Genomic DNA, 55543 nt, shown 5'->3' on the forward strand with positions numbered 1-55543 from the left:
CCGACGTCGCGTTCCCGCGTCTGAACGCCCTGGCCTTCTGGTTCTTCCTCTTCGGCTCCACGATTGCCGTCTCCGGCTTCATCACCCCGCAGGGCGCCGCGTCCTTCGGCTGGTTTGCCTATGCGCCGTTGTCCGACACCACGTTCAGCCCCGGTGTGGGCGGCGACTTGTGGGTCTTCGGGCTCGCCCTCTCCGGCTTCGGCACCATTCTTGGCGCCGTCAACTTCATCACCACGATCATCTGCATGCGTGCCCCGGGCATGACCATGTGGCGGATGCCGATCTTCACCTGGAACGCCCTCGTGACGTCCATCCTTGTTCTGATGGCCTTCCCGCCGCTGGCCGCCGCGCTGTTCGCGCTCGGTGCGGACCGCCGCTTCGGGGCTCACATCTTTGACCCCGCGAATGGTGGCGCCGTCCTCTGGCAGCACCTGTTCTGGTTCTTCGGCCACCCTGAGGTGTACATCATCGCGCTGCCGTTCTTCGGCATCGTCTCCGAAATCTTCCCGGTCTTCAGCCGCAAGCCGATCTTCGGTTACAAGGGCCTGGTCTACGCGACCATCTCCATCGCCGCCCTGTCCGTGACCGTGTGGGCGCACCACATGTACGTCACCGGCTCGGTCCTGCTGCCCTTCTTCTCCTTCATGACGATGCTCATCGCGGTGCCGACGGGTGTTAAGTTCTTCAACTGGATCGGCACCATGTGGCGCGGTTCCATCACCTTTGAGACCCCCATGCTGTGGAGCATCGGCTTCCTGGCCACCTTCCTGTTCGGCGGCCTGACCGGCATCATCCTGGCTTCGCCGCCGCTGGACTTCCACGTCTCGGACTCCTACTTCGTGGTCGCCCACTTCCACTACGTGGTCTTCGGCACCGTCGTGTTCGCCATGTTCGCCGGCTTCTACTTCTGGTGGCCGAAGTGGACCGGCAAGATGCTCAACGAGCGCCTCGGCAAGATCCACTTCTGGATGCTTTTCCTCGGCTTCCACGGCACCTTCCTGATCCAGCACTGGCTCGGCGTCGAGGGCATGCCCCGCCGCTACGCCGACTACCTGCCGCAGGATGGCTTCACCTGGATGAACCAGTTCTCCACGATTTCCTCGTTCGTCCTGGGCGCCTCGCTCATCCCGTTCTTCTGGAACGTCTACATCACGTGGCGCAGCAACGAACGAGTGGAAGTTGATGACCCGTGGGGCTTCGGTGCCTCGCTCGAGTGGGCCACCTCCTGCCCGCCGCCGCGCCACAACTTCACGTCCCTGCCCCGCATCCGCTCCGAGCGTCCTGCCCTGGACTTGCACCACCCGGAGCTCTCCCAGAACTACACCGTCGATTCTCCTGCTCCGGCAGCAGCAGCGCTCGGTAACGCCGAACAGAAGGACACCGGCAAGTGAAAATCGAATCTAGAATCTTTGGTCTCGGTGTTTTCTTCTTCGTACCGGTGGCGTTCATCTACGGCTACCTGACTCACTGGAGCGAATGGGTGGGCGCGCTGGCCATCCTGCTGGTTGGTGGCCTCGCCGGCATGATCGGCGCCTACCTCGGTTTCACCGGGCGGCGCGTGGGCATGCGCCCCGAGGACCGCAACGACGCCGAGATCCACGAGGGAGCCGGCGAGCAGGGGCACTTCAGCCCGTGGAGCTGGTGGCCGCTGGTTCTCGGCATCGCCTGCGCCACCGGGTTCCTCGGCCTGGCCGTGGGCTGGTGGATCGTCTTCATCGCCGGCGGCCTCGCGATTGTCGCCCTGGTTGGCTGGGTATACGAGTACAGCCGCGGCGATCACGCACACTAGCGCCGCCCCGGCTCGAAGTTCATAAAGCCTCAGAGTTCATAAGTACGACGGCGGGTCCCACCATTGGTGGGGCCCGCCGTCGTTTGCGTGTGCGGCACCTGCGTGCCGGAGTTCCTGCAGTGCCGGCGCGGGCCTCAGACGGCGTTTGGAGACTCGAGGAGGACACGGAGCCCCTCGAGTGCGTTCTCCGCTTCAGCGACGCTGCAGCGGGCCGGCAGGGCGTCTGCCGCGACTGCCAACTCGACCTCGCAGCCGCATTCGAAGTCCTCGGTCATGACCTCCAGCAACGAGCGGGCGTCGACGCCGGGCCTGCCGTCCTTGCTGATGGTCACGGGGAGCCCGGTGGCCGTGACGGCCCGGACAAATACCGCCGCCGGACGGGCATGGAGGCCGATCGCGGCCGCGACGATTGCCTTGCAAACTGGCAACGGTACTCCCTTGTGCGCAGAAGGTCCGGTTCCGGACCCTTGCCTCAAGAGTAGCCGCGGGGGAGGGGGCCGCACGATCTTAGCCAGCGGGGTGGTCTAGACCTGATGAGCCGCGGGCTTACCCTTGAGGTATGACTGTCTTTTCCGCGCCGAAGCACCCTTGGAGGCTGTTCCGTGGCGTCCTCTAACGCGGCCCGGATGGTGGGTGAAATCGACCGGCAGAGCGGCGTGCCGATCTACGTGCAGTTGCGGGAGATCCTCCGCGCGCATATTGTCACCGCGTGCCCGCCAGGCTCAGCGCTGCCGTCCGAACGTGACCTTGCGGAGCGGTTCGGCCTTGCCCGGATGACCGTCCGCCAGGCCATCGATGCACTCGTGGGCGAGGAGGTGATTGAGCGCGTCGTGGGGTTGGGCACGTTCGTGCGGAAACCCAAGCTGGATCTCCAGGTCAAGCTGACCTCGTACAGCGAGGAGATGCAGCGGCGCGGCATGGTCCCGGCCGCCAAGGTGCTGAGTTTCGAGCAGATCGGCGCCAGCGCCTTCCTGGCCCGTGAGTTGCAGCTGGAGGAGGGCACCCCCCTGGTCCGGTTCCGGCGGCTCCTGCTGGCCGACAACGAGCCCATGAGCGTGGACGAGAACTTCATCCCCGCACACCGGGTGCCGGGCCTCCTCGACGGCGAGCCGCCGACGTCGCTCTATAACGTGTTGAGCGAACGCTACGGGCTGGTCATGGAATGGGGCGAGGACATGATCGAGGCGACCGCCGCGTCGCCGTCAACGGCAAGGCTGTTGAATGTCGAGGTCGGCACTCCGTTGTTGAAGATCCAGCGGCACGCCTTCGTGGCCCGCGCCATGGTGGACTACTCGGTGTCCTACTACCGGGCCGACCGGTACAAACTCTGGGTGCCCCTGCAGCGTCCGGGCGTCCGGCCGACCCGCAATTATGCCTCGGGGTACCGGTCCTAGGAGCACAACGCGGGGTCACCTCGCGCCCATGCCGCGCGGGGTCACGGGCTCGACGTGACCCCGCGTTGCTTCTATTTCAGTAGAACGCAGGAAGGCCCGGTCCCTTTTGGGGGACCGGGCCTTCCTGTTTGGTGTTGCTTGGTGCTGACTAGTGGCTCAGCGTCTTCTGCGTGTCCGCGGCTTCGACGGCCTCGTGGCCGCCGTGGTGGCCGTGGGCGGCCTCCAGCTCGGTCGGAGTGACCGGGGCAACCCGGTCCTCGAAGAACCAGCGGGACAGCTTGGCGCGTCGCCGTTCCTTGCGGTCCACTACGCCGTGTTCGTTCGGCACGGCGGGCAGCGGGGACGGTGACTCGAAGCCGACCAGCTTGTAGCGCTTGTACTCGTCCAGCGGGGCGTGGACCTCGATGAACTCGCCGTGCGGCAGACGGACGATGCGGCCGGTTTCGCGGCCGTGCAGGGCAATCTCGCGGTCCTTGCGCTGCAGTGCCAGGGCGACGCGCTTCGTCACGAAGAACGCGATGACCGGGCCGATGAAGAACAGCGCGCGCAGCCAGTAGGTCACATCATTCAGGGCCACGTGGAAGTGCGTGGCGATGAGGTCAGAACCTGCGGCGGCCCACATGACGCAGTACCAAACGAAGCCGGCCATGCCGATCGCGGTGCGGGTCGGGGCATTGCGGGGACGGTCCAGGACGTGGTGCTCGCGGTTGTCCTTGGTGATCCAGCGTTCGATCCACGGGTAGGTGAACATGACCGTGAAGAGAATGCCCGCCGGGACAAGGGCCGGGAGCAGCACATTGAACGTGAACATGTGGCCGAACCAGATCTGCTCGACTTTCCAGTCACCGATCGTGCCGGGCATCAGGCGCAGGGCGCCGTCGACAAAGCCGATGTACCAGTCAGGCTGCGTGCCGGCCGAGACCGGCGAGGGGTCGTACGGGCCATAGTTCCAGATCGGGTTGATGGTGAAGAATGCCGCCATGATGGCAACAACACCGAACACGATGAAGAAGAAGCCGCCGGCCTTGGCCGCGTAAACCGGACCCAGGGGGTAGCCGACGACGTTGCCGTCGTTGCGGCCGGGGCCGGGGTACTGCGTGTGCTTGTGCACAACCACCATGAAGAGGTGCATCACGATCATCAGCAGGATGAGCGCTGGTACCAGGAGGATGTGCAGCATGTACAGGCGGCTGATGATCATGGTGCCCGGGAACTCGCCGCCGAAGAGGAAGAACGAGATGTAGGTGCCGATGACCGGGATGGACTTGATGACACCGTCGATGATGCGCAGGCCGTTGCCGGAGAGCAGGTCATCGGGGAGCGAGTAGCCGGTGAAGCCTGCAGCCATGGAGAGGATGAGCAGGACGCTGCCCACAACCCAGTTCAGTTCGCGGGGCTTGCGGAAGGCGCCGGTGAAGAACACGCGGAGCATGTGCACGGAGACGGAGGCCACGAACAGCAGGGCCGACCAGTGGTGCACCTGTCGCATGAACAGGCCGCCGCGGACATCGAAGGAAATGTTCAGCGACGAGCTGTACGCCACGGACATCTCGACGTTCTTCAGCGGCGTATACGAGCCCGCGTAGTGCGTCTCCGCCATGGACGGATCGAAGAAGAAGGTCAGGAACGTGCCCGAGAGCAGGAGGATGACGAAGGAATAGAGCGCCACTTCGCCGAACATGAACGACCAGTGGTCCGGGAAGACCTTCCGGCCGAATTCGCGCAGCATTCCGGAGCCGCCAACCCGCTGGTCGACGAAGTCTGTGATGCGGCCGCCTTTCGTCTTTGCGACGAAGGCGGGGGCATCAGGAGTTAGGGATGAGGACATGCTGCTCACGCTCCCAATAGCTCGGTCCAACAGGTTCATGGAAGTCGCTCGTCGCGACCAGGTACCCTTCGGAGTCCACTGCGATGGGCAGCTGGGGGAGAGGGCGGCTGGCCGGTCCGAAGATAACCTTGCATTGCTGGGTCAGGTCGAAGGTTGACTGGTGGCACGGGCACAGCAGGTGGTGCGTCTGCTGCTCGTACAGGGCAACAGGGCAACCGACGTGGGTGCAGATCTTGGAGTACGCGACGATGCCGTTGTACGCCCAGTCGGCGCGTTCCGGGGAAGGGTTCAGCTCCGCCGGGTCCAGGCGCATGAGCAACACAACCGACTTGGCCTTTTCGTTGAGCTTGCCTTCACTCAGTTCGTTCAGCCCTTCAGGGATGACGTGGAAAGCGGAGCCGATGGTAACGTCCGCAGCCTTGATGGGAGTGCCATCGGGGTCGCGGGCAAGGCGCTTGAGCTTGCCGTCCGGAGCCGGAGCCCACAGTGTGTGCGCCAGCGCGAAGTCCGGTCGGGGGCCGAGGTCACCGAAGATGGCCAATGCCGGCAGCGGTGCGAGGGCGACGGCGCCAAGCAGGGTGTTGCGGATCAGCGGCCGGCGCTTGATGCCGGTCTCTTCCACAATGTCGTCGACGATGCGGACCGCGGCCTGGCGGTCTTCCTCCGTCCGGATCGCGTGGCGCTCTTCCGAGACCTCGTGGTCCGGCATGAGGGCCTTGGCCCAGTGGACGATGCCAGTGCCAATACCCAGCATCGCGAACGCGGTGCCGATGCCCAGCAGGGAGTTCTGGAGCCGGATCGTGGCGATCGAGGAATCATTCCCCAGATCGATCGCAAAGTACGACACCAGGAATATCAGGGTGCCAACGACCGAGACACCGAACAGAAGGGCTACCTGCCGTTCTGCTTTCTTTGCGGCCTTCGGGTCCGTGTCAGCCAGGCGCAAACGGTGCGGGGGAATTCCAGGATCCTGGAACTTCTCCACCTCATTCTGACCAGCCGTAGCTACGGTGCCCGAGTGGTTCGGACTGCCGTCACTATGGTTGCCCATAATTCGCCTCATCCTTCTCTCGTCTCGGCCTGCGCCGAGTTAGGTTTCAATTCAAACTGCTGATGAGTCAGCAGAAAATTCTTACAGGTGCAAGGTCCGCTTAGGACGTGCGGGAGGTGAGCCAGATCGTGAACGCGATGATGACGCCCAAGCCGGCAATCCAGACGAAGAGACCTTCGGATACCGGACCCAAAGCTCCAAGATCCGCGCCGCCGGGTGAACCGTTGGCTTCGATCTGCTTCAGGTAGGTGATGATGTCGCGCTTGCCCTCGGGGGAGATGTTCGCGTCATTGAAGACCGGCATGTTCTGGGGGCCGGTGACCATGGCTTCGTAGATGTGCTGGCCGGAAACGCCCGCGAGGGCCGGGGCGAACTTGCCCCGGGTGAGGGCACCGCCGGCAGCGGCAGCGTTGTGGCACATGGCGCAGTTGGTGCGGAAGAGCTCTCCACCCTTGGCTGCGTCGCCCTTCTCATCGAGGACACCAGCTTCCGGGATGGACGGGCCGGGGCCGAGCGAGGCAACGTAAGCAGCCAGCTGCTTGGTCTGCTCCTCGTTGAACTGGGCGGGCTTCTTCTGGGCCTGCGGGCCGTTCATCTGCATGGGCATGCGGCCGGTGCCGACCTGGAAGTCAACAGCGGCGGCGCCGACGCCCACGAGCGAGGGGCCGGACTGGGAGCCGCTGGCACCCACGCCGTGGCAGGTGGCGCAGTTGGCGGCGAACAGTTTGCCGCCTTCTTCCACGTCGCTCGCGCTGTAGGTGGTGGTGTCCGCCTTGGCCTGGTTGACGGTGGTGGCAACGGCGTACAGCCCACCCGTGACCAAGAGGCCCATCAGCAGCAGTGCAATTGCTGCCAGTGGGTGACGTCGCTTCTGCGAGAGTGCCTTCACGTGGTGGTTCCTTTTTTCGATCCTGCGGTGGCTCCGGGAGCCGCTTCTTGAAATTCTGCCTCTTGTAGAAAAAGAGTCAAGGCTGGGCTACTTGAGGACGTAGATGACCAGGAAGAGGCCAATCCAGACGACGTCCACGAAGTGCCAGTAGTACGAGGTGACAATCGCCGACGTCGCTTCAAAGTGGCCGAACTTCTTCGCAGCGAAGGAGCGGCCCATGATGAGCAGGAAGGCAATCAAACCGCCGATGACGTGCAGGCCGTGGAAGCCTGTCGTTATGTAGAAGGCGGAACCGTAGGCGTTGGACGACAGCGAGACGTGCTCGGATACGAGCATGGAGTACTCGGTCGTCTGACCGGCCACGAAGAAGGCACCCATGAGGAACGTGAGGATGAACCATCCGTTCATCCCCCAGCGGGTGAAGCTGAAGACTCCGCCGGTGCGGCGCGGCTGGAGCCGCTCCGCGGCGAAGACGCCCATCTGGCAAGTAAAGGAACTTGCCACGAGGACGATCGTGTTAACGAGCGCAAAGGGAAAGTTGAGCTTGGCTGTCTCTTCAGCCCACATCAGTCCGGAAGTCGAACGGAGTGTGAAGTACATGGCGAAGAGACCGGCGAAGAACATCAACTCACTGGACAGCCACACAACGGTTCCAACAGAAACCATGTTCGGGCGGTTCAGCGTCGGGTGCGCCGGGGTACTGGGGGCATGGGTCGCAGATGTCACATAGACATTATGTCTATAAAAGTCCGTCCTGCCCAACGCAAACCGCGTTTTCGGAGGACTTTTTCTACAAAGACGCGAATTCGCGCGGAAAAGTTCCCGGAGGGGTTCGCATTGGTCTTTGCCGGGCCGACCTCGATAGCATCGGGAGGTGACTTCTCAGGCATCTGCACCGGCGGCAGGCAACACCTGGCCGCGGCTCATCAACGCACTCATCGGCGGCGCCGACCTCACAGCCGGGAGCACCGAATGGGCCATGAACTCGATCATGTCCGGCGAGGCGACGCCGGTCCAGGTGGCCGGATTCCTGGTGGCCTTGCGCGCCAAGGGCGAGACCGTCGATGAGGTGGCCGGCCTGGTCGAAGCGATGGTGGCCAACGCCAATCCCATTGATATTGCCGGCGAGAAGCTGGACATCGTCGGCACAGGCGGTGATCAACAGAACACGGTCAACATCTCCACGATGGCCGCGCTGATCTGCGCCGGCGCCGGCGCCAAGGTGGTCAAGCACGGCAACCGGGCGGCGTCGTCGTCGTCGGGATCCGCCGATGTCCTGGAAGCCCTCGGCGTCAGGCTGGACCTTCCCATTCCCCGCGTCGCGCGCAACGCGGACGAGGCGGGAATCACGTTTTGTTTCGCCCAGGTGTTCCACCCGTCGATGCGGCATGCCGCCGTCGCCCGCCGCGAGCTCGGCGTTCCGACCGCGTTCAACTTCTTGGGCCCCATGATCAACCCGGCCCATGTCCAAGCCTCGGCCGTGGGCGTCGCCAATGAGCAGATGGCCCCGCTGGTGGCAGGTGTGCTGGCCAAGCGCGGCAGCCGCGGCCTTGTGTTCCGTGGGAACGACGGCCTGGACGAGCTCACCACCACCGGCCCGTCGCGGGTGTGGGAGATCCGCAAGGGTGCGGTGACCGAAGAGATGTTTGACCCCCGGGGCCTCGGCATCCGGCAGGCCACGCTGGAGGAACTGCGCGGCGGTGACGCGCGGGCGAATGCGGCCGTCGTCCGGGCCGTTCTGGGCGGTGCGCCGGGGCCGGCTCGGGACGCGGCGCTGCTCAACGCCGCGGCTGGCCTGGTGGCGTTCGACCTCGACGCTGTGGGCCCCTTGGCGGACCGCATGGCCTTGGCGCTGAAGCGGGCCGAGGAATCGATTGAATCCGGAGCTGCGGCCGCGGTGCTGGACCGATGGGTTGCGTTGTCGCAGGCCGCCTGAGGGTGCCGCACGCCCGCCCAACCATGTAGACCAGGCTTGCTGCAGAAAAGGACGGCCCCGGCAGATGCTGCCGGGGCCGTCCTTGATGTTGGCGTCCTTGATGTTGCTAGGGCGCGGTGCTACTGCTCGAAACCCAGGGCAAAGGCCGCGTCGAGGTCGTGCTGGGAGTAGGCGCGGAAGGCGATCTGCGTGGTGGTGTGGACGACTCCCTGAACCTTGGAGAGCTTGTCCGCGATCACGTCCGCGAGGTCATCGTGCTTGGCGACCCTGGCGATGGCGATCAGGTCCCATTCACCGGTCACGGAGTAGACCTCGCTGATCCCCGGGATGGCTGAGATTTCCTCGGCAGTCTCCGGGATGCGTGAAGCGTCTGTCTTGATCAGGACGAATGCGGTGACCACGTGTGAGCCTTTCCGGATCGGTTGCGCCGTTTGAGGGCCTGTCGGCGGCCCCAGCGGGGGCGCTGCCATCTTCAGCAAGCCTAGTGCATTAGGCCTGCAGGCGGCGGGAACGCAGCCGCCGCACGCCGGCGACCGCCAGACGGTAACCAAGCAGGAAAACGCCGAGGCTCAGCAGGGCCACGATGATGAAGGGCAACACCACCGTCTGCCCGGTGACGGCCCTCAGGATCATGCCGACGCCGACGGTTCCGAGCCAGACCGCGACGCCGGCAGGCCAGAGCCGAAGCGGGTCATGCCACAGCCGCAGGGCGATCCACGCAACGGCCGCGCCAGCCAGGAACGGCCAGGCCGTCGCAAAGACTCCAGTGATGATTTCGCCGCGCTGGTGCGCGTCGCGGCCAATCGCCGCGAAGAGCAGGATCAGGAGTGCATCGGCGATGGCGGCCAGGGCGGCCGCGCGTCCGGCCGAGGGACGGGTTTGTGCCGCATCCGGGGCTGACGGGCGGGGGAGCTGTGGTGATGGAGAAGGCATACCTCCAAGCCTAGTCCCGCCGTGCCGGCCTCGCGGCGGCCGCGCACGCCCTGGCCCCCTCGCCGCCTTGGCCCGCGCACGCCCTGGCTCCCGCACGCCGCAGGGCGGGTCGGCGTGGCCCCCGGGCCCTGCGGCGGTCCGCGCATATGATCGGGGGATGAGTACCGACGCCGTCCCGGAGGCTATGGTCCCGGTGCAGCCTGAGGCCCAGCTGGACGGCCAGCTGAGCATCAACGACATCCTGCTCGAACTCGGCCAGGCACCCGTGGTTCATCCTTCCCCGGATGCGGCCAGCGAGGTGCATTTCTTCTAGGCCCGCCCGGTTTGCCCGGCGCCTGATTGACAACGACAAACCCCTGCGTAGGCTGGGGGCGAGCCGGCATGCCACCCCTCCGACGGGCCGCTGCTGTTCAAGATCGTTGCCGCATCACCGGTCTCGCGAAAGGCGGGGGTCATGGGATTTTGGGATGTCATCTGGCTCATGTTTTCGGCCGTGCTGTTTGCCGCCTATCTGATGGTGCTGTTCCTTGTCCTCCGGGACATCTTTTCGGACAGCCCGCGCCCCGGGTGGGTAAAAGCCGTGTGGATACTGGCTGTTCTGCTGTTCCCGCTGCTCGGGTGCCTGGTCTACATGCTGTTCTACGGGCAGCAAATGACTTTGCGGCAACCGGCACGGCAAGAGGGTGCCGGTGCCCGGGACGACAATGCGGAATACGTTCGGCGGGCTGCCCACGTCAACCCGGCGGAACAGATCGCCGCGGCGAAAAGGCTCCTCGATGAAGGCACGATCACCGCCGAAGAATTCCAGGTGCTGAAGGCCAGGGCGCTGGGATAGGCGGCACCGGCCGGCGCCGGATCACCTCGCCCAATACGGGCCTTATGGTCCTAACCGCCGACGGCGGTGGGGACTACTTTGGCCCCTAAGGGAATGCCAGGAGGGCGTCCTCAGCACGAAAGGATGGCTCCCGTGGAGCAATTCTGGAACATCATCTGGCTGTTCTTTTGGGGATTCGCGTTCGTCTCCTACCTGTTCGCACTCTTTGCCGTTATCACCGACATTTTTCGCGACCGCGACCTCAGCGGCTGGCTGAAGGCAGTGTGGATCTTGTTCCTGGTCTTCGTGCCGTTCCTCACGGTTCTTGTTTACCTGATCGCGCGCGGCCGCAGCATGGCCGAACGCCAGGCCCGGAGCGCGCAGCGGGCAGAGGCGGCCACCACCGAGTACATCCGTTCCGTGGCCACGGCGTCCCCCACCCAGGAGATCGCCAAGGCGAAGGAACTCCTCGACGCCGGCACTCTGACCCAGAGCGAGTTTGAAGCTGTCAAGGCCAAGGCGTTGAGCGGGGCCTGACGGCCCCGTCGTCTCCTGATGCCAAACCCCGGGCGGCCGCGCACCGCACCTCGAGAATTGTGTGTCATCCAATGAAAAAGTGGACCGCTGGCATCATCTTGGGATGCGCACAGTTTGTCATGGTGCTGGACAGCACTGTGATGAATGTATCCATCTCAACGGTCGTCAAAGACCTCAATACGACGGTCGCCGCTATGCAGGCCGCCATCACGTTCTACACCCTGACCATGGCCTCCCTGATGTTGTTGGGGGCCAAACTCGGCGATGTGTGGGGTCGGCGGCGCGCGTTCGTCATCGGCTCCGTCATCTACGCCTGCGGCTCCCTGCTGACCGCGATCAGCCCCAACATTGCGGTGCTGTTCCTTGGCTGGTCGGTGATCGAAGGAGTCGGGGCGGTCCTGGTGATACCGGCGATCGCGGCGCTCATCGCCAATAATTACCAGGGCCACGACAGGGTGACCGGGTTCGCGATCATCGGGGCGACTTCGGGCGCCGCCGTCGCACTGGGTCCGCTCATCGGCGGCTACGTGACGACGTACCTGAGCTGGAGGTACGTATTCATTGGCGAAGTAGTGGTGATGGCGGCCGTAGTCTCCTTCTCCCGGCTGGTGCCGGACTCGAGCCGCCCGCAAAGAATCAAGATCGATAGTGTCAGCGTCCTGCTCTCGGCGGCGGGCCTGATCCTGATCGTTTTTGCCATGCTCCAAAGCAAGACCTGGGGATGGGTTCTGCCCAAGCAATCTCCGGAGATCGGCGGCGTTCCGATCACTCCGCTGGGTCTGTCCCTGGTGCCCTATATGATTCTGGCCGGCGGGTTCCTGCTGTGGGCCTTCTTCGCCCGGCAGGAAGCGCTGATCCGGGGCGGGCGTCCGCCGCTGGTCCACGTCCAGATGTTGTCCATCAAGCAGCTGCGTTCCGGCTTGTCCGTCCTCGCCGCCCAGTACATGATCACGGCGGGCCTGTTCTTCATGATTCCGGTGTATTTGCAGATGACCCTCGGGCTCAATGCGTTGGAGACCGGCATCAAGATTTTTCCGCTCTCGGTTTCGCTGATCCTGTTTTCAGTTGTTGGCACCCGGCTGACGGCCATCTGGTCACCGCGCCGCATCATTCGGCTCGGACAGCTTGTCTTGGTCGTGAGCAGTTTCGTCTTACTTGGATCAGTGTCCCTGGAGCTGCGCAGCGTGCTCTTTGCGGCGGGAATGTTCTTCGCGGGAGCCGCGCTGGGGCTCCTGGCCTCCCAGATCGGCAACGTGACGATGTCGAGTGTCGGCGTCGAGCGGTCCAGTGAGATCGGCGGGTTGCAGGGGATCTTCCAGAACCTCGGCTCCTCCCTGGGCACCGCACTCATCGGATCGGTCCTGATCGCTTCCCTCTCGAGCTCATTCCTGGGGGCCGTGGACAGCAGCGACCTCCCGAGCAACGTCAAGGATATGGTCGTGGCCGACACCCAGGCGGGCGTCAACATCGTGCCGGTGTCCACGGTAAACGACATCGCGACGTCGGCGGGCCTGTCGGCCGAGGACGCCGCGACGCTGACTACGCTGTACAGCGACTCCCAAGTGTCCTCGCTCCGGGCCTCGATGGTCGCGCTGGTGTTCATCTCGTCCGTGTCGCTGCTGTTCTCCAAGAACATTCCCACCGAACTGGTCCGGCGGAAGCCGACGGAGCAACCCGAGGAGGATCCGGCGTCGTCCAGCACGGCGTGAGGGAGATGCGGCGGGCACCATGGCGCGCCGTACTCTGCCCGCAGCCCACAGCGAGGGGAACGGGGTACTGTGAGGCGCATGGAGATGCGCCTTGAAGTCGTACAAGTGCCGGTCGCTGATGTCGACACAGCCAAATCGTTCTACACAGAACGGCTCGGTTTCGTCCTGGACCATGATGTGGAATACATCCCCGGCATCCGGGTGGTCCAACTGACGCCGCCCGGCTCCGCCGCCTCCATCGTGATCGGCACGGGCATGACCAGCATGCGGCCGGGCAGCCTGGAAGGCCTGCAACTGGTGGTCCCGGACATGGCGTCGGCACGGGCTGAGCTTCTCCAACGGGGAGCAGAGATCAGTGAGGTCCAGGACCTGGGCGGCATCGCCTTCGCCTACTTCAGTGATCCTGACGGCAACCGCTGGGTCATGCAGGAAACTGTGCAGCCGGCCGTGAAGGAAGCCTTTCAGCCGTAGCCGCAGCTTACGGAGTCCCCGCCGCCGGCTGTGACGCGGGGGTAGTCTGTCGAGATGACGAGCCTTGGCCACTCCGGGCACCCTCGCAGCAGCTTCCGGCGTGGCTTCCTCAGAACTATGCGCCCGGTGCCTTTTAGCGCCGATGGATGCACTATGGAAGGAAGCCGGGCTGGTTCCCCAGCCCCCTCCAGCGACGAGGACGGCATCTCATGACGAGCAAAAGGATATCGACTGCGTTGGTGTTGACCGCGGCCTTGACCGTGCTGAGCGCATGCGCCGGAGGTGGCGGGACGCCGGCGTCGGCCCCAGCCACGACGGCCGGCACCTCCGCCAGCATGTCGATGGAACCGTCAACCCCGGCGGTCTCCACCATGTCAGGGTCAGGCAGCGGGACGGCCAGCGCCGCCATGACTGGAATCGCGATCAGCAACTACGCATACCAGACCCCGGTTTCGGTCGCTCCGGGCGCCAAGGTGACAGTGACGAATATGGACAGCGTCGAGCACACCGTGACCGCAGACCAAGGGTCGGCCTTTGACGTCGAGGTCAAGGAAAACGGCGGCACTGCAACGATTACCGCCCCATCGCAGCCGGGAACCTACGCCTTTCACTGCAGGTACCATGCCAACATGCACGGCACACTGACGGTTAAATGAGAACGACTGCGGTCCGAGTAGTCGTGCGACCCGCCCGGATGCGCTAGGTACGTTGCGCCAGGTGCCCGGTCTGGCCCTAGTGGGTTGCCTCTTGCCGGGGCGTTTCGCCCAGCGGGCTCAGGGTCAATCTGCTGGTGTCGAGGAGTGTGCCAAGCAGGGACCGGGCCGCAGCGAGCAGGACGGTCACCTCGGGACTGGCCAGTTCATAGAACAGCCGCCCTTCGCGTCGCGTCGGGACGATAAGACGTTGGCGGCGCAACAGACTCAGGTGCTGGGAGAGGTTCGACGGCTCCAGTCCCGTGTCGTCGCGGAGTCTGCTCACGGCAACGGGCCCCTCAGCGAGCATTTCAAGGAGCTGGACTCGCGCGGGGTGGCCCATGGACTTAAAGAGTTCGGCCTTCACATCGACCAGAACCAGGCCTGCGGGAAGATCATCCGGCACCGGAACCTCCCTCCTTCGCATTCAGTATTCTGAGCCGCGCGTTTGCGCACAACCCGCTGGTAGAAATCTAACGCCTGCGAGACAGAAAAGTCTGTCTAGTAACGGTCGCGATTCGTACATGCGCACGTATATCGTAGCGCCGGGCCGCCATCGCGGTGCCGCCGCCGATGGACGCTGGGCGGCCTCTTGCGCAGACGCGAACCGTAGTTCAGACTTTCATAAATTCATCAACTCATTCCGGTCTTCTTCGGATAACCGGCGTCGGCGGGTGGATTCCCACTGTTCCCGGTGACAAAGGCGTCACCGGGAACAGGTCCCGGCTTCCAGGAGGGTCCATGACCGGCTTGTTCGAACTGTTCACCAGCTCCGGCGCATTCTGCCGTTGCCTGCCTACCGGCCCGCACGGGACCGTCACAGACCTCGGACGAGTCAGCCAGCCATGTCCATGACACAGCTGAAAGCGCTTCAGACCTACTCCAGCGCCCTGGCCGGCGAGAATTGCGTGGCGGGGACCTTTCACTACGATGTGCTGTCCCGGGAGCTGCAATGGTCCGAGGGGATCTTCCAGATTCATGGCTACCACCGGGGGGAGGTTGTCCCCACGACGGGTCTTCTGATGTCGCATCTGCACGCTGACGACCGTAAGCGGTGCCGGGAAATCTTTGAGGGCGTATGCCGTGTGGGTGGCTTCTTTGCCAGCTACCACCGTCTTTACGACGCGCGCAGGCGGGAACGCAGGGTCCTGATGGTGGGGGAGGGTGTGCCGGATGGTAACGGAAATCCGTTGTTCATCGACGGATTCATCCTCGATCTCACCCGCACCGTTCAGTTGGAGACCGACCGGTCCGCCCGCGAGGCCATCGCCGGAGCCATTGGCACGAGGGATCTTATTGAACAGGCCAAGGGCATTCTGATGGGAATCCTTCACATTGGTTCCGACGCCGCCTTTGACCGGCTGTCCGCCTACAGCCAGCACCATAACTTCAAGGTCGCACACACGGCCTCCACGATCGTCCGGCTGGCCAACAACACCGACGACTCCGCCACTCTCCGCAGCCTCGTCCGCGCCCTCGACACCCGGTTCTCCGCGCGGAACGAAGGGGGCCGGGTTCTTCATCCGTAGACGGAACTACTGCACCAGGAGCCCTACCACACTCCAAGGCAGACCAGTCTGTCCGCCCCGCCGCGGTGTAAAATCCTTTCCATCATGACTGCCTACGATGACGACGGTCCCACGTTGTTGCCCGCCACGGCTATGGCCGGCCGCGACGACCCTGTCGATCGAATTCTCGCCACCGCCTACGAGCTGTTCTCCCGGCGCGGCATCCGGGGCGTCGGTGTCAACGAACTGATCAGCAGCTCGGGTGTCTCTAAGGCAACGTTCTATAGACATTTCCCGGCCAAGGACGACTTGGTCCTTGCGTTCTTGGAGCTGCGCGACCAGGTGTGGACCGTGGACCTGATCGTGGCCGAGGCCCGCCGGCGGGGCAACACCGCCGAGGAACAGTTGCTCGCCGTGTTTGACGTGTTCGGGGACTGGTTCCAGCGTGAAGACTTTGAAGCGTGCTCGTTCATCAACGTCCTGTTGGAGATGGGGCCGGGGCATCCCCTTGGGCAGGCAAGCATCGGGTACCTCAGCCGCATCCGGGGCCACATCGAGGCCTTGGCCAAGGAAGCCGGCCTTGACCGCCCGGAGGAGTTTGCCCGGTCCTGGCACATCCTGATGAAGGGCTCCATCATCTCCGCCACGGAGGGGGACACCCTGGCTTCCCGGCGCGCCCAGCAGATGGCCCGCTGGCTGATCGAACACCACCGGAGCCTTTAGCCCGAGTCGTTCGAGGGCCCGGACAGAATCGCCACCCGGCTGGCCGGATGGCGATTCTGAGTGGGCTGCCTTGCAGGCAGCAATAGACCGGAGTGCCGGTGGCTTACTGTCCGGCGTTGGTGCCGGACCTGCCGTCCCGGCTGTCGGCGTCGTTGTTGCCGGGCCTGGTGTTGGTGATGGATGCGACAGTACCGGTCTGTTCGTCGAGCAGCACCCGGTCAGTGCGCTGCTTGTTGAAGTTGAACATGGCGTTTACCGAACCGGCGCTGGCGTCGGCGGATGCATCACCGATCCGGCCGGTGTGCCAGTTGTCCTCGATGAAGCGCAGGATCGAGGCCTGGTCGGTCTGGGTGTGGTCAACGAAGTTCTTCTTGGCGAAGGGGGAGATGACCACCAGCGGCTGCCGCGGGCCGGGGCCGCAGCGATCGGCGTAGCCGCCGGCCATCGGGACTCCGCTGGCCGCCGCATCTTGGCACCAGGCGGCGTCGTCGGCGGAGTTGGAGGAGTTCTTCACCTTGGCGGCGGCGTGGTCATACCAGCCGTCCGAGTCGTCGTAGGCGAGCACCACGGCCGTGTTGTCCCAGTTCTTGGATTTCTGGATCTGGTTGACGGTGTTGGTGATGAACTTCTGCTCGTCGACCGGGTCGGAATAGCCGGCGTGGCCGTCCTGGTACATTCCGGCCTTCAGGAAGGAGACGGCCGGCAGGTTGTCGGTATTGACCACCTTGTTGAAGTCGGTGAGGTCGTACTGGTGGTTGGCCTGGCCGTTGTGGCCGATTTCCGCATCCGATGCCGGCGCCACGTGGTGCGGGTTGGCGGTGGACTTGTAGTACTGGAACGGCTGGTGGTGCGGCGAGTAGTCAACGACGCTGGCGCCGGCGGCGTTCGTGTGGCTGGACAGGCACGACGCCGGGGTGGTCCGGGTCGCGGCGGTGGTCGGGGTGAAACCGCCCTGGAACCAGCCCCAGGACGTGCCCTTGGCGTTGAGGAGGTCGCCAATGTTCTTCCCGGTCATGCCGGCCAGCGTGTTGGTCTTGGCGTGGCTGTTGTTGGAGCAGTCGTCGTAGACCGGATCCGGGTCGTTGATGACGGTGCCGACACCCTTCGCGTCCGGCTGGCGGACGGTGTAGTCGCTGGTGGTCGGCGTGACGGACTGTCCCGCGGCGGTGAACTCGGTCGCCCCGTGGGTCTGACCCGAGACCAGATTCAGCGCGCCCGGGGTGGAGGGCCCGAAGCCGGTGCTGAAGTGGTTGTCGCTCATTGAGTAGTTCTGGGCGTAGTTCCAGATGCCGGTGACGGTGTTGCCGTCGTAGTAGTCCATCGTCAGCCCGGGGCGTCCGTACTGGTTGGTGTCGCAGGCGTCCCGGCTGGTGTTCTCAACGAATTTGTCCATCGCCCCGCCATTGTACGCCTTCTGCTCGGCGCCGTAGTTGTGGTCCTGGTCGCAGGTGACGGCCTGCATCGGCGAGAGCCGGGCCGGCTGGGCAGCGTTCGGGTTGTTCGGTGCCAGCAGGCCCGCCGTGGCGAGCGTGTCGATTTTCCTGGGTGTGTTCTTCGCCGCGGTGAAGGCGGCCGCCTTGGTGCCGGTGCCCTGCTGGGTTTCGCCCGCAATGTTGGCGGCCTTGGGGTAGGTGGCGAAGTAGTGGTCGAATGAGACGTTCTCCTGGAAGATCACCACCACATGTTTGATCGGCGTCGCGGTGCCGTGGTTTTCGCTGGCGAAGGCGGGGCCCGCGCCTACGCCGAACAGACCGGCTGTCAGCGCCGTGGCGGCCAGGGCTGCCGTTCCGGTGGCGGCGGCAATGCGCTTCCGCGTGATTCGTTGTGCTGGATGAGGCATGGGGGTGTCCAATCGTTGTCTGTTCCGGTGGGTCGGCGGTTGCGTGGCTGGCTTTGCTACTTGGCGGGGGTGACGGTGGCCTCGTAGGTGAGGATTTCGGTGCCGTTTCCTTCGTCGCCGTTGTCCGGGGCCACCTTCATGGTGAGGTGGTCGCCGTCGGCGGTCATTTTGAACGGGTTGCGCGTGGCGACGTGGCCCGCGGTGGAGAACTGCTGGAACGGCACGTCGCGGAGCACGCTGCGGGTCTTGAGGTCGATCATCGCCATGCCGCCGAGTTCGTAGGTGGCACCGGTGCCTCCCGCGGCCGGGGTCTGCGGGAGATTGGTGACCCCGGCGCACAGCATCCGGGCGTCGGGGACGTACTGGCAGTCCTGGTAGTCGATGAAGTAGTTCGGGTTCTCCCAGGTCGCAAGCTGCTTGCCCTGCAGATCCCATTCCGCGAAGCGGCGGGAGCCCCACGTGTTGCCGACCAGGTGGCCGGTCCGCTTGTCCATCACGATGCCGCCGAAGTGATCCTTGACCTCGAACTGCTTGTGAACGTCCAGCGTGGTCGCGTCGATGCGGTAGATGATGGCGCTGCTGTTGGGTCGGTACTGGGCCACGGGGACCCATACATTGGCGCCGTCGAAGTCGATGCCGCCCGGGTGGTACATGTCGCCCTCGCCGAGAATGATGTCCTTCTGCAGCTTGCCGGACTTGTCCATGACGAACAGGTGCCCGATACCCTTGCCGGGGGTGCGGTCGAACCCGTTCTGCGGGGTTGGGAACTTTGTGGTCGGTTCGGTGATCTGAACGGCCGAGAGGAAGATGTGGTCCCGGCTGAAGGCGATTCCCTCGGTGTGGTACGTGGGGAAGTTCAGCTTCAGCTTCGAAGTTTGCTGCCAGTTCGTGTTCCGGTCGACGCCATTGAAGGCGTCAGCCAGGGACGTGCTCGTTCCCCTGTGGCTGCTGGAATCGGTGGTGGTGGCGTCCGGCCGGTCATGGTTGCCGGCGGCCTGGGCTGCCGCGGTGCCGCCGATGGCGGAGGCGGTCAGGATGATGGCTGCAGCGGACGTGAGGATGCCTCGGGTGCGAGTCGTACTCATGGGAGCCTCTCAGATGTCGGGTCGTATCGAGAGATCGCCACGTTACTTACCGGTAGTTAACCCTCGAAAGCGGGCTGGTGAACAGCAGGTTGCAACAAGCCCACGGGTGAACATCGGAGCTTCCGCCCGGGATCCGGTTCCGACGCGGCCGTGAAAGTGTCGGGCGAGCGGCGAGGAACCGCGCTGTCCTTTGCCGGTTCACGGGACGTTCATTCGGCGGCCGGATTCCGCACCCCGCCCGGACACTACCCGGCAGTAACTTCTGGTGTGTACCGTTCGCTGGCAGGCTGGGGCCGCAGCGGCATTTACCAAGGTGAGGACTGCCGTGAAACCAATTTCCTTTGATGATTTTCGTCCTGCGCCCGGGTTGCTGACGGAGTGGAGGGTCGGCCCGCAGGCGTCAGCCGCGGCCGTTTCCGTTCCGGCCGGATCAGATCCGCTGTCCTACAACCAAGAACTGCATCTGCGGTCCGCCCATGCCGCGCAGCTGGCCGGACTGCCCGGCAACCCGTGGGTGGGTGCGGCTTTTGAACTTCAGGGGGCGGTCCAGGCTGATGCCTTGGGCCAGGCCTTTGAGTCCTGGGTTCGGCGTCACGACGCGCTGCGTGGTGGCTTCCGTATAGCCGGGCCGGGTGTGGAACGGTTCACCGTGCCCGCGGGCCAGGTTGTCCTGGTCCAGGAAGAAGCGGTCGGATTCGCCTCCCCGGATGACCTGCATGCGTACCTGGGCAATCGATTCGCCGAAGGCACGGATCCCTTTGCGTGGCCGCCGCTGGTCATGGGCGCAATCAGTCGTGACGCGTCGACCACGGTCTTTATTGCAATGGACCATGTTGCAGCGGACGGATATTCCCTGGCACTTGCCGTGTGGGAACTGCAGACGAGGTACGAGGCGCTGCTGCAGGGTGCACCGCCCGTACTCCCGGAGGCCGGAAGCTTCCTGGAGTTCTGTGCGGCAGAACGGGATTTCGGCGCAGGGATTTCCGTCGATGACCCGGCAGTGGCGGTGTGGAGGGACCTTGTGCGTGCCTGCGGGGGGACTGCCCCGACCTTCCCCTTGGATCTCGGCGTCGAGGCCGGCCAGGCGTGGCCGCAACGCGTCTATAACAGGTGCCTTCTCCGGCCCGAGGAGGCCGAGGCCTTTGCCGGCGCCTGCCGGGGCTCGGGAGGATCCGCGTTCGCCGGCCTGCTCGCCTGCATGGCCTTAGCTGTCCGGGCGATGACCGGGAAGCAGGACTTTCACACGGTCACCCCGCTCCATACGCGCAGCCGGCCACAGTGGCGGCCCGCCATGGGATGGTTCATCACCTGCGCGCCGCTGAGTTTCTCGCTCGAGGGCGCCTTGTCCTTCACCGAGGCGCTGGGGCGGGCCCAGTGCAGCGTTCAGGGTGCGGTGCGGCTGGCCCGGTATCCCGCGCTGAGGGTGATCGAGCTCTTGGGCGACGAGTTCCGGATTACCCGGCGGGACCTATTTTCCATGGTCTCCTTCACCGACTATCGAAAGATGCCGGGCGCGGATCGGCATGCGGAGTCGAACCCGGTCACCATTGGCAGGGTGACCGAGGCCGACGACAGCCACGTTTGGCTCTCACGCCAGCACGACGGGCTGCACATCAGTATCCGGCACCCCGACACTCCGGTCGCGGGTGACGTGCTGGATGAGTACACCCGGTTGATCCGCGACGCCGCGACCCGCGTGCTGCTGGGATCTGACCCACTGCTGGCCCCTGCCACGGCACTGGCCGGCGCGTAACGCCGAGGGCGTTGCTGGCCGATTTCTGGCACCGGGAGTCGATTCGTAGTGGCCGCGCCGGCCGCGCACCATACGGAGTAACGTCAGCCGCGATCGGACTCAGCTGATCTTGCGGCGATAGGTCGCGTTCGCGACGGCATAGGCGACGGCGAGGATGCCAACGAGCCAGGCGAGGGCTATCCAGATGTCACTGCCGACGGGCTCCTGGGCCAGCAGGGCCCGGATGGTGTTCACAATGGAGGTCACGGGCTGGTTCTCAGCGAACCATGCGACCGGGCCGGGCATCGAGTCAGTAGGTACGAAGGCCGAGCTGATGAACGGCAGGAAGATCAGCGGGTAGCTGAACGCGCTGGCGCCATCGACGGTCTTCGCCGAAAGCCCAGCGATTACGGCGATCCAGGTCAGTGCGAGGGTGAACAGGACCAGGATTCCGCCGACGGCGAGCCAGCCGGCCATGGACGCTCCGGTACGGAACCCCATGATCAGCGCGACGACGATGACGATCGCGACCGAGACCAGGTTCGCAACCAGCGAGGTGAGCACGTGCGCCCAGAGCACGCTCGACCTCGCGATCGGCATGGACTGGAACCGTTCGAAGATGCCGCCCTGCATATCCAGGAACAGCCGGTATGCGGTGTACGCGACGCCGGACGCGACCGTGATGAGCAGGATGCCGGGCAGCATGTAGTTGACGTACGACGAGCTGGATCCGGTGTTGATCGCGCCTCCGAACACATACACGAACAGCAGCATCAACGCGATCGGGGTGACCGCGGTGGTCATGATCGTGTCCGGGCTGCGGAGGATGTGACGCAGCGAACGGCCGGTCAGGATGCGGGTGTCGCTGAGGACGTGGGTGCTCATCGGGGGTCCTTTCGTGCCGGGACTGTGGCGCCGTCGACGGCGCGGTCGGTGCCGCCGTCGCCGTCGCCGGCGTCGTCGTCGGTGCCGCTGACGAGGGCGAGGAAGACGTCTTCGAGGGACGGCTGCTTCTCGACGTATTCGACTTTGGCGGGTGGGAGGAGCTGCTTGAGTTCGGCCAGGGTTCCGTTTTGGATGATCGTTCCTTGGTGCAGGATCCCGATGCGGTCGGCGAGCTGTTCGGCCTCGTCGAGGTACTGCGTGGTGAGCAGCACCGTGGTTCCCTGGCCGGCAAGCTGCTTGACGGTCTGCCACACCTCGATGCGCGCCTGGGGATCGAGCCCCGTCGTGGGTTCGTCGAGGAAAATGATCGGAGGGTTCCCGATCAGGCTCATCGCGATGTCGAGCCGGCGCCGCATGCCGCCCGAATACGTCGATGCCTTGCGGTTCCCGGCGTCGGTGAGCCCGAAGCGGGCGAGAAGGTCGTCGGCAATCGGGCCCGGGTTCTCCAGGTGACGCAGCTTGGCCACCAGCACGAGGTTCTCCCGAGCGGTCAGCACCTCGTCGACGGCGGCGAACTGCCCGGTCAGGCTGATCGACTCGCGCACGTCGCCGGGTTTGGCGGCGACGTCGAAGCCGTGGACCGTGGCGGTACCCGCGTCCGCCTTCAGCAGCGTCGACAGGATCCGCACCAGCGTGGTCTTGCCCGCACCGTTCGAGCCGAGCAACGCAAAGACGCTCCCCGCCCTGACGTCGAAGTCGACGCCCCGCAACACCTGCAGGCCCTTAAACGACTTCTCGATGCCCTGCACGCGGATCGCGGGTCCGAGGGCCTGGTTGGTGGTCATATCCGTCTCTCCGTTCCCGGCGCGTTCAGGCGCCGCTGTCGGCGGCCTTATCGATGGCGTCGGTCAGGCGCTGGCGCTCCTTGTTGATCCACTGGCCATCCGAGTAGTTCTGTATGAAGGTGTCTGCGAACTCCACCGGGTCGTCCCCGACGATGTCGCGGATCGGCGTGCCGTCGACGGCAGCGCGCTCGATCAGGTCCGCGAGGTCCTCGAGCATCTGCATGAGGACATCGCCCTTGACGATCGACCCGGCGTACATGAAGTAGCGTTCGAGTCCGTCGATCGCGGTCCGGTAGCTGGTGGGGAGCTGTTCCTTGCGGGCCTTGTACTGCCGCCAGCGCTTCTTGTCGTCAAATGAGCCGGTGATCTTTTCTATCCATCCTGCGGTCATGGTTACTCTCCTTCTTCCTGCGGGTGTTCAATGCGGTGGTGGAGTTGTTCGATCCTTTTTTCGAGGAAGCTCCAAGTCCTCCAGAACTCTTCGAGGTACTCGCCGCCGAGCGTGTTCAGCGAATAGACCTTGCGCGGCGGCCCCTTCTCTGAGGGGACCTTCGCTACGTCCACGAGGCCGCGCTGCTCGATCCTGACCAACAGCGCGTAGACGGTGCCCTCGACGATGTCCGAGAAGCCCTCCTCGCGAAGCCGTGCCGTGATCTCGTAGCCGTACGCCGGCTGCACGGCCAGGATCGCGAGGACGATGCCCTCTAGCGTGCCTTTGAGCATCTCGGTCATCTGCTTGCCCATGGAAACCCACCCTTCGACTACTCTGTACTGCTGACTACCACTAGATAGTAGCACTGAATAGCGGGCTGACAAGGGAGGCCTATCTGAATTCTGTTCCTCTATATAGGGTTTCTAATATGGGCGCTTTTCCTCGACCAACGCCGGCGCTTCGTGCGGTTTCGGAGTGCCTGGCGAACTCAGAGTCGGAGATGTGGGGCCTACAGATTTCGACACCAGCTCCCGCCGCCCCGCCGGTGACGCCTCCGGTAACGCCCTCGGCCTCGCCGACTGACACGGCGATCAAAAGCATCATGAAGAAACGTCCATTCCTCCCGTCAATGGCTGCCGTCTTTGCCGGCGCCTTGCTCGTTGGCGGCTGCGCCTCGCCCCAGGCGCAGCCGCCGCCCCGGACAACGTCCGTAAGCCAAAGCTGGGCCATGGCATATCCGACGCTGAAGGATCTGACCCAGAGCGCTGACGCCGTTGTCGTGGGGACAGTTGCGACCTCCGCACCGGCCGCAGCCGTTGATGGCATCCCCTTCACCGACGCGGCGGTGGCCGTGAAATTGTGGCTTAAGGGAACCAAGCCGGCAGCGACCATAACGGTGCGACAAACCGGCGGTGCGCTGAAGGATTCGGTGGTCGTTGCAGAAGGCGATGCGATCATGCAGCCAGGGGAGGAATCAATGCTTTTCCTCCAGAAGAACGACGACGGCACATACGTCGCCCTGTCGGGGCCGACGGGCCGTTTACCGGTCTCCGGCAGGTCTGTCACGAAGATGCCGGAATCCAGTCTCACCGAAGCAATTCCCGCGACGCTGCCTGAAATGATCGTCGCTGTTAAGCGGTTTCTCTGACTCGACCGACTTCCCTGAGGCTCCTGTGCTCATTTAGAACCATTTGTGAGGGTGTGGAGGACGTACTCGAGTTGCTCGGCGCTGAAGGTTCCGGAGTGACGGACGGCCAGGGTGCCGTCCGGGGCGATGATGGCGGTGAAGGGGAGGCCGGGGATCTGGTATGCCCCTGCCGTGGTGCCTTTGGTATCGGCCAGCAACGGGTACGTCGTCCCGTTCTTTGCGGCGAGGGCTACCGCCGGTGCGGCGGGGTCGGCGACGTCGATTCCCAGGAACGCCACGGAGGAGCCGAGGTCGGTGTGCGCTTTCTGGAGTTCGGGCATTTCGCCGGCGCAGGCGCTGCAGGTGCTTGCCCAGAAGTTCACTACCGTGTACTTGCCCTTTGTCCGGGCGAGGGAGTGCTGGGTTCCGGGATCGGCGAGCCCGGGCAGTGTGAAGGCCGGCGCTGGCTGGCCGAGTGCCGCTGGGCCGGCGGAGGCGTTCCCGGCGGGCGCTGGGCCGCCGACCGGCCGGCCGGCGTGGCCGGGCAGTTGGTCAGCCGCAGTTTGCGCCATGGCCTGGGCGAACAGGGCCGTGTTCGCAGAGCCTGTACCGAACTGCCCAATGGCCGCTTCCTTGCCGGCAGGGTCGATGAAAAACAGCTCCGATCCATGGACCACTTCGCCGGTCTTCGGGTCGACACTGACAGGCACGTGATAGCTGGCCGCGACGCCGGCCAGCTGCGCGGGAGTTCCCGTGCCAAAGACCCAGTTGTGGGCGGATGCGAGGCCGTGGCTATCGGTCCAGGCTTTCACATCCTGGACGGCGGCATGTAAAGGATTGGCGTTTACCGAGAGGAAGACGACGTCTGCGGCCGCCGTGCCCAGATCGGTGTTGGCTGTGACGACATCCTGGGCCAGGAGCGTGCACAGGTCCTCGCATTCGTCGTCATTGAATGACAGCACGACGGACTTCCCGCGGTATTGGGACAGGCGCGCGATTTTCCCGTTTTGGTCGGTGAGGGAGAAATCCGGGGCGGTATCCAGCGGGGCGGACAGGACGTCGAGCTGCAGCAGCTCGGCCGCGGCGGAGCCCATGGCCGGCTGGGCGGCGGCGGAACCCGCGGATCCGGATGGCGAGTCCGGCCGAAGGGCCGCAAGGAAGATTCCGGCGATGGCTACGACGATGGCCAGTCCGGCGGCGGCCCAGACCGCGGCAAGGCCCCTCCGGTGCCTGCGGTCGGCGGCCTCAGAGGTTTGCGGTGTGGTGTTCATAGGTGGTGCTCCCTTTCCCGGCGCTCAAGCGTGGTGGCCGGCGTTTCTGTGAGGCTCCGGTGGATGACGACGGCGATCGCGGCGAGTACGACGGCGCCGAGCAGTGTTGCCGACAGGAGCGGTTGCGCAGCGACGCCGGCGGCGATGGCGCCCTGCACGCCGGTTACAGCCGATGTCAGCGGCGATTCGCCTGCCGGGTCCAGCAGGTCCCGTACCCAGTAGTAGGCCATATAGGCACCGGACGCAGCCAGGGTGATGCCAGAGACGGCGGGCAGCCATCTCCCCGCGGTCCGGACGTTGCGCACGGCGGCCGCACCAAGGGTCGTGGTGACCACGGCGGCGGCCGTGACGAACAGGGCCATTCCCAGGGCGTAGGCAAGGTAGGTGGCCAGTCCGGCCAGGAGGCTCTGGCCTGTGAAGGACCCGGCCACAGCGGCCAGGAAAAGCGGCAGGGAACAACTCAGTGAGCCGGCCGCGTAGGCGGCCCCGTAGCCCGCCATGGCGAACACGGACCGTCGCGTGCGGAACCTGAGGGCGGACAGATGCAAGGCAGGAGCCCGGCCGAGCACGGTGGAGATCCCGGCGCCGGCCATCACCACCCCGATGGCAGCCATGAGCCAGGGCAGCCAGTCCGTCGCCAGCCGGGCACCGCCTTCGAGCAGCAGCCCGAGTGCGCCGAAAACGGCCACGAAACCGGCACTGACGCAGGCGCCGGCGAGCAGCCCGCGGGTAATCCGCGCCGCCCGTGAGCCTGCCGGGGGGCGCGTGGCGTCAGGTGTTCCGGTGAAGATGGCCAGATAGGCGGGGAGCATGGGGAAGCCGCAGGGGTTCAGGGCCGCGACGAGCCCGAGGGTGAAGGCATAGAGGACTGGTCCGGTTGAGTTGGCGGGCACCATGTCAGTGCCCGGATCCGGGCTGGCGGTTCAGTGACTGCAGGTAGGCGTTGTAGTCCGCAAGGTTCGTGTCGCCGCCGTCCCGGGCAGCGCGGCGCTCTGCGGCGCGGGTAGCGCGCTGGTCCGACTTCTGCCATTTCACTACGAGTGCGCCGAGGACGAGGAGGGTTGGAAGTTCGGTGAATCCCCAGGCGATTCCGCCGCCGGCGGCCTGGTCTGCCAGCGGGGAGATGTGCCATCCCGGCACGGGCTGGGAGTAGAACTTGACCATCAGTGCGGTGGACATCATGACGACGACGCCGAAAAAGGCGTGGAACGGCGCGGTGGCGGCCAATTCAAGCACGGGCAGGACTGGGCCCGCGAGGTGCCGGAGTCCCCGGGTGGGGGTCCGGGGTGTGGGGTCGACGCCGAGGATTCCCCAGAAGTAGAGGAACCCGATGGCCAGGAAGTGCACGAGCATCAGGTTGTGCCCCCACCATGTGCCCATGAGGTAGTCGAAGGCCGGGGTGAAATACAGGCCATACAGGCTCATGATGAACAGGCCAAAGGTCACCGCGGGATGTGTCAGGACTGCGGCCAGGCGCGACTGGATTACGCGCAACACGCCGCGGCGCAGACGGCCACGGCCCCGGGTGCCGGTCGGCAGTGCGCGCAGCAGCAGTGTCATCGGCGCCCCGAGGACCAGGAATACAGGCGCGAGCATGTTCAGGACCATGTGCTGGATCATGTGGATGCTGAAGAGCTCCATGCCGTAGCCCTCGATCCCGGTCGCGGTGACGAGCAGGATGATGCCCAGCCCCAGAAGCCACCAGATGGTCCGCGCAAGCGGCCACCTGACGCCGCGTCGGTGGAGAACGACGACGCCCCACCCGTACAGCCCCAGCAGGACGAGGACAAGCAACGGCAGGAGCGGAACGGGCTGGGGGTGCCAGGCCAGGACGCGTGCCAGAGTCGGCGGCTGGACCGGCATCCACATCGGCCCGCTCATCATCATGCCCGGATCCCCGGCACCCGGGACCGGCAGGGTGGTTCCCGAGAACACCACCCCTAGATCCCCAGGATGAGGGTCTCGTCCGCGGACGGTTCGCCCGCGGCCCTGGCAAAGATTTCAAAACCGGCACGGACGGCGTCCAGGTCCGTGGCGGAGAGTTTCTCGAGCACCTGCTCGATTTCGCGCCTGCGCGCGTCCGTGACCTCGTTGTAGACGCGGGCGCCGTCCTCGGTCAGAGAGACGATGACTTCGCGTCGGCTTCCGGGACTGGTCGAGCGCGCGATCAGGCCGCCGGCGACCATTCTGTCCGCGAAGCGGCTGAAGCTGGACTGGTTCGCGCCCAGGCGGTGGGCCACTTCACCCATGCGCAGCGGCCCGAAGTTGGAGAGCACCACGAGGACCCGGAACTGGGGCAGCGTGACGGTGTCCATGACCGGCGCCAGCGACCTGGCGATCACGCCCAGCAGGGCGCGCGAGGCGGTGAGGGTGCCCTCGATGGCGGCATCGCGGCGGGGGACGGTTCTAGCCGCGCCGCGACCGCCCGGTAATGAAGGAACTTCCGAATTCATACTTGCTATAGTACATATATTGCGTGAGGACATGCATCGCGAAACCGCGCCGCCCTCAACCACTGTTCCCGCTCGGCGCGCCGACAGCACGGAAGACAATGCTCCCCGACAGTGAAGGAACTTCTCCAATGGCTCAACACCGGACCGCCGCGGGACGGTTTCTACTCTTTGTCTTTGTCGGCGCGGTGTGCGGGGTCATGGTGGCGGGGTTAATGATTCCCGCCGCCGCGGTGGCCGGTTCGGCGGCAGAGTTCTCCGCCGGGCTTGTCGGAAGCCTGCCCGATGAGCTGAAGATCGACCCTCCCGCCCAGACCACCACCGTCCTCGCCAATGACGGATCCGTCATTGCGACCTTCTTCAGCCAGAACCGGGACAGCGTGGCACTGGATCAGATGTCGCCCTACATCCGGGAGGGCATCGTCGCGATCGAGGACGCCCGGTTCTACGAGCACGGCGGCATCGATCCGACCGGGATCCTCAGGGCGCTGGCGGCCACCGCGGGAGGCGGACGACAAGGCGCTTCGACGATCACCCAGCAGTATGTGAACAACGTCATCATCCAGTCCCACATCGCCGCCGGGCACCCGGACCAGGTCAAACTCGGAGCCGCCAAAACAGTCGGAGACAAGATCAGGGAGATGAAACTCGCCATCGCCCTGGAGAAAACGTATTCCAAAGACCAGATCCTCCAGGGCTACCTGAACATCATCTACTTCAACCACAACGTCTACGGGATCGAGGCGGCCGCCGAGTATTACTTTGGCGTCCACGCCAAAGACTTGAGCCTGCCCCAGGCGGCCACCCTCGCCGGCGTCATCAACAACCCGGCCTACTATGACCCCGTGACCGAGCCCAAGCACGCTGTCGGGCGGCGGAACATCGTGCTGGACAAGATGCTGGAGCAAGGAAAGATCACGGCCGCAGCACATGACAGCGCGGTCAAGAGTCCGATCGGGCTGAACGTTCATCCGGCCCGGCAAGGGTGCATGGCCGCCGTCACTGCACCGTATTTCTGCGACTATGTGCAACGGCTGATCCTCAACGACCCGGCCTACGGCGCAGATGAGGACGCACGGCGCAGCGCCCTCTACCGCGGCGGGCTGACCATCAAGACCACCCTGGACCCCGGACTGCAAAAAATCGCCCAGGGCCAGGTCAACGCCACCATCGCGGGGACGGACCCTTTGCAGCGCGGGGCGGAACTGGTGAGCATCGAACCCGGCACCGGCAAGGTCCTGACCATGGCCCAAAACACGGCCTACAACCCGGCACCCGGGCCGGGAAACTACATGGGCAACTTCGCGCTCCCTTCCACCGACGCCAACGGCCAACCGCTGGACGGCGCCGGCGGGTTCCAGATCGGATCCACCATCAAACCGTTCATCTTCGCCCAATGGCTCAACGCTGGAAAATCCATGAACACCGTCCTCAACGGGGCTGTCCGGGACTACCCGCCGGGCTTCCCATGGAAGAACTCCTGCGGCACCACCACGGGGTCCTACGACCCGGCGGCTGGGACCCACCTCCTGCCGAACGACGACCCCAACCACTACTACCCGATGACCGTCTTACAGGGCCTGTACCAGTCCATCAACACCATCACGTTCCAATCCGCTAGCCAGCTGGACCTCTGCGAGGTCCAGAAAATGACCACCGCCGCCGGCATCACGGACGGACACACGAACAAGCCCTACGACTTCTCCAACATCTCCAACCTCATCGGCTCCGTCGACGTCGCCCCGCTGACCATGGCCAACGCCTTCGCGACTTTTGCCAGCGGAGGAATCTACTGCGCCCCGAGGGCGCTCATATCCGTCACCGACAGCCACGGAAACTCGCTCCCGGTCCCCGGACCGGACTGCCGCCAGAGCATCAACCCCGGCGTGGCCGCCGGAGTGACGTACGCGCTCAAGAACGTCCTGACACGGGGTTCCGGCTACAACATCCCGGTCAACAAGAACTACGATATCTTCGCCAAGACCGGCACCACCGACGGAAACACCATGACCTGGACCGTGGGCGCCACCGCCGGAATCGCCACCGCCTCCTGGTTCGGCAGCTACAAAGGAACCGGCCCGCAATGGGTCAATCAGGACATCACCATCAACGGGCGGTACTACGCCGGCGTCGACGGCGCCGACCTCGCCGGCGGCCAATGGGGACGCTTCATGGACGCAGCCGCACCCCGATTCAACACCAGCGCCTTCGGCAGTCCGCCAGCACCCGTGCTCGAAACACCGGCCCGATGACGACCCGGCGACTCGGCATCGAACGTCCGGTTTGTGCTGCTATCCCGGCCGTCGCGGCGTCCGGCGGGGAAGCGTGAGCGCTGGACAGCCAGCGAGGAGTGAGTCAAGAATGAGCCAACGGGTGCCGCCATGATTCCTGCGCTCCCGGCCGGACTCCGTCAGTCCGGCACATCCGATCGTTGAAGGCAAGACATGAAGGCGGTGGTCGTCGGGGCAGGCATTGCGGGCCTCGTCGCGGCCCGCCAGTTCGGTTTGGCTGGCTGGGACGTCGATCTGCTTGAGAAGTCGGCCGCTCCGCGCCCCGATGGTTACATGATGGATTTCTTCGGCCCGGGAGTGGAGGCGGCGGAGCGGATCGGCCTTTACCCGCGGCTCGCAGCGGTCGCGTACCACGTCGAGGCGGCCGAGTATGTCGATGCAACAGGGCGCCCGACGTCCAGTATCGACTACGACCAGTTCGCGCGGCTTGCCGGCGGGAAGGTCCTGAGTCTGTTGCGCCCCGACATGGAGCGCGCCGCTCTCGCGGCTCTCGATGACGTGGCCCCGGGCCGGTTGCGGGTCCGCTACGGGGCGCAGGTTTCCCGGGTATGGAGTGATGAGGACGGCGTGCGGGTCGCCATCGATGGCTCGCCGGACGTGACGGTCGCCGCGGACGTCCTCGTCGGCGCTGATGGCATTCATTCCGGGGTGAGGGCCCAGGTCTTCGGCCCCGAAGAGGAGTTCCTGCGCCCTTTGGGTATGCGTGCGGCCGCGTTCATCGTCACCGAACCGCTCCTCAATGCCGGCTTCCGGAACCGGTTCGTCCTCACAGACAGCATCGACCGGATGGCCGGGCTCTACAGCCTGCGCTCGGACGAGGTGGCCGCCTTCATGGTCTACCGGGACGCCACAGGAGCCCAAGGCCACCTGCCGTCCGGGAGCACGCGAGAGCGGCTGCGCCGGGAGTTCGCCGGGCTCGGCCACGCGGTTGACCGGCTGTTGGAGCTGTGCCCCGAGCATCCGTACGACGATGTCGTCGCGCAGATTGTCATGCCGGGCTGGCACAGGGGGCGGACCGTTCTCGTGGGGGACGCCTGCGGCGCCGTGTCGCTCCTCGCGGGTCAGGGCGGCTCGCTCGCCATCGCCGGTGCCGCGCTGCTGGGGGACGTCCTGGGACCCGTGGCCTCACCGGGGGGAATCGCCTCGGCCCTCGCGGAATTCGAGCGACGCTGGCGACCCGTGGTCGAGGAGGCGCAGGCGGCCGGGAGGCGCACCGCGTCCTCGTTCCTTCCCGCCAACCGGACCCAGCGTCTCCTACGTCGCTGGATCATCCGGGCCACCCGTCTGCCAGGAATCGACCGGCTGGTGGCCCGCCAGATCGTGGGCAGGATCGCAAAATAGGCCCGACGCGCACGGGCGCGGTGCAGAACCGCCGGCAAGCGAACGGCTCAACATCCGCCGGGAGCTTCTTGCCCAGAAAGTTGAGGAGAACCCGCGCCGGGCAGACTACTGCGGCGTACGGGGCCCCAGGTTCTCGAACTGTCTGGCGACGAGGACGTCAGTCGAGGAATGGGCCAGGATGGAGAGCACAATGACCAGGGCCACAAGATGAAAGACCTCATCGGAGCGCTCCACGCCGGATTCGAGGACCAGAAGCCCGTACACCACCGACGCGAACCCTTTGGGACCGAACCACATGGCCGCGAGCTGTTCCTTGACGGGTAGCCGTGTGCCGAGGAATGACACCAGCAGGGCCAAGGGCCTTGCCACGACGATGGCCAGGACGGCGAAGACCCACCCTGTCCACACGATTTCGCCGAACAGGAAAGTGGGCGTGATCAAGGCGCCAAAGACCAGGATCGCGGCCAGCTTAAGCAGTTCGGACACCAGTTCCCCGAACTGCTCGAATTCGTCCCGGAAGCCCGGTCCTGCGGTGGCCACGGTGATGCCGGCCGCGAAGGCTGCGAGGAAGAGGTTGGCTCCGGTCACCAGGCAGATGGCAAGGACGAGCAGGCCGATGGATACCGCCACCAGCGGTTGCAGTCCTTTCGTCGCCATCAAAAAGGGAAGCCGCTCCAGCCAGATGACGATCAGCGGGACCAGGACACCGACCAGCACACCCAGGGCGATTTCTCCGGCCAGAACGCCAAGACCGAGATCCGCTCCACCACCCAGGGCCAGCAGCACCAGAACTACCGGCAGGGCCAGCCCGTCATTGAGCCCCGACTCCACGTTCAGGAGGTGTCGCAACCGCCCCGGAACTTCCTTACGCCCCACAATGGCGGCCGCGAACACCGGATCGGTCGGGGCCAGCACCGCACCGAGCAGGAAACACTGCAGCCAGGGAAGCCCCACAACGTAATGGGCCAGGAGCGCGGTGACCAGCAGTGTCAGAGGCAGCCCAAGCAGCAACGCCCGACCGGGCAGACGCCACGCCCTCCGAAGGTCGGACAACCCAACTTTCATGCCGTCCGTAAACAGGACCGAGAACAGAGCCAGTTGGGCCAGAACCCCAACGACAGGATCGTCCGGAGTTATCGGGACAATCCCAAGGACGCCCTGGCCCAGGACAAATCCGCCGAGAAGAAACAACACCGCGGTGGAAAGCACGGTCCGGCTGGCGCGTTCGGAGATGAGGACGCCCAACAGAAGCAGCACGGCAAAGGCGAGCGTCAGCATCGGTATCATCCGCGTTACCCCATCAGCTTGCCCGCGTCAGAATTCGGGAGTGGAATCGCAGTGGCGCCAGGAATCAGTCACCGCTCGTGGGCCGGATAACCAGAACGGGGCAGGGGGCATGGTGCACGACCTGGCTGGAGATTGATCCGAGCCGCAGCCCGGCGAAACCTCCGCGACCCCGGGATCCCACAACGAGGAGGTCCGCGTCTTTCGCGGCATCCAGTTCCTTGCCGCGCCGCAGACGCGCTTCATCCACGGCCCAGCGAAGAGCCGCCAGGGAGTGTTCGGAACCGTCGACACCGGCGACGCTCAGGAACTTGCTGGTTGCGTTCATGTCTTCTGTCCTTTCACGCGACCTCGTCCCATCGCCCGGGCAGTGCCAGTCTGTGCCTGTCGCCCGGAAGCGGTCAAGGCCTTCATCAGGCCCCCCGAGAGAGAACCATGAGCCCGCTCCTTCGGAGTTGGAGCAAACATCGGTTGCCCGGCACCTTCATGAGCTGCGGAGCGGCGAGGCCGGGGGAGCCCGTCATTGGACGACACGGCTGGGGCGAGGACGACGTGACTGGCGGAGCAACGATGCGTGTAGTGGAATGAGGCCAACCGGATGGCTGCAAGGGTGGCCAGTCCACGTCCAACGGATGAGGCCCCGTGCTGCAGATCGAAAATCTTTCAAGGACGTACAGGCGGACGACAGCGGTTGCGAACCTGACCGTTGCCTTCCCTTCCACAGGGCTGCATCTGATTCAAGGGGACAACGGGGCGGGAAAAACCACGGTGCTCAAATGCATCGCGGGTCTCGAGAAATACCAGGGATCCATCTGGTGGGGCGGGGAACCGACGGCCGGGCATGTCTCGTCAGCCTTCGACGACTCACCCGCACACAGCGCACTAAGTGGCCTGCAGAATTTGAGCGCGATTCTCGACCGACCGGTTGCCGACCTGCGGGCTGATCCGTCGACCTTTGGGTTTCTCACGGAGGACCGGCTCGCAAAGAAGACCAGGTCCTACTCCTTCGGCCAACGGAAAAAGCTTGCGCTCACCGCGGCCTTCCTGCAGGACCGGCCGTGTGTTCTCCTGGATGAACCGACGGCCGGTCTCGATGGCCGGGGGCGTGAGGTCCTCACGAAGATGCTGGCATCCTACGCGCGGACCCATTGCGTGATTGTCTCGGACCACGACGCCGTTTTCTACGCCGAACTTGCATCAGACGTCTACTCGATGAGCGACGATTGCCTGACCAAAGTGCCCCAAGACCGCATTTCACCGAGCGCGGGAGCTGATCAGCGATGAACAACATCCTCCGTTCCATCAGGACCGAATTGCGCTACGAAACGTGGAGTCTGACGCTCCTCTGGCCACTGGCCGTGACTTTCGTTGCCGTCTGCCTCGGTCTATTCGGGAGTCTAAGCGGTGCGGACGTTAAGCTCGCACAGTTTCAGTCCACTCAGGCAGAGGCCGCATCCAGCGGCGTGAGCCTCGAAGAAGCCATGAAGCACCCGGTTGGCGAGTCAATCCAAGGAAACCAGACGCTTCTGGACAACCCTTTGCGCTTTGACTACGAGCAGGCATATAACGCGCACCGGGCACTGGACGGGTGGCACTCCGTTGGGACCGGGCTTGAGATGATCACCTTCATTGTCCTCCCGCTGCTTTTCTTCCTCTACGGGAGCGCGGTGGCGGTGGGGGACGTGCGTCAGCGGATTCTCAAAGAGCGGGTGGTGATCCAGGGGGCACGCCCGTATGTCGTGGCGAAGGTGGTAGTTGTCTCAGTCGTGGCCCTCGCCACAGCCGTGCTGAGCGCAGGTGTAAGTCTCGCTGCGACCCCGATTCTGAAAGCCGTTTTTCAGCCCGAACGCACCTTTGACTTCCCTTTCATCATCGAAGAAAGCGGAAACGGCAACCCTGTGGTCCAGATCCTCTTCAGCGCCGCCACGGCACTGTTCTTTGGCCTCCTCGGGTTGTTCCTAGGACTGGTCATTCGAACGACCCTGATTCCTGGCCTCATGGCCGGAGCCCTGCTCATGGTTGTTCCCTTCGCAGGTCCCTACGACCCCCGCAATATCCTGACTGCGGCCGGCCAAACCGTCTTCAATTTCTGGGGTGGATTCACTCCCAGAACATTGTCCCCGGTGCCCCTGGATGCCGGACTCGCGTTGATGGTGCTCGGACTGGGCATTGTTGTTGCCGGCTGCAGTTACCTTTGGTCCCGCATGACGAAGTTCGTGTAAGCCCCAAGCATTTCGGGATCAGTCGGCTTCCAGGACGAAGAAGATGAAGGACAGGAACGCTGTCCGCTCGCCGTTGAGGATGCGCGGCGGAAGGAGTTCGTGCGGGGTGTCGGGGGATGGCTCTGGTTCGCTCACCGTGGCTACGCGGTATCCCGCAGAGGTGAAGGCGCTGATCATCGCGTGAAGGGGTCGGTGCCAGAAAGTCAGGACCGCTGGCTCGCCGTCGAACTCGTAATCCTCCGAGTACTGCCGGACGGCGAAGTAGTCCTCGGTCGGTTGGGTGATCACACTGACGGTGGGGTGGTTGACCGACAGGATCAGGCGACCGCCCGGTTTCAGCACCCTCCGCAGTTCGGCAAGCGGTGCCGACCAGTCCTTCAGATAGTGCAGGACCAAGGACGAGACAACGTCGTCGAAGGAGCCATCGGCGAAGGGGAGCGGCTTGCTGAGGTCGGCCAGGTACAGGTCCGCGGCAGCACCCAATCGCTGACTTGCCAAGTCGAGCATCGCAGGACTGGAATCGAAGCCGGTGCTGATCGCCCCTTTCGCGCTCAGTGCCGCGGAGAGGGGCCCGGAGCCGCAGCTGCGTCCAGGACCCGGCGCCGCAGACGAGCCCCTTTAGGAGCAGGGACCGGTGGGCAATCCAAGGGGGCGGGGCGACTTAGGATTCGACGTCGGCCGCGGCGATTGCCTTGTCCGTGAGGACGGGCATCATCCCGAGTAGCGCGAGGGTCAGCACTCCCATAATCGCGAACATGGCTTGCAGGCCCAGCCATTGGGCCAGCAGCCCGCCCACTGCTGCACCGAGCGGCATGGTGCCCCACGCCAGCAGTCGGTAGGCGCTGTTGACCCTGCCCAGCAAGCGGTTTGGGCTAATCCGCTGGCGCAGGGACACGGTGATGACGTTCCAAAGGACGATCAGTATGCCGCCCACAAACAGAATCGGGCCAAGAACGTAGGGGTTGTCGGTCATGGCGGGCGCACCTACGAACAGCGCGACCCCGAAGATCGTGAGCGTCAGGGCCTTCGACCGACCCAGCTTGGCCTCCACCCATTCGGAGATGAAGGAGCCAACGAAGGCGCCGAGGGCGGAGGTCGTCAGAAGCAGGCCGAACCCCACTTCGGACAGCCTCATTTCCGAAGCCGGGCCGACGGCAAACAGCACGAGGACCGCGAACGCTGCGCTGGATGCGAAGTTGAACACCCCGGTCATCACCGCGAGCGTGCGGAGGATCTTTTGGTTCCAGAGGAACCGCAAACCCTCGCCGATGTCGAATCGCAGTGTGGTCCTCTGCTCCCGCTCGATGCGGAAAGCCCCGGGGACCAGGAGCAGCCCGCCGACGGCGGCAAGCCACAGTGCCGCCGGCACGGCAAGGCCCGCAGCGACGCCGATGGCCACCAGCAGCCCGCCCAGCGGGGGACCCACGAACTGGTTGGCGGTGAGTTCGACGGCGTAGAGCCGGCCGTTGGCGCGGGAAAGCTGATCCCTCTGCACCACCTGGGGCAGGATTGACTGCGCGGACGTGTCGTAGAGCGTTTCAGCCACACCCACCATCAAGGCCACAACGTACAGAGCCCAAATGGAACCGCCATCCAGCAGGATGACGGCTACCAGCACGGCGGGCAGCAGGGCACGGCCGAGGTTGGCCCACACCATGAGCTTGCGCCGGTCCAGCCGGTCGGCCAGCGCCCCGGCAGTGAGGGCGAACAGCAGCCACGGGAGCGTCGCTGCGACGCTCAGCCCGGCAATCAGCGTGGGTGACTGCGTGAACTGAATGGCCAGCAGCGGCAGCGCGATTTTGAAGACACCGTCTGCGAGGTTGGACAGCCCTGATGAGGTCCACAGCCTCCAGTACGGCGCACCCAGCGGCGCCCGAAGCCGTTCCTTCACCTGCCCGCCATGATGAGTCATAGGTGAACGATGGCCTATTGATTGAGAAAATTCAAGGGGGTTGAATTTACTGCACCAGATTCTAGGATGGGTGCATGGCGGACGCAGAGCAGACGAGCGCGGACGGAAAGAAACCCGCCGCGAGCGCCCGGGAAATCAAGGCGCTGGCCCATCCGGTGCGCTTGAGGATCCTGCGGCTATGCGGTCTCCATGAACTGACCAATAAGCAACTCGCCGACCGGCTAAACCAGGATCCGGGGACCGTCCTCTATCACGTGCGGCAGTTGCTCTCAACGGGATTCCTTGAACCTGCGGGGGTCCGCACGGGAGTCAGCGGCGCGCTTGAGAAGCCGTACCGCTCCACGGGGCGGTCCTGGAATCTGGACACCGCACTGGGTGAAGCCGGTCCGGGTGGTCCGCTGGCGCCGCTCGACGCGATTCGGGAAGAGCTAAAGGAAGCCGGCCCGGACGCACTGTCCAGCCTCTCCCGCTTCGTTCTGCACCTCTCCGAGGCAGACGCCGAGGATCTCACTACGCGCATCTACGCGGTGCTGAGCGAATACACCGACAGTGACCGGCAGCGAACGGACCAGCCCGCTTACGGCGGCATTTTTGTCCTTCACCGGACGTCAGATTAGTACGTCGGCCCCGCAGGCGCCCCATTGGGTTCCGGTCAGGTCGGGCAGCGTAGCTGCCAGGCGCCGCTGAGGATCGACGTGGCCCGGATCTCCGTCGCGTCCAGTCCCTGGGCGAAGTCTCTGCGGAACTGCAGGGTCCGGGGCCGGGTGTCCGGATCAGGGCTGGAACCTGTAGCCGATGCCGGCCTCGGTCAGGAGATGCCGCGGGTTGCCTGGAACAGGTTCGAGCTTGCGGCGCAGCTGGGCCATGTAGACGCGCAGGTAGTTGGCTTCCTTGGTGTAGGCGGAACCCCAGATTTCGGTGAGGAGCTGACGCTGGGTGACGAGTTTTCCGGGGTTACGAACCAGCAGTTCCAGGATGCCCCACTCCGTGGGGGTAAGGCGCACGTCCTGTCCGTTGCGGGTGACGCGTCTCATGGCCAGGTCGACGGTGAAGGAAGCCGTGGTCACGACCGGTGTGTCCTCTGCTTGAACGGTCCGGCGTTGGACGGCGCGCAGTCGCGCCAGGAGCTCGTCCAGCCCAAAGGGTTTGGTGACGTAGTCGTCGGCTCCGGCGTCGAGTGCCTTGACCTTGTCGTCGGAGCCGTGCCGGGCGGACAGCACCAGGATCGGGACGCGGCTCCATTGCCGGAGCCGGGTGATGACCGTCGTGCCGTCCATGTCGGGCAGGCCCAGGTCCAGGATGACGACGTCGAAGGGGCGCCGGGCCGCTGACTGGAGGGCGGATTCGCCGTCGGACGCTGTCACCACGGTGTATCCGTGGGCGTGCAGGGTGATTTTGAGGGCCTTGAGGATGTGGGGGTCGTCGTCGACCACCAGTATGTCGTTCACAGCGTGCCTTCCGTGCTGGACAGGGGCCCGGTGTGGTGCCGGCGCAGGAGCGCTGACTGGGCCTCGAGCGGGGCCTGGGCGGAATGTTGGTCGTAGGGGGCGCCGGCCGAGAGTGGGAGGCGGATCACCATAGTCAGTCCGCCCCCTGGCGTTTCTTCCGCGGTGAGGGTTCCTCCCATGGCCTCGGTGAAGCCTTTGGCGACGGCCAGGCCGAGTCCGACGCCGGTGGCTTGCGGGACGTCGTTGAGGCGCTGGAATGGCTGGAACATCCGGATGATGCTCTCCGCGGGGACGCCCTGGCCGTGGTCGATGATGCGAAGTTCTCCCGCGGGGCGCCCGTGCAGGGTTGCGTGGCTGAGACCTCCGGCGGCCCCGACGATGACGACGTCGGAGTCCGGTGCGTATTTGACGGCGTTCTCCACGATGTTCGCGATGACCCGTTCGAGCATTCCAGCGTCGGCGTCGACTTCGGGCATGTTTGGCGGCAGGTCCACCCGCACCCTGTCCACCGGGCTTCCGTGGAGCGCGGCGGGAATCACCTCGTACCAACGCACCGATTTGATGAGCGGGTTGACGGAATCGGAGGTGATACGGGACATATCCAGCAGATTGCCCACGAGCGCGTCCAGCCGGTCGGAGCATTCGTCGATGGTGGCGAGCAGCTCCTGTTGTTCCTCGGGGGTGTAACGGATGTCAGGCTGCCTGAGGCCCCCGACTGCCAGTTTGATGCCGGCCAGAGGCGTGCGGAGGTCGTGGGAGACCGCACGGAGAATGGAGGTGCGCATGGTGTTGCTTTCCGCCAGCCGCACAACTTCCCGCCGGCTGGCGGCCAGTTGCTGGCGTTCCAGTTGCGCGGCCAGGTGGGCGCCGAACGCTCCGAGCAGCCGTCTGTCACTGGCCGGCAGCGTCCGGCCGGAAAGTACAAGCCGGGTCGCGGCGTCGATCTGTTCGATGTTTTCTGTACCCTCCGGCGCGGCGGTAGGAACGTCGCCGGCCTCCGCGACGAGCCGCCAGCCGGTGCTCCCCGCCCTCCCCGGGCCGATGTGGCCGGCGTGGCCGCTGTGGCCGCTGTGGCCGCTGTGGCCGCTGTGGCCGGTGGCAGTGTAGAGGGCCACGCCACTGACCTGGAACACGTCCAGGGCTTGTTGCAGGAGTCCTCCCAGGGTGTCATCGGCGCGGGCGGCCCCGCGGGTGAGGTCTCCCAGGGTGGCAGCTTCGGCGCGGGCCCGGGCGGCTTCTTTCGAGCGCCGTGCGGAGAGGTCGACGACGACGGCGACGGCTGCGGAGACGCCCACGAAGACCAAGAGGGCGAGGAGATTCTGCGGGTCGCTGATGGTGAGGGTGCCCACCGGAGGTGTGGAGAAGTAGTTGACCAGGAGGCTGCTCCACAGTGCGGCAAGGATGGCCGGCCAGAACCCGCCAACGAGGGCGACGGCAACGGACCCGGCAAGCTGGACCAGCGCTGCGGTGGCGACGTTTTGGTCCGGGTTCAGTGCGAGCAGCATCTGCAGAAGCACGGGGAGCACCGTGGCCAGGATGAAGCCGGCGCCGACCCGGATGCGGCCGAGGTCCCGTTGCGGCCGCGGGGCTGCGCCGCGGCCGCCGAGCGGGTGGGAGACCATGTGGACGTCGATGTCGCCGGAATCCCGGACGACCCGGGTGCCGACCCCGCCGCCGAGCAGGGCGCCGACCAACCCGGCGAGCCTCTTGTGGCGGGAGATGCCGACGACAATCTGGGTGGCGTTGACGCTGCGGGCGAAGTCCAGGAGGGCGGCGGCGGGGTCCTCGCCTGTGACCACGTGGTAGCTGCCTCCCAGGTCCAGGATCAGGCGGCGCTGGGCCTCCAGCGCCTGCGGCGACTCGCTGGCCACGCCATCGGCGGCGCGCACGTGCACTGCCAGGAGGTCCCCGCCGTTGACTCTGTTGAGGATCCTGGCGCCCCGGCGGATGAGGACTTCGCCTTCCGGGCCGCCGGTCAGCGCCACCACGATCCGTTCCCGGGCCGGCCAGCTGGCGTCGATGCCCTGTTCCGCCCGGTACGTGGCCAGGCCCTCGTCCACCCGGTCAGCCAGCCACAGGAGCGCGAGTTCACGCAGCGCGGCGAGATTGCCCAGCCGGAAGTAGTTGGCCAGGGCTGCGTCGATCTTCTCGGCTGCATAAATCTTGCCGTCTCCGAGCCGCTGACGGAGCAGCTCGGGGGAAATATCGACCAGATCGATCTGGTCGGCCCGGCGTACGACGTCGTCCGGCACCGTCTCGGCCTGGTGCACGTCGGTGATGGCGCTGACCACGTCGCCCAGGGAGGCCAGGTGCTGGATGTTGACCGTGGAGAGGACGTTGATGCCGGCTGACAGGAGCTCGTCGACGTCCTCCCAACGTTTGGTGTGGCGGCTCCCGGGAATGTTGGAGTGGGCGTATTCGTCCACCACCGCAGTCCCGGGCTGCCGGGCGAGGACCGCGTCCAGGTCCATTTCCTCGAACTCGGTGCCCCGGTAGGGCAGGAGCCGGGGCGGGATGATCTCGAGGCCCTCCATGAGTGCCCGAGTGTCGGCCCGGCCGTGGTCCAGGGCGAACGCGACGACGACGTCCTCGCCGCGCTCGCCGAGCCGGTGGGCTTCCTCCAGCATTTCGTAGGTCTTGCCGACCCCCGGGGCCGCCCCCAGGAAGATCCGCAGCGTTCCGCGTGCCATGGGATCATCGCCTCCGCGTGGTCTCACTTGGACGCTGTTGCGGCGGCCAGGTCAATGTTCAGGGCTGTCACGTTGACGGACGGCTGGCCCAGGAAGGCCTCGAGTCCGCCGGTGGTGTTCTTGTTGACCAGGGTCATCACTGTGTCGTTGCTCAGATGCTGCGCCGCGGCGACGCGGGGAACCTGCAGCCGGGCATATGCCGGGGAGATATTCGGGTCCAGTCCTGACCCGCTGGCGGTCACGGCGTCGGCGGGCACCTGGTTCTCGCTGACGCGCTCGGCGGCGGCGACGGCGGACCGGTTGGCGGCGACGGCGTCGAGGAGTTTCGGGTCGTTAGGCCCCAGGTTGCTGGCTGAGGATGACGCCGGGTCCCATTTCACGGCGGAGGGCCGGGCGTGGAACCAGCGCGGGTTCTGGGCGCCGGCGTCGTCGGCCGCGGCCTGGGCGATCAGGGCGGATGCGGCCGGGGCGCCGGCGCTGTCTTTCAGGATGGAGCCGTTGGCCTGGTAGGGCGCGATCAGTTGTCCGACGCCGAAGACGGCCAGGGGGTAGGCCACGCCGAGGACCAGTGTGGCGAAGAGCAGGAACCGCACGGCGGTGCCCAGCTGACGGAGGTAGCCGGTGAGAGCGTTCATGGGGGATGTTCCTAGCCGAGTCCGGGGATGAGCGAAATCATGAGATCGATGATTTTGATGCCAATGAACGGTGCGATGAGGCCGCCGAGCCCGTAGATGAGCAGGTTTCGTGCCAGTGCCTGATTGGCCGAGACGGCGCGGTATTTGACCCCCCGAAGCGCGAGCGGCACCAGGGCGATGATGATCAGGGCGTTGAAAATCACCGCGGAGAGGATAGCCGAGGACGGGGTGGCCAGGCCCATGATGTTCAACAGTCCGAGCCCGGGGAAGGCGGCGGTGAACAGGGCCGGGACGATCGCGAAGTACTTGGCGACGTCGTTGGCGACAGAGAAGGTGGTCAGCGCGCCACGGGTGATGAGCAGCTGCTTGCCGATGCCGACGATGTTGATGAGCTTGGTGGGGTCGGAATCGAGGTCCACCATGTTGGCTGCATCCTTCGCGGCCGGGGTGCCGGAGTTCATGGCGACGCCGACGTCTGCCGCGGCCAGCGCCGGGGCGTCGTTGGTGCCGTCCCCGGTCATGGCCACCAGCCGGCCTTGGGCCTGCTCTTTCTTGATGACCGCGAGTTTGTCCTCCGGGGTTGCCTCGGCCAGGAAATCATCGACGCCGGCCTCGGCGGCGATCGCCTTGGCGGTGATGGGGTTGTCACCGGTGATCATCACGGTCCGGATGCCCATTTGCCGCAGTTCGGCGAAACGTGCGTGCATGCCGGGTTTGACGACGTCGGCGAGGTGGATGGTCCCAAGAATGTCCGCGCGGCCGTCCGCGCCGACCTGGGCGACGAGCAGGGGAGTGCCGCCCTGGGCCGAGATTTCCGTGACCCTGTGGTCGACCTCCGCCGGGGAGTGTCCGCCGAATTCGGCAACGAACGCCGTCACCGTGGAGGCGGCGCCTTTGCGGATCATCCGCCCATCAAGGTCCAGCCCGCTCATGCGCGTGCTGGCGCTGAAGGGCACCACGGCAAAATTGCCGGAGCTGCGTTCAAGTGCTGACAGATCGGACCCGGTCACGCCCTTGTCCGCGGCGAGGTCCACGATGGACCGACCCTCGGGCGTTTCGTCGGCCAGGCTGCAAACCCGGGCAGCTTCGATCAGTTCGGCCCTGTCCACATGGGCGGCGGGGAAGAAATTGACGGCGCGGCGGTTGCCATAGGTGATGGTTCCGGTCTTGTCCAGCAGCAATGTGGTGATGTCCCCGGCGGTCTCCACCGCACGGCCGGAGGTGGCCAGCACGTTGTGCTGGACCAGGCGGTCCATGCCGGCGATGCCGATCGCAGGGACCAGCGCGCCGATGGTGGTGGGGATCAGACAGACGAGCAGTGCGACCAGCACGATCGGGGACGGCGTGGCACCGGCGAGTGCGGCGAACGGGGCCAGGGACATGGTGACAGCCAGGAACACGATGGTCAGGGAGACCAGGAGCACGTGGAGGGCGATTTCGTTAGGAGTCTTCTGCCGCACGGCGCCCTCGACCAGCTTGATCATGCGGTCGATGAACGTTTGGCCCGGCTCGGCGCTGATGCGGATGACAATCCGGTCCGAGAGGACCTTCGTGCCGCCGGTGACGGACGACCGGTCACCGCCGGATTCACGGATCACCGGCGCTGATTCGCCGGTGATGGTGGATTCGTCGACGCTCGCGAGGCCTTCGATGATTTCGCCGTCCGAGGGGATGACGTCCCCGGCCTCGCAGATGACGACGTCGTTGAGCCGCAGCTCTGTGCCTGGAATGTCACGGGTGGTGCCATCGGGCTGGCGGAGCCGGGCGTGGACGCCCTTGCGGCTGGCGCGGAGGCTGTCGGCCTGGGCCTTGCCCCGGCCTTCGGCGATGGATTCGGACAGGGTGCCGAAGAGGACGGTGAGCCACAGCCATACCGTGACCGCGATACCGAACACCGACGGCCGGTACAGGGAGATCGCGGTGCACAGGGCGGCGCCCCCCAGCACTGTGAACATGACCGGGGAATGGATCATCTGCCGCGGGGAGAGTTTGCGGACCGCGAGCGGCAGGGCGGCGGCGACGGAGGCGAGCGTGAGTTTCGCCGGGGCCTGGGTGTGGTGCTTGTGTTCGCCGGGGGTGCCGAGGGGGTTGCCGTCGGCGTAGGTCTGGGCGTCGGTGTCCGTACGGGACGGGGTCATTTGAGAAGTCCTTCTGCGAGGGGGCCCAGGGCAAGGGCCGGGAAGTAGCTCAGGGCGGTCAAGATCACTGTCACGCCGAGCAGCAGAGCGCCGAACAGGGGGCCGTGGGTGGGGACGGTGCCGGCGGAGGCGGGAATCTTGCCCTGACGGGCGAGGGAACCGGCCAGGGCGAGTACCAGGACAATCGGGAGGAACCGGCCCAGCAGCATCGCCAAGCCCATCATGACCGAGAGGAAGGGGCCTGAGGTGGTGATGCCGCCGAACGCGGAGCCGTTGTTGTTGGCCCCGGAGGTGAAGGCGTAGAGCACTTCGCTGAACTGGTGCGGGCCGGTGGCCGGGGCGTTGGCCATGGCGTCTGGCAGCAGAACGGTGATGCCGGCCAGCGCCAGTACCAGGGTCGGGGTGACCAGGATGTACATGGCGGCGAGCTTCATTTCCGTCGGGCCGATCTTCTTGCCCAGGTACTCCGGGGTGCGCCCGACCATGAGCCCGGCGATAAAGACGGAGATGATGGACAGGATCAGCAGGCCGTAGAGCCCGGAACCGGTTCCGCCCGGGGCGACCTCGCCGAGCATCATGTTGACCATTGCCACCCCGCCGGCCAGCGGGGGGAGAGAGTCGTGGGCGACGTTAACGGCGCCGGTGGAGGTCAGTGTGGTGGAGGTGGCAAAGATCGTGCTGGGGGCGGGGCCGAAGCGCTGTTCAAAGCCTTCGCCGAGACCCCCGGCGGCGGCCGTCGAGGTGCCCTGCCCGGATGCCACGGCCCAGCCCATCAGCGAAATCGAAGCCAGCCACAGCGTGCCCATCACGGCGACCACCGTGTAGCCCTGCTTCTGGTCGCCCACCATCCGGCCGTATGCGTAGGGCAGCGCCGAGGGGATGAGCAGGAGCAGGAACACCTCGAAGAGGCTGATGAACGCGTTTGGGTTTTCGAACGGGTGGGCCGAGTTCGCGTTGAAGTAGCCGCCGCCGTTGGTGCCGAGCTCCTTGATGGCTTCCTGGGAGGCGACGGGGCCCCCAGGAATGGTCTGGCTGATCCCGGCGGCGTGGTTGGTGACATCGGTGGGCCAGAAGTTCTGCACCACGCCGCCGAGGACCATCACCACTGCCGCGATGAACGCGAGCGGCAGGAGGATCCGGAACGATGTCCGGGCCAGGTCCACCCAGAAGTTGCCCAGCCGCTGCGTCCTGGTGCGGGCGATGCCCCGGATGAGCGCGACGACGACCACGATCCCGACCGCGGCGGAGAGGAAGTTCTGCACTGCCAGCAGGGTCATCTGCACGAAAATGCCCACCGTGGTCTCGGGGACGTAGGTCTGCCAGTTGGTGTTGGTCACAAAGGAAATGGCAGTGTTCATGGCCACCCACGGGTCCACACCGGGCAGTGATCCGCTGCCCGGCAGGACACCCTGCAGGCGCTGCAGGCCGAACACGGCCAGGATGGACACGGCCGAGAACGCCAGGACGCTGCGCAGGTACACGGGCCAGGTCTGCTCGGTGTCGGCGTCGATCCCGGCGAGCCGGTAGAACAGGCGCTCGGGCCGGCTTGACGACTTTCCCCCGAAAACCCGGGCCAAATAGATGCCGAAGGGCTTGTGCAGGGCTGCCAGGACAATGAGCAGTCCCGCCACCTGGACAACAAAGGATGCAGCGTTGAAGGTCATGTTCCGCTCACCACTTTTCCGGGTGAATCAGGACCGCCAGCAGGTAACCGAAGAGGCACAGCCCGGCGATCAGCAAGACGAGCCACATGATCGCGTCGGCGCTCATCGTCCGTCCTCCGGCCGGTCATCGGCGCCGCCGACCATCCCTGCCAGGACGTGGCCGATCCACATGACGAACCCCGTGGAGACCATGAGAATTCCGATAACAGCCAGGTCGGCCATTGCAGGTTCCTTTCATCCGCGCCCCGTTTGCGGGGCTACTGAAAGTCAACTCCGCTCCGGAGAGAGAAGTGCGGTTCCTGATGGTTTCTTAACGCCCTGAGGGTGGATCTTGACGCGGTCTTAACGGGGACCCGGAAGTCCGGACTGTCCCGCCTCCCGGTTCGGCATCATCCGCCGCGGCAGGGACGGACTTTGAGGTTCGAGGAGCGCTCAGCCGACGTGGACCCAGGGCCGTTTGGTCACATCGGGTTCGGCTTCGCGCAGCACTTCTCGGGTGACCGGGGCGATTTCGCCCTCGCCGAACGCGAGGAAGCGCAGCAGGTTGGTGACGGGGTTGCCCTCGGTCCAGCGGAAGTAAATGTGCGGCATCAGCCCGGTCACGTCGCGGATGTGCAGCAGCACGGAGGCGATGGTGTTTGGCACCACGGGTCCGTGGACTTCCAGGATGTGGTAGCCGTGCCGGTTCACGCCGCGGACCTCCAGTTCGGTCTCGAAGTCCGAGGAGTCGTCCACCACCACTTCCAGGAACAAAGCCTGGTAGTCCACCGGAAGGTGGCTGACTTCGATCGCCGACGTCAGTTTGTCACGGTACGCCTCCGGGGTCAGCCGCTGCGGTTCGTGGGCAATGATCGCGAGCGGCCCGTCCAGGTTGGAGGACATGAATTCCAGGGCCTGCCGGTCCATGTGGACGTGGGTGGCGTGGAGTTCAAAGGACCGCCGGATCCGGGACAGCAGGGAAATCAGAATGATGCCCGCGATAAAGAACGCTGCGATCCGGATGCCTTCGGGGCGTTCAATGATGTTGGCCACCGTGGTGTAGATGAATACGACGGCGATGGCACCGAACCCGAGGGTGCGGTTGCGCTGTTTCCCGCGCCGGGCGGAGAGGGCCACCGCTACAGCCGCGGAGGTCATCAGCACCAGGACGCCGGTGGCGTACGCACCGCCCTGGGCGTCGACGTCGGCGTTGAAGAGCCAGGTGATCAGGAAACCGACCGCCGTGAACACGAGCACCAGCGGGCGCACGGCCCGCGCCCAGCCGGGGGCCATGCCATAGCGGGGCAGGTACCGGGGCACGAGGTTCAGGAGCCCGGCCATCGCGGAGGCGCCGGCAAACCACAGGATGGCGATGGTGCTGAGGTCATAGACGGTGCCGAACCCCGAGCCCAGGTATTCGTGGGCGAGGTACGCCAGGGCACGCCCGTTGGCCTGGCCGCCCGGCTGGAATTCCTGTGCCGGGATCAGGATCACCGTGGTGAAGCTGGTGGTGATGAGGAAGGCGCTCATGATGACGGCGGCGGTGGTCAGCAACCGGCGGGCACCCTCGATCCGGCCCGCTGGTTTTTCTTCGGTGTCGCCCGGGCGTCCCTGGATCTGCGGCATGACAGCCACCCCGGTCTCGAAGCCGGAGAGGCCCAGGGCCAGCTTGGGGAAGACCAGCAGCGCGATCCCTACCACCATGAACGGGCTCCCGTGCTGTGTGGTCAGGGCCACCCACCAGTTGGACACGTCAACGGGCTGGGCGAACACTTCGAAGATGGTCGTGATCACCACCACGACATTCAGGCCCAGGTAGATGCCGACCAGGACGACAGCGACGCCAATGGCTTCTTTGAACCCGCGCAGGAAGACGGCGCCCAGCAGGGCCAGCAGGAAGAGTGTCACCGGCACGTTTTGGCCCTGCATCCAGCCTGGCACGAGGGGGTTTTGGATCGCGTGCGCGGTTGCGTCGGCCGCGGAGAGCGTCATGGTGATCATGAAGTCCGTCGCCGCAAACCCCAGCAGGACCAGCACGAAGAGTTTCCCGCCCCATTTCGGCATCAGCCGCTCCAGCATGGCGATCGAGCCCTCGCCGCGGTGGCTTTCACCGGCAACCCGGCGGTAGACCGGCAGGGCGCCGAGCAGGGTCACCGCCACCAGGACCATGGTCGCCAGCGGCGAGATCACGCCCGCGGCGAGCGCGGCGATGGCGGGCTGGTACCCCAGGGTTGAGAAGTAATCCACGCCGGTCAGGCACATGACCTGCCACCATGCATGCTTCTTCAGGTGCGAGTCGCTCACCGCACCGGGTCCCTGATGGACCCCCTTGGCGTCCTGCAAGCCGAAGAGCAGCCATCGTCTGAAGTTGTCCCCGGCTCCCGGCCTTACCGCTGAGGGATCCGAAGGCGGCCTGCTCATCGTGGTCATCTGTGCCTCTCCGCGCGATGCCCGCCACCGTGTTCAGTGCCGACGATAACACCGGCGCCGGGCGCCGCTCCCGGACCGTGGTGAATCTTGACGGATCCTTAACACCGCCCGCGTTGGCACCGTTCGCCGAATTTTGGCTCAAACGGGCGTGCAAACGGCGGATCCGGCCGTTGCGGCGGAAGGGGGGAGCGCTCTCAGTCGGCTGCGGCGGGGGCGGGGACTTCGATGTAGAGGATGGATCCGGCGGTCGCCAGCAGATACCAATGGCTGCGGTGCCGCGCGGGCCGGTACAGGTGCCCGAAGGGATCTGTCACATGGACGTGCTCCAGCGGTGTCCGGCGGCCAAGCCGGCGGTCGATGTCCGCCATGCTGGACGGATGTGTTGCGAGGCCGCCGATGTCCAGAGACCAGGCGCCCTGGGCCGGCGCTGTCCCGCGTTCCAGGGCGAGGGTTTCGAACACGTCCGAGACCACTTCGTCCCTGCTGAGGGGGTAGAACCGGCGAAGCCGGTGCCCCTCCGGGTGAGCGTTTTGTGCATCCAGCCACGCGTGCCGGAGCCAATGGAATTCCACCGGGCCGAGCGGGGGGCCAAGGATCAGGCGCCGGTTCGAATCCAAGGCCAGACGGTAGGCAGTGCCGCTGCGGTCGATGATGCACGCGGCTTCCGCGACGTACTCAAACGCCGCCAGCAGGCTCTGTTCGGACCGGTGGTACGAAAAATCTCCGCCGTCGTCGACGGCGACGAAATCCCGGGCAGCACCTGCTTTGGCGGCAACAACGGACGTGTCCTGGGTCCGCCGGGGCGTGGTGGTCATTCTGTTTGGCTCCTGCCGAGGAGCGGACCACGGCCACGGTGGCTGCGGTGTCCTCTTGCATCAGGACAGCACGGGCGGCGCCCCACGGGAACGGTCCTTAACGCTTTCCATATGCCGGAACGCCACAAATTAGCGCTTTCTTAACGTCCCGCGTGCCAGGAACCGACGTGCACGAGTCCCGTACTTCAACGTCCAGCTTCAGGCGCCCGTTAGCGTGGATGGCCGAGGGTGAGCTGCTGTGCGTGGAAGGCGAAGTGAAGCGTGGGGTAGGCATAAACGTCGTTGAGTGTCATTGTCGGGGTGAAGAACGGATCCCATCTGTCCGGGAACGGCATCGAGGGTCCATGGTTCGTTGCACATGGCCTCATTATGGGTCGTGACCGGGCAAGGCCGGTGCGCTGTGACGGCAATAGGGGAAAACAGTATCCGCCGGCTCGATACCCAGAGAGCCGCGCGTTGTGCGCATCGGCGGCCGTCGAGTTCGACGTCCCCTCCTCCACTCTTTTGTGTATCGACGATTGTCGATATACTGAGAATAGAGTTGCAATCACGCTGACGACGTCCGTGGCAGGACGACCGCCTGAATGAGTGGGACTCCGTGTTTCGGTATCGAATCGAACCACCACGAAAGCCAAGGAGAACAACATGCCTGCAATCCGAATCTACGAATCCGCCCTCTGCTGTGACACCGGGGTCTGCGGCCCCGACGTGGCCCAGTCCCTGGTCGATGTGACCGCGGATGTGCGACACCTCCAGCGCCTCGGTGCAGACATTGCCCGCCACAACCTCGCCAGCGAACCTTCAGCTTTCGCGGAGGACGAAACGGTCCGTGGATTCATGCACCTGGTCGGATCCAAGGGCCTTCCGCTCACTATCGTCGACGGCGTCACGGTCGCCACCGGCACCTACCCCAGCAGGGAGCAGTTGCTGACTTTCGCCGGACTGGGCGAAGCCGCCGTTGAGCCGCAGTCCCGCCCGGAACTTGGCCTGAGTGAAAAGTCCGGCGGCTGCTGTGGCGGCTCGACGAGCTGCTGCTAGGTCCCGGCGTGAAGTTTCTTGAGAACGCGCCCCGGTTCCTGTTCTTCACCGGCAAGGGCGGTGTGGGCAAGACCTCCGTGGCGTGCGCGACGGCGCTCACCCTCGCCAAGTCCGGCAAGCAGGTCTTGCTGGTCAGCACCGACCCTGCATCCAATGTCGGGCAGGTCTTCGGTGTGACCATCGGGAACACCGTCACGCCCATCCAGGATGCGCCCGGCCTTTCAGCGTTGGAGATTGACCCGGAGCAGGCTGCCGAGGCTTACCGGGAGCGGATCATCGCGCCCGTCCGGGGCCTTCTGCCCGAGTCAGAACTGGTTGGCATCGCTGAGAGTCTCTCGGGCTCATGCACCACGGAGATCGCCTCCTTCGACGAGTTCACTAACCTACTCGCCGACGATAGCTCCTACGGGGAGTATGACCACATCGTCTTCGATACCGCCCCGACGGGCCACACCATCCGCCTTCTTCAGCTGCCGGGCTCGTGGACCGATTTCCTGGCGGCCGGCAAGGGAGACCCCTCTTGCCTGGGCCCGTTGTCCGGACTGGAGAAGCACAAGCAGGTGTACGCCAAGGCGGTCCAGGCACTCACGGACCCGGCGAGGACCCGGCTTGTTCTGGTGAGCCGTGCGCAGACTTCGTCGCTGAGCGAAATTGAGCGGACGTATCTGGAACTCAACCAGATCGGGATCGGCGGCGGTTATGTTGTCGTCAACGGCATCCTGCCGCCCGCCGCCGGCGATGAGGATCTGGCGCAGGCGTTGCGGGCCCGGGAGGCTGCCGCCGTCGCGGCCATTCCCGAGGCGGTCGCCGGACTTCCGCGCGACATATTGGATCTGAAGCCGGGCAATATGGTCGGCATTCCGGCACTCAAGTCCCTGTTCGCGGCCACTTCCGGCGCCGAGATCCCTGATGAGGCCGCGCTGGCCGCCGAGGTGGAGGACGCCACCCTGGCTGCCCTGGTGAACGAAGTGGAGCTCGACGGCCACGGCCTCGTGATGTGCATGGGCAAGGGCGGGGTCGGGAAGACCACCGTCGCTGCCGCCATTGCGGTCGCCCTGGCCAAACGCGGACATGCGGTGCACCTCACCACGACCGATCCCGCAGCGCACCTCACCGAAACACTCCATGGTTCCATCCCGGGCCTGACGGTCTCCCGCATCGATCCTGAAGCGGCCATCGAGGAATATCGAAGCCATGTGATGGAGACCAAGGGCCGGAACCTGGACGATGACGGGCGCGCGGCCCTCGCCGAGGACCTGTTGTCGCCCTGCACCGACGAGGTGGCCGTGTTCCGGCAGTTCTCCAAGGTGGTCCAGGAATCCCGCCGGCACTTTGTCGTGATCGACACGGCACCGACCGGGCACACGCTGCTGCTCCTGGACGCCACCGGCTCGTACCACCGTGAGATCGCCCGCCAGGTCGGCGACACCATGGGATTCGTGACGCCGCTGATGCGGCTTCAGGACCCGGCCCAGACCAAGGTCGTTCTCGTCACGCTGGCCGAAACGACGCCCGTGCTCGAAGCAGAAGAACTGCAAGGTGACCTGAAAAGGGCCGGAATCCACCCGTGGGCCTGGGTCATCAACAACTCGATCGCCGCCGCGCACCCGCAGACGCCGTTCCTGCGGGCCCGCGCCGCGAGCGAAGTCGAACAGATCGCGAAGGTGCACACCCTGACGGACCGGGTCGCCCTCATTCCGCTCCTGCCCGAAGAACCCACCGGTGAAGAGAAGTTGTCGGCCCTGACCGCACTCAGCACCCAGCCCGCCTGACCCGCCTCAACGGCCCCGCTGCACCGTGTGCGGCGGGGCCGTTGCCTTCCCGGCTAGCCGCCCAGGCGCTGGGCCAGCAGAGCTTCGATGTCCCGGGCGGTAGCGTCCAGTCGGGCGATCGTGTCCCGTTGGATCGACCGCAGGTACTCAGCATCCGACTCGCCGTCCTGCACCCACTCATCGTCGCCCGGAGAGTCCATCGCCTGGCGCGTGTTGGCGGTTGCCGTCCTGATGTTCTCCAACATGGCACGCAACCGGGCCTCGGTAGTGGGAGTCTCGGCATTCATGATGTCCTCCTGGGTTACGGTCGCGTCGTTAGCTCCCAGAGACTACCTTCGTCGCCGCCGTGTTGGCAGCACAAGAACTAAAGGACCCGCGTGCGCCGTTCGATCAGCACGGTGTCCATCCATTGGCCGGCAGCAGGGCCGTGCGCCATCCGGGCAATCTTTTCCCGCCGTCCCACCACCCTGAAGCCGTGGGCAAGGTGGAGCCGCATGCTCGGCTCGTTCTCCGGGAAAACGCTCGCCTGAATGGTCCAGATGCCGTCCTCTTCCGTCGAGTTGACCAACGCCTGGAGTAGGTGTGTTCCTATCCGCCGGCCGCGGGCTGCCTCGGAAACGTAGATGGAGTGTTCGACGACACCGGAGTACACGGGTCGGCCGGAAACGGCGGAAACAGCCGCCCAGCCAAGAATCCCGCCGGCGGGCACCTCGGCCACTAGGCGGTGGGAAGCAAGCCGCGAAGCGTCGAAACGGCGCCAGTCCGGTGCCTCGGCTTCGAACGTGGCCTGACCTGTCACGATTCCCTCACGGTAGATCCGCTGGACCTCGGGCCAGTCGGATTCCCGCAACGGCCGGATAATGACGTCGGGCGCCGAACTCTGACTCACAGAGACGCCAGAAGGCCGGCCGTCTGCTCCAGGGCGCCCGGAACGAGGGAGTAGTAGGCCCACGTGCCGCGCTTCTCACGATGCAGCAGGCCGGCGTCAACCAGGATCTTCAAGTGATGGGACACGGTCGGCTGGCCCAGGCCCAGCGGCTCGGTGAGATCGCAGACGCAGGATTCACCGGACGCCTCGGCCTTGACGATGGAGAGCAGCCGCAGCCGGTTCGGATCAGCGAGGGCCTTAAAAACCAAGGCCTTCTGTTTCGCCTCTTCAGCGCCCAGGGCAGGCGTTCCCGCCGGGGCGCAGCAGGATTCATCCGTGACCGGTTCGAGGATAGAGAGCGAGTTCATATACCCATTATGCCCCGATATTGACAATCATCAATATAAAGCCGTCATGGTCCTGGTTGGCTGGACGCGCAGACGGTCAACCTCCAACTACAGGCTGATGCTACGAATTGGCCGGCACGGAACTGTGCGCCAGAACGACGTCGTCCGCGGCGCGGGCCGCGGACGGGAACAAGACGAGGAGGAGGCCAACGCCTACCGTCGCGCCGATCAGCTGCGCTGCCACGAAGCCGGGAACGGAGGCCGGGGCTATGCCCGCGAACGTGTCACTGAAGATGCGGCCCACCGTCACTGCCGGGTTCGCGAACGACGTCGAGGACGTGAACCAGTACGCGGCGCCGATGTAAGCGCCCACCGCCGGCGCTGCCAGGACGCCCCGGCTGGTGGCGGCCAGGGCGAAGATCAGCAGCACGAGACCTGCGGTGGCGACGACCTCGCCGAGGAGATGCCCGGTGGTTGCCCGGTCCTTGACCGAAATGGAGGTGCCCACGTCAAACATGGCGTTCGCCGCAACACTGCCGCTGATCGCGCCCGCTGTCTGCGCAACCACGTACGTGCCAAGTTCCGGCAGCGCCAGTCCGGCCCCGCTCCGCCGGCCCAGGATCCAGTCGACGATGGAAACCACGGGGTTGAAGTGCGCGCCGCTGACGGGACCGAGCACGAGGATCAGGACCGTCAGACCCAGCACCGTGGCGGTGCTGTTCTGGAGCAGCTCCAGGCCGACGTCGTTGGGGGAGAGCTGCTGGGCGGCGATCCCGGAGCCGACCACGATCATCACGAGCAGGCTGGTGCCGAGCAGCTCGGCGACGGCACGGCGCCACAGCGGCGGTTGTTGAGAAGTCATGCCAACAGCTTGACCCAAAGAATTAACTCAGTCAAAATTGAACCAATGAATACTGACCCAGTTGAAGTCTTTAGGGCGCGGGTCGCCAAGCATGCGGCTCTCGCCGATCCTGCGCGGCTGCGAATTGTGGACCTGCTGACACTGGGCGACCTTTCCCCCACGGAGCTGCAGGCCGAACTCGGAATGCCGTCAAACCTGCTGTCCCACCACTTGCGCACCCTGGAAGGAGCGGGCCTGACTGCCCGCCACCGCTCGGAGGCAGATAAGCGCCGCAGCTACATCCGGCTCACCTCAGGCGCCCTGGAGGGCCTGGTGCCCGGGGCTGAGCACGGAGCCCGCCGCGTCCTCTTCGTCTGCACCCGGAACAGTGCCCGGTCCCAGCTGGCCGTCGCACTCTGGAGCCAGGTCAGCCAAATTCCCTCGACCTCCGCGGGTACGCACCCCGCGGACCGCATCGCCCCAGGCGCCGTTGAGGTCGCCCGCCGCCACGGCGTCGCTCTCGCGGAGCTTCCCCCGCGCCGGCTGGATGAAGTGGCGGACGATAAAGACTTCGTCGTGACCGTGTGCGATAGCGCCCACGAGGAAATCCCCAACCTGGACGGGATCCACTGGTCCGTTCCGGATCCGCTCAGGCTGAACACCGAGGACGCCTTCGAGCGCGCCTTCGCTGATATCGGCCGCCGCATCAGCGGCCTCGCACCCCGCCTGCACGCCGCCTAAACCCAAAACCCAACCATATTGACAAGTATCGATCTATTGTTCGATACTTCGTGCATCGACAAACATCAATGTTCAGTCAGCAAGGCGGGTGCGGGTCAACGACCTCATCAAAACCGATCCACACCTAACTGATCCCAGGAGAAACACCGTGAGCACCGAAACCGCCAAGAAGCCCTCCGTTCTGTTCGTCTGCGTCCACAACGCCGGCCGCTCCCAGATGGCCGCTGCCTTCCTCACCACCCTGGCCAACGGCGAGATTGAGGTCCGTTCCGCCGGTTCCGCCCCGGCGGACAAGGTCAACCCGGCCGCCGTCGAGGCCATGGCCGAACTTGGCATCGACATGTCCGCCGAGATCCCCAAGGTCCTCACCACCGAGGCCGTGAAGGACTCCGACGTCGTCATCACCATGGGCTGCGGCGACACCTGCCCGATCTTCCCGGGCAAGCGCTACGAGGACTGGGAACTCGAAGACCCGGCCGGCCAGGGCGTCGCCGCCGTCCGCCCGATCCGCGACGACATCAAGGCCCGCATCGAAGCCCTGATTTCTGAACTCCTTCCCGTCGGAAAGTAGAAGTCAACCATGCCTAAGCAGCTCGTCATTATCGGGTCCGGCCCCGCCGGCTACACCGCGGCGATCTATGCCGCCCGTGCCGGCCTCAAGCCTCTCGTTATCGCCGGGGCGGTCACCGCGGGCGGTGCCCTGATGAACACCACCGAGGTGGAGAACTTCCCCGGCTTCCCCGCCGGCGTCCAGGGGCCGGAGTTGATGGACGGCCTCCAGCAGCAGGCAGAACGCTTCGGCGCGCAAATCATCTTCGACGATGTCACAGAGGTCGACCTTGCCGGTCGCACCAAGCGCGTGACCACGGCAGGCAGGGAGACCTTCGAGGCTAAAGCGGTCATCCTCGCCACCGGGTCCGCGTACAAGGAACTCGGACTGCCCGAGGAGAAGAAACTCAGCGGCCACGGGCTCTCCTGGTGCGCCACCTGCGACGGGTTCTTCTTCCGCGAGCAGGACATCATCGTGGTCGGCGGCGGAGACTCGGCGATGGAGGAAGCGACCTTCCTGACCCGCTTCGCCAGGTCCGTGACGGTGGTGGTCCGCAAGGGTGAACTGCGGGCTTCCCGCATCATGGCGCAGCGCGC

At 65.4% G+C, this 55543-nt stretch carries 58 protein-coding genes (2 of these 58 cut by a window edge); 24 read left to right on the plus strand and 34 right to left on the minus strand.

Translation table 11 applies throughout. The features are described 5' to 3' along the window. Together ctaD and AB4Y72_RS00805 are read left to right on the plus strand one after the other, a co-directional pair. Nucleotides 1-1391: the 3' portion of an aa3-type cytochrome oxidase subunit I gene (ctaD, locus tag AB4Y72_RS00800; RefSeq protein WP_441424275.1), read on the plus strand. Its footprint begins 331 nt before the window's first position; 1391 of the gene's 1722 nt are visible here — the last part of the coding sequence; its start codon lies beyond the left edge, outside the window; its stop codon occupies nt 1389-1391. Next, a complete protein-coding gene (locus AB4Y72_RS00805; RefSeq protein WP_441424276.1) occupies nt 1388-1789 on the plus strand; it encodes a cytochrome c oxidase subunit 4 in 402 nt (133 codons plus the stop codon). Before ctaD ends, AB4Y72_RS00805 begins: the two co-directional genes overlap by 4 nt. 134 nt (nt 1790-1923) lie before the next feature. On the opposite strand, the gene AB4Y72_RS00810 is transcribed toward AB4Y72_RS00805, so the two are convergent. Next, nucleotides 1924-2217, minus strand: a complete 294-nt coding sequence (locus tag AB4Y72_RS00810) for an HPr family phosphocarrier protein (protein WP_441424277.1) — start codon at nt 2215-2217, stop codon at nt 1924-1926. Nucleotides 2218-2415: 198 nt separating this feature from the next. Between AB4Y72_RS00810 and AB4Y72_RS00815 the strand changes: the two genes are divergently transcribed. Next, nucleotides 2416-3183, plus strand: a complete 768-nt coding sequence (locus AB4Y72_RS00815; protein ID WP_441424571.1) for a GntR family transcriptional regulator — start codon at nt 2416-2418, stop codon at nt 3181-3183. A 148-nt stretch (nt 3184-3331) separates the two neighbouring features. Here AB4Y72_RS00815 and qcrB read toward each other — a convergent pair whose 3' ends face one another. The 4 genes from qcrB to ctaE all read right to left on the minus strand — a co-directional run bounded on the left by qcrB (nt 3332) and on the right by ctaE (nt 7677). After that, nucleotides 3332-5011 (minus strand): cytochrome bc1 complex cytochrome b subunit, encoded by a 1680-nt coding sequence (qcrB, locus tag AB4Y72_RS00820; protein ID WP_441424278.1) that lies wholly within the window; start codon nt 5009-5011, stop codon nt 3332-3334. Further along, nucleotides 4989-6062: a cytochrome bc1 complex Rieske iron-sulfur subunit gene (gene qcrA / locus AB4Y72_RS00825; RefSeq protein WP_441424279.1), complete on the minus strand. Its 1074-nt coding sequence runs from the start codon at nt 6060-6062 to the stop codon at nt 4989-4991. Before qcrA ends, qcrB begins: the two co-directional genes overlap by 23 nt. 100 nt (nt 6063-6162) lie before the next feature. Further along, on the minus strand, nt 6163-6951 hold the full coding sequence (gene qcrC, locus AB4Y72_RS00830; RefSeq protein ID WP_441424280.1) for a cytochrome bc1 complex diheme cytochrome c subunit: 789 nt from the start codon (nt 6949-6951) through the stop codon (nt 6163-6165). Between the two features lie 87 nt (nt 6952-7038). Further along, nucleotides 7039-7677: an aa3-type cytochrome oxidase subunit III gene (gene ctaE, locus AB4Y72_RS00835; protein WP_175460459.1), complete on the minus strand. Its 639-nt coding sequence runs from the start codon at nt 7675-7677 to the stop codon at nt 7039-7041. 148 nt (nt 7678-7825) lie between these two features. Between ctaE and trpD the strand changes: the two genes are divergently transcribed. Then, nucleotides 7826-8887 (plus strand): anthranilate phosphoribosyltransferase, encoded by a 1062-nt coding sequence (gene trpD / locus AB4Y72_RS00840; RefSeq protein ID WP_441424281.1) that lies wholly within the window; start codon nt 7826-7828, stop codon nt 8885-8887. A gap of 119 nt (nt 8888-9006) precedes the next feature. Here the strand turns inward: trpD and AB4Y72_RS00845 are convergent, their stop codons facing one another. Further along, nucleotides 9007-9288 (minus strand): Lrp/AsnC family transcriptional regulator, encoded by a 282-nt coding sequence (locus AB4Y72_RS00845; protein WP_441424282.1) that lies wholly within the window; start codon nt 9286-9288, stop codon nt 9007-9009. 88 nt (nt 9289-9376) lie between these two features. Continuing rightward, a complete protein-coding gene (locus AB4Y72_RS00850) occupies nt 9377-9820 on the minus strand; it encodes a DUF3054 domain-containing protein (protein ID WP_441424283.1) in 444 nt (147 codons plus the stop codon). A gap of 157 nt (nt 9821-9977) precedes the next feature. On the opposite strand from AB4Y72_RS00850, the gene AB4Y72_RS00855 reads away from it, so the two are divergent. The 6 genes from AB4Y72_RS00855 to AB4Y72_RS00880 all read left to right on the plus strand — a co-directional run bounded on the left by AB4Y72_RS00855 (nt 9978) and on the right by AB4Y72_RS00880 (nt 14007). Continuing rightward, entirely contained in the window at nt 9978-10133 is a 156-nt protein-coding gene (locus tag AB4Y72_RS00855) for a hypothetical protein (RefSeq protein WP_441424284.1), read from the plus strand. Nucleotides 10134-10274: 141 nt separating this feature from the next. Beyond that, nucleotides 10275-10655 (plus strand): PLD nuclease N-terminal domain-containing protein, encoded by a 381-nt coding sequence (locus AB4Y72_RS00860; RefSeq protein WP_441424285.1) that lies wholly within the window; start codon nt 10275-10277, stop codon nt 10653-10655. Between the two features lie 123 nt (nt 10656-10778). Then, on the plus strand, nt 10779-11171 hold the full coding sequence (locus tag AB4Y72_RS00865; protein WP_441424286.1) for an SHOCT domain-containing protein: 393 nt from the start codon (nt 10779-10781) through the stop codon (nt 11169-11171). A 140-nt stretch (nt 11172-11311) separates the two neighbouring features. After that, a complete protein-coding gene (locus tag AB4Y72_RS00870; protein ID WP_441424287.1) occupies nt 11312-12880 on the plus strand; it encodes an MFS transporter in 1569 nt (522 codons plus the stop codon). 78 nt (nt 12881-12958) lie between these two features. After that, nucleotides 12959-13351: a VOC family protein gene (locus AB4Y72_RS00875; protein WP_441424288.1), complete on the plus strand. Its 393-nt coding sequence runs from the start codon at nt 12959-12961 to the stop codon at nt 13349-13351. Nucleotides 13352-13560: 209 nt separating this feature from the next. Beyond that, nucleotides 13561-14007: a cupredoxin domain-containing protein gene (locus AB4Y72_RS00880; RefSeq protein ID WP_441424289.1), complete on the plus strand. Its 447-nt coding sequence runs from the start codon at nt 13561-13563 to the stop codon at nt 14005-14007. Nucleotides 14008-14083: 76 nt separating this feature from the next. Here the strand turns inward: AB4Y72_RS00880 and AB4Y72_RS00885 are convergent, their stop codons facing one another. Next, complete coding sequence (locus AB4Y72_RS00885; protein WP_441424290.1) at nt 14084-14449, minus strand: ArsR/SmtB family transcription factor; 366 nt, start codon at nt 14447-14449, stop codon at nt 14084-14086. A 439-nt stretch (nt 14450-14888) separates the two neighbouring features. On the opposite strand from AB4Y72_RS00885, the gene AB4Y72_RS00890 reads away from it, so the two are divergent. Next, entirely contained in the window at nt 14889-15572 is a 684-nt protein-coding gene (locus tag AB4Y72_RS00890; RefSeq protein ID WP_441424291.1) for a PAS and ANTAR domain-containing protein, read from the plus strand. Nucleotides 15573-15656: 84 nt separating this feature from the next. Beyond that, nucleotides 15657-16274, plus strand: coding sequence for a TetR/AcrR family transcriptional regulator (locus AB4Y72_RS00895; RefSeq protein ID WP_441424292.1), 618 nt, complete (start codon nt 15657-15659; stop codon nt 16272-16274). Between the two features lie 103 nt (nt 16275-16377). Here the strand turns inward: AB4Y72_RS00895 and AB4Y72_RS00900 are convergent, their stop codons facing one another. Both AB4Y72_RS00900 and AB4Y72_RS00905 read right to left on the minus strand, forming a co-directional pair. Further along, nucleotides 16378-18114, minus strand: a complete 1737-nt coding sequence (locus AB4Y72_RS00900; protein ID WP_441424293.1) for a phospholipase C — start codon at nt 18112-18114, stop codon at nt 16378-16380. A gap of 56 nt (nt 18115-18170) precedes the next feature. Next, on the minus strand, nt 18171-19199 hold the full coding sequence (locus tag AB4Y72_RS00905) for a DUF6454 family protein (RefSeq protein WP_441424294.1): 1029 nt from the start codon (nt 19197-19199) through the stop codon (nt 18171-18173). 514 nt (nt 19200-19713) lie between these two features. Between AB4Y72_RS00905 and AB4Y72_RS00910 the strand changes: the two genes are divergently transcribed. Next, on the plus strand, nt 19714-20952 hold the full coding sequence (locus AB4Y72_RS00910; RefSeq protein WP_441424572.1) for a condensation domain-containing protein: 1239 nt from the start codon (nt 19714-19716) through the stop codon (nt 20950-20952). 99 nt (nt 20953-21051) lie between these two features. Here the strand turns inward: AB4Y72_RS00910 and AB4Y72_RS00915 are convergent, their stop codons facing one another. The 4 genes from AB4Y72_RS00915 to AB4Y72_RS00930 are packed head-to-tail and all read right to left on the minus strand — an operon-like array spanning nt 21052 to nt 23405. Continuing rightward, nucleotides 21052-21816: an ABC transporter permease gene (locus AB4Y72_RS00915; RefSeq protein ID WP_441424295.1), complete on the minus strand. Its 765-nt coding sequence runs from the start codon at nt 21814-21816 to the stop codon at nt 21052-21054. Beyond that, entirely contained in the window at nt 21813-22661 is an 849-nt protein-coding gene (locus tag AB4Y72_RS00920) for an ABC transporter ATP-binding protein (protein ID WP_441424296.1), read from the minus strand. Before AB4Y72_RS00920 ends, AB4Y72_RS00915 begins: the two co-directional genes overlap by 4 nt. Before the next feature lie 25 nt (nt 22662-22686). Further along, entirely contained in the window at nt 22687-23052 is a 366-nt protein-coding gene (locus AB4Y72_RS00925; protein WP_441424297.1) for a DUF1048 domain-containing protein, read from the minus strand. Nucleotides 23053-23054: 2 nt separating this feature from the next. After that, nucleotides 23055-23405, minus strand: a complete 351-nt coding sequence (locus AB4Y72_RS00930) for a PadR family transcriptional regulator (protein ID WP_441424298.1) — start codon at nt 23403-23405, stop codon at nt 23055-23057. Between the two features lie 290 nt (nt 23406-23695). Here AB4Y72_RS00930 and AB4Y72_RS00935 point away from each other — a divergent pair, with 290 nt between their 5' ends. Continuing rightward, nucleotides 23696-24241, plus strand: coding sequence for a hypothetical protein (locus AB4Y72_RS00935; RefSeq protein WP_441424299.1), 546 nt, complete (start codon nt 23696-23698; stop codon nt 24239-24241). A gap of 29 nt (nt 24242-24270) precedes the next feature. Here the strand turns inward: AB4Y72_RS00935 and AB4Y72_RS00940 are convergent, their stop codons facing one another. From AB4Y72_RS00940 to AB4Y72_RS00955, 4 genes are read right to left on the minus strand one after another with little or no spacing between them, the layout of a single operon-like run. Next, nucleotides 24271-25491 (minus strand): redoxin domain-containing protein, encoded by a 1221-nt coding sequence (locus AB4Y72_RS00940; protein WP_441424300.1) that lies wholly within the window; start codon nt 25489-25491, stop codon nt 24271-24273. Continuing rightward, nucleotides 25488-26384: a cytochrome c biogenesis CcdA family protein gene (locus tag AB4Y72_RS00945; RefSeq protein ID WP_441424301.1), complete on the minus strand. Its 897-nt coding sequence runs from the start codon at nt 26382-26384 to the stop codon at nt 25488-25490. Before AB4Y72_RS00945 ends, AB4Y72_RS00940 begins: the two co-directional genes overlap by 4 nt. Nucleotides 26385-26388: 4 nt before the next feature. After that, a complete protein-coding gene (locus AB4Y72_RS00950; protein ID WP_441424302.1) occupies nt 26389-27429 on the minus strand; it encodes a cytochrome c oxidase assembly protein in 1041 nt (346 codons plus the stop codon). Nucleotides 27430-27431: 2 nt separating this feature from the next. Then, nucleotides 27432-27944 (minus strand): MarR family winged helix-turn-helix transcriptional regulator, encoded by a 513-nt coding sequence (locus tag AB4Y72_RS00955; protein ID WP_441424303.1) that lies wholly within the window; start codon nt 27942-27944, stop codon nt 27432-27434. Nucleotides 27945-28072: 128 nt separating this feature from the next. Between AB4Y72_RS00955 and AB4Y72_RS00960 the strand changes: the two genes are divergently transcribed. Next, nucleotides 28073-30193, plus strand: a complete 2121-nt coding sequence (locus AB4Y72_RS00960) for a transglycosylase domain-containing protein (protein WP_441424304.1) — start codon at nt 28073-28075, stop codon at nt 30191-30193. A gap of 192 nt (nt 30194-30385) precedes the next feature. Then, nucleotides 30386-31573, plus strand: coding sequence for an FAD-dependent monooxygenase (locus AB4Y72_RS00965; protein ID WP_441424305.1), 1188 nt, complete (start codon nt 30386-30388; stop codon nt 31571-31573). Between the two features lie 105 nt (nt 31574-31678). Here AB4Y72_RS00965 and AB4Y72_RS00970 read toward each other — a convergent pair whose 3' ends face one another. Both AB4Y72_RS00970 and AB4Y72_RS00975 read right to left on the minus strand, forming a co-directional pair. Continuing rightward, nucleotides 31679-32860 (minus strand): cation:proton antiporter domain-containing protein, encoded by a 1182-nt coding sequence (locus AB4Y72_RS00970; protein ID WP_441424306.1) that lies wholly within the window; start codon nt 32858-32860, stop codon nt 31679-31681. Between the two features lie 64 nt (nt 32861-32924). After that, nucleotides 32925-33185 (minus strand): universal stress protein, encoded by a 261-nt coding sequence (locus AB4Y72_RS00975; protein WP_441424307.1) that lies wholly within the window; start codon nt 33183-33185, stop codon nt 32925-32927. A gap of 314 nt (nt 33186-33499) precedes the next feature. On the opposite strand from AB4Y72_RS00975, the gene AB4Y72_RS00980 reads away from it, so the two are divergent. Both AB4Y72_RS00980 and AB4Y72_RS00985 read left to right on the plus strand, forming a co-directional pair. Then, nucleotides 33500-34141, plus strand: coding sequence for an ABC transporter ATP-binding protein (locus tag AB4Y72_RS00980; protein ID WP_441424308.1), 642 nt, complete (start codon nt 33500-33502; stop codon nt 34139-34141). Between the two features lie 179 nt (nt 34142-34320). Beyond that, entirely contained in the window at nt 34321-35079 is a 759-nt protein-coding gene (locus AB4Y72_RS00985) for a hypothetical protein (RefSeq protein ID WP_441424309.1), read from the plus strand. A gap of 18 nt (nt 35080-35097) precedes the next feature. Here AB4Y72_RS00985 and AB4Y72_RS00990 read toward each other — a convergent pair whose 3' ends face one another. Together AB4Y72_RS00990 and AB4Y72_RS00995 are read right to left on the minus strand one after the other, a co-directional pair. Further along, nucleotides 35098-35634 (minus strand): class I SAM-dependent methyltransferase, encoded by a 537-nt coding sequence (locus AB4Y72_RS00990; RefSeq protein WP_441424573.1) that lies wholly within the window; start codon nt 35632-35634, stop codon nt 35098-35100. 106 nt (nt 35635-35740) lie between these two features. Beyond that, nucleotides 35741-36991 (minus strand): MFS transporter, encoded by a 1251-nt coding sequence (locus tag AB4Y72_RS00995; protein ID WP_441424310.1) that lies wholly within the window; start codon nt 36989-36991, stop codon nt 35741-35743. 74 nt (nt 36992-37065) lie between these two features. Here AB4Y72_RS00995 and AB4Y72_RS01000 point away from each other — a divergent pair, with 74 nt between their 5' ends. Further along, nucleotides 37066-37608, plus strand: coding sequence for an ArsR/SmtB family transcription factor (locus tag AB4Y72_RS01000; protein WP_441424311.1), 543 nt, complete (start codon nt 37066-37068; stop codon nt 37606-37608). Nucleotides 37609-37764: 156 nt separating this feature from the next. Here AB4Y72_RS01000 and AB4Y72_RS01005 read toward each other — a convergent pair whose 3' ends face one another. From AB4Y72_RS01005 to AB4Y72_RS01040, 8 genes are all read right to left on the minus strand, one after another. Beyond that, complete coding sequence (locus AB4Y72_RS01005; RefSeq protein WP_441424312.1) at nt 37765-38439, minus strand: response regulator; 675 nt, start codon at nt 38437-38439, stop codon at nt 37765-37767. Further along, the gene (locus AB4Y72_RS01010; RefSeq protein WP_441424313.1) at nt 38436-41129 is read right to left on the minus strand and encodes a DUF4118 domain-containing protein; all 2694 of its coding nucleotides are present in this window, start codon (nt 41127-41129) and stop codon (nt 38436-38438) included. Before AB4Y72_RS01010 ends, AB4Y72_RS01005 begins: the two co-directional genes overlap by 4 nt. Nucleotides 41130-41152: 23 nt before the next feature. Then, nucleotides 41153-41764 (minus strand): potassium-transporting ATPase subunit KdpC, encoded by a 612-nt coding sequence (kdpC, locus tag AB4Y72_RS01015; RefSeq protein ID WP_441424314.1) that lies wholly within the window; start codon nt 41762-41764, stop codon nt 41153-41155. 11 nt (nt 41765-41775) lie between these two features. Beyond that, entirely contained in the window at nt 41776-43902 is a 2127-nt protein-coding gene (gene kdpB / locus AB4Y72_RS01020; protein ID WP_441424315.1) for a potassium-transporting ATPase subunit KdpB, read from the minus strand. Beyond that, nucleotides 43899-45566, minus strand: coding sequence for a potassium-transporting ATPase subunit KdpA (kdpA, locus tag AB4Y72_RS01025; protein ID WP_441424316.1), 1668 nt, complete (start codon nt 45564-45566; stop codon nt 43899-43901). The genes kdpB and kdpA overlap by 4 nt, the downstream gene beginning before the upstream one ends. Nucleotides 45567-45573: 7 nt before the next feature. Next, the gene (locus AB4Y72_RS01030) at nt 45574-45672 is read right to left on the minus strand and encodes a potassium-transporting ATPase subunit F (RefSeq protein ID WP_084475820.1); all 99 of its coding nucleotides are present in this window, start codon (nt 45670-45672) and stop codon (nt 45574-45576) included. A 326-nt stretch (nt 45673-45998) separates the two neighbouring features. Then, entirely contained in the window at nt 45999-47975 is a 1977-nt protein-coding gene (locus tag AB4Y72_RS01035; protein ID WP_441424317.1) for an amino acid transporter, read from the minus strand. A 194-nt stretch (nt 47976-48169) separates the two neighbouring features. Next, nucleotides 48170-48790 carry a hypothetical protein gene (locus AB4Y72_RS01040; RefSeq protein ID WP_441424318.1) on the minus strand — a complete coding sequence of 207 codons (621 nt, stop codon included), beginning with the start codon at nt 48788-48790 and terminating at the stop codon, nt 48170-48172. Between the two features lie 645 nt (nt 48791-49435). On the opposite strand from AB4Y72_RS01040, the gene arsD reads away from it, so the two are divergent. Together arsD and arsA are read left to right on the plus strand one after the other, a co-directional pair. Next, nucleotides 49436-49828, plus strand: coding sequence for an arsenite efflux transporter metallochaperone ArsD (gene arsD, locus AB4Y72_RS01045; RefSeq protein WP_441424319.1), 393 nt, complete (start codon nt 49436-49438; stop codon nt 49826-49828). Between the two features lie 8 nt (nt 49829-49836). Beyond that, a complete protein-coding gene (arsA, locus tag AB4Y72_RS01050; protein ID WP_441424320.1) occupies nt 49837-51600 on the plus strand; it encodes an arsenical pump-driving ATPase in 1764 nt (587 codons plus the stop codon). Nucleotides 51601-51653: 53 nt separating this feature from the next. Here the strand turns inward: arsA and AB4Y72_RS01055 are convergent, their stop codons facing one another. From AB4Y72_RS01055 to AB4Y72_RS01070, 4 genes are all read right to left on the minus strand, one after another. Beyond that, nucleotides 51654-51887 carry a hypothetical protein gene (locus tag AB4Y72_RS01055; RefSeq protein ID WP_441424321.1) on the minus strand — a complete coding sequence of 78 codons (234 nt, stop codon included), beginning with the start codon at nt 51885-51887 and terminating at the stop codon, nt 51654-51656. A gap of 77 nt (nt 51888-51964) precedes the next feature. After that, the gene (locus AB4Y72_RS01060; protein WP_441424322.1) at nt 51965-52489 is read right to left on the minus strand and encodes a GNAT family N-acetyltransferase; all 525 of its coding nucleotides are present in this window, start codon (nt 52487-52489) and stop codon (nt 51965-51967) included. Beyond that, entirely contained in the window at nt 52486-52836 is a 351-nt protein-coding gene (locus AB4Y72_RS01065; RefSeq protein WP_441424323.1) for an ArsR/SmtB family transcription factor, read from the minus strand. Before AB4Y72_RS01065 ends, AB4Y72_RS01060 begins: the two co-directional genes overlap by 4 nt. Nucleotides 52837-52936: 100 nt before the next feature. Further along, the gene (locus AB4Y72_RS01070) at nt 52937-53677 is read right to left on the minus strand and encodes an aquaporin (protein ID WP_441424324.1); all 741 of its coding nucleotides are present in this window, start codon (nt 53675-53677) and stop codon (nt 52937-52939) included. 45 nt (nt 53678-53722) lie between these two features. On the opposite strand from AB4Y72_RS01070, the gene AB4Y72_RS01075 reads away from it, so the two are divergent. The 3 genes from AB4Y72_RS01075 to trxB form a co-directional block, all read left to right on the plus strand. Beyond that, on the plus strand, nt 53723-54397 hold the full coding sequence (locus AB4Y72_RS01075; protein ID WP_441424325.1) for an arsenate reductase/protein-tyrosine-phosphatase family protein: 675 nt from the start codon (nt 53723-53725) through the stop codon (nt 54395-54397). A gap of 148 nt (nt 54398-54545) precedes the next feature. Continuing rightward, a complete protein-coding gene (locus AB4Y72_RS01080) occupies nt 54546-54968 on the plus strand; it encodes an arsenate reductase ArsC (protein ID WP_441424326.1) in 423 nt (140 codons plus the stop codon). A 9-nt stretch (nt 54969-54977) separates the two neighbouring features. Beyond that, a protein-coding gene (trxB, locus tag AB4Y72_RS01085; RefSeq protein ID WP_441424327.1) for a thioredoxin-disulfide reductase crosses the window boundary here: on the plus strand, nt 54978-55543 show its 5' portion. The gene runs 409 nt beyond the window's last position; 566 of the gene's 975 nt are visible here — the first part of the coding sequence; its start codon is at nt 54978-54980; its stop codon lies off the right edge, out of view.

Origin of the sequence: Arthrobacter sp. YAF34, from assembly GCF_052113245.1 — a bacterium.
Taxonomy (GTDB): Bacteria; Actinomycetota; Actinomycetes; order Actinomycetales; family Micrococcaceae; genus Arthrobacter.

Bases quoted from the DNA above. Each gene is read 5' to 3' on its own strand.
- AB4Y72_RS00815 (WP_441424571.1), top strand. From the start codon at position 2,416: ATGGTGGGTGAAATCGACCGGCAGAGCGGCGTGCCGATCTACGTGCAG.
- qcrB (WP_441424278.1), bottom strand. From the start codon at position 5,011: ATGTCCTCATCCCTAACTCCTGATGCCCCCGCCTTCGTCGCAAAGACG.
- qcrA (WP_441424279.1), bottom strand. From the start codon at position 6,062: ATGGGCAACCATAGTGACGGCAGTCCGAACCACTCGGGCACCGTAGCT.
- AB4Y72_RS00850 (WP_441424283.1), bottom strand. From the start codon at position 9,820: ATGCCTTCTCCATCACCACAGCTCCCCCGCCCGTCAGCCCCGGATGCG.
- AB4Y72_RS00855 (WP_441424284.1), top strand. From the start codon at position 9,978: ATGAGTACCGACGCCGTCCCGGAGGCTATGGTCCCGGTGCAGCCTGAG.
- AB4Y72_RS00860 (WP_441424285.1), top strand. From the start codon at position 10,275: ATGGGATTTTGGGATGTCATCTGGCTCATGTTTTCGGCCGTGCTGTTT.
- AB4Y72_RS00865 (WP_441424286.1), top strand. From the start codon at position 10,779: ATGGCTCCCGTGGAGCAATTCTGGAACATCATCTGGCTGTTCTTTTGG.
- AB4Y72_RS00870 (WP_441424287.1), top strand. From the start codon at position 11,312: ATGAATGTATCCATCTCAACGGTCGTCAAAGACCTCAATACGACGGTC.
- AB4Y72_RS00875 (WP_441424288.1), top strand. From the start codon at position 12,959: ATGGAGATGCGCCTTGAAGTCGTACAAGTGCCGGTCGCTGATGTCGAC.
- AB4Y72_RS00880 (WP_441424289.1), top strand. From the start codon at position 13,561: ATGACGAGCAAAAGGATATCGACTGCGTTGGTGTTGACCGCGGCCTTG.
- AB4Y72_RS00890 (WP_441424291.1), top strand. From the start codon at position 14,889: ATGTCCATGACACAGCTGAAAGCGCTTCAGACCTACTCCAGCGCCCTG.
- AB4Y72_RS00895 (WP_441424292.1), top strand. From the start codon at position 15,657: ATGACTGCCTACGATGACGACGGTCCCACGTTGTTGCCCGCCACGGCT.
- AB4Y72_RS00900 (WP_441424293.1), bottom strand. From the start codon at position 18,114: ATGCCTCATCCAGCACAACGAATCACGCGGAAGCGCATTGCCGCCGCC.
- AB4Y72_RS00905 (WP_441424294.1), bottom strand. From the start codon at position 19,199: ATGAGTACGACTCGCACCCGAGGCATCCTCACGTCCGCTGCAGCCATC.
- AB4Y72_RS00915 (WP_441424295.1), bottom strand. From the start codon at position 21,816: ATGAGCACCCACGTCCTCAGCGACACCCGCATCCTGACCGGCCGTTCG.
- AB4Y72_RS00920 (WP_441424296.1), bottom strand. From the start codon at position 22,661: ATGACCACCAACCAGGCCCTCGGACCCGCGATCCGCGTGCAGGGCATC.
- AB4Y72_RS00925 (WP_441424297.1), bottom strand. From the start codon at position 23,052: ATGACCGCAGGATGGATAGAAAAGATCACCGGCTCATTTGACGACAAG.
- AB4Y72_RS00930 (WP_441424298.1), bottom strand. From the start codon at position 23,405: ATGGGCAAGCAGATGACCGAGATGCTCAAAGGCACGCTAGAGGGCATC.
- AB4Y72_RS00935 (WP_441424299.1), top strand. From the start codon at position 23,696: ATGAAGAAACGTCCATTCCTCCCGTCAATGGCTGCCGTCTTTGCCGGC.
- AB4Y72_RS00940 (WP_441424300.1), bottom strand. From the start codon at position 25,491: ATGAACACCACACCGCAAACCTCTGAGGCCGCCGACCGCAGGCACCGG.
- AB4Y72_RS00955 (WP_441424303.1), bottom strand. From the start codon at position 27,944: ATGAATTCGGAAGTTCCTTCATTACCGGGCGGTCGCGGCGCGGCTAGA.
- AB4Y72_RS00960 (WP_441424304.1), top strand. From the start codon at position 28,073: ATGGCTCAACACCGGACCGCCGCGGGACGGTTTCTACTCTTTGTCTTT.
- AB4Y72_RS00965 (WP_441424305.1), top strand. From the start codon at position 30,386: ATGAAGGCGGTGGTCGTCGGGGCAGGCATTGCGGGCCTCGTCGCGGCC.
- AB4Y72_RS00970 (WP_441424306.1), bottom strand. From the start codon at position 32,860: ATGATACCGATGCTGACGCTCGCCTTTGCCGTGCTGCTTCTGTTGGGC.
- AB4Y72_RS00975 (WP_441424307.1), bottom strand. From the start codon at position 33,185: ATGAACGCAACCAGCAAGTTCCTGAGCGTCGCCGGTGTCGACGGTTCC.
- AB4Y72_RS00995 (WP_441424310.1), bottom strand. From the start codon at position 36,991: ATGACTCATCATGGCGGGCAGGTGAAGGAACGGCTTCGGGCGCCGCTG.
- AB4Y72_RS01000 (WP_441424311.1), top strand. From the start codon at position 37,066: ATGGCGGACGCAGAGCAGACGAGCGCGGACGGAAAGAAACCCGCCGCG.
- AB4Y72_RS01010 (WP_441424313.1), bottom strand. From the start codon at position 41,129: ATGGCACGCGGAACGCTGCGGATCTTCCTGGGGGCGGCCCCGGGGGTC.
- kdpC (WP_441424314.1), bottom strand. From the start codon at position 41,764: ATGAACGCTCTCACCGGCTACCTCCGTCAGCTGGGCACCGCCGTGCGG.
- kdpB (WP_441424315.1), bottom strand. From the start codon at position 43,902: ATGACCCCGTCCCGTACGGACACCGACGCCCAGACCTACGCCGACGGC.
- kdpA (WP_441424316.1), bottom strand. From the start codon at position 45,566: ATGACCTTCAACGCTGCATCCTTTGTTGTCCAGGTGGCGGGACTGCTC.
- AB4Y72_RS01030 (WP_084475820.1), bottom strand. From the start codon at position 45,672: ATGAGCGCCGACGCGATCATGTGGCTCGTCTTGCTGATCGCCGGGCTG.
- AB4Y72_RS01035 (WP_441424317.1), bottom strand. From the start codon at position 47,975: ATGACCACGATGAGCAGGCCGCCTTCGGATCCCTCAGCGGTAAGGCCG.
- AB4Y72_RS01040 (WP_441424318.1), bottom strand. From the start codon at position 48,790: ATGACCACCACGCCCCGGCGGACCCAGGACACGTCCGTTGTTGCCGCC.
- arsD (WP_441424319.1), top strand. From the start codon at position 49,436: ATGCCTGCAATCCGAATCTACGAATCCGCCCTCTGCTGTGACACCGGG.
- AB4Y72_RS01055 (WP_441424321.1), bottom strand. From the start codon at position 51,887: ATGAATGCCGAGACTCCCACTACCGAGGCCCGGTTGCGTGCCATGTTG.
- AB4Y72_RS01065 (WP_441424323.1), bottom strand. From the start codon at position 52,836: ATGAACTCGCTCTCTATCCTCGAACCGGTCACGGATGAATCCTGCTGC.
- AB4Y72_RS01070 (WP_441424324.1), bottom strand. From the start codon at position 53,677: ATGACTTCTCAACAACCGCCGCTGTGGCGCCGTGCCGTCGCCGAGCTG.
- AB4Y72_RS01075 (WP_441424325.1), top strand. From the start codon at position 53,723: ATGAATACTGACCCAGTTGAAGTCTTTAGGGCGCGGGTCGCCAAGCAT.